The following is a 54,498-nucleotide window of genomic DNA, read 5'->3' as shown; positions in this document are numbered from 1 at the left end:
CATCCAATAGATATTGAATAATATCAGAAAGTACAAAAAATATCCCCGACAATGAAATTGCAAGAACAAACATTGAATTTGTAGTAATTAAATCAAACATGCTTGATATTCCAATAATTATAAATGTTATACCAATCATAATAACTAGGAAATTTAACTCTGTTAATCTTTCAAAAGGATTTTCTGGTGTTTTGCGCATATTTAACCTCCAAAATAGTAATTTCATATTAATTATGTATCTAAAAATAGCTTTAAGTCCTTTTATAAATTTTAGCATTTTTGTTGTCGAACTCATATATTTTAATATCCAATATATTTTTCAATCTCAATATATCTACCATTCCAGCCAATTCTCAATGTTTGACCTCCTATTTATTTGTGTACAACTATCACGTTCTTCTAACCAGTTATAAAACGGTATAGGATGTTCTCTATTCACTGTTTCTTCTATATATGATGGTTTATTCGATTGATTACTTAAACGCTCTACAGCCTTTCTATATGCTCCTACAAATACGGCTCTTAATGTACTAGCAATTGTTAATGTACCGTTCGCAATATCAAGGATAATGTTAGCTAAAACGTCTTTAGCGTTCACAAAATCACGTATATCGTTCATTTTTGTAGCCATTATGCACTTATGCAGTTGGTCTTTTAAATCGTCACGTATAGGCAACGAGTGCATGAAATCAAACAGCATCACTTGGTACTCATTCATATATTCTTTTTTCTTTTCAGCTTGCAAAGCCAATTCATTTTCTAGACTCATAATATTATTTGCTTGTTTAGAACTTAAAAGATTAAAAGAACTAGATGGTTGGTTTTCAGATTGTAGACGACAAACAGCGTCATTACTAGCTTCATCGACTATCTCTCGTTGGGACACGCTCGATGGGACATAAGGTAAAATGCGGTAAATACTAGCACCTTTTATGCCGTTTAATTTTGTTGATGCTACCTTCTCAATAATGCCTAACTCAACCAATTTCTTTACGCTACGATAAACCGTCTTTGTGCTGATCTCTATTGATGCAGCGATGGTACTTGCTTTTAAGTGACATACTCCTGGATGTTCCAATGAATGAGAAGCGAGCTTGAAAACGATGGCTCGTTCTGATTCAGTCAAATCATAGTAGTGTGCTGCCATGTGGTTCTCAACAGCCGAATCCATGTCGGCTATTGATTCAAATGTTTTGTATGTTGCTAAGTATTCAAATGCCATCGTTCTTCACCTACCTATATTTTTTTTCCTTTATGAATTATATATATATCCACTAAGTTATAATATCAAGTATATTTCATAACTTTTTGGATATATTTATTTCAAATATGGATTAATTCATATATAATAGGAGCACGAATATAACTGACAGGAGGGAAAGCAATGAATGAAATGGGAGAAAAAATACGTATTGCACTTATTAAAAGAGGCATGACATTGACACAACTTGCTGAAAAGCTTGAAGTATCTCAGCCTAACTTATCGAAGAAGTTAAAACGAAATAATTTTAATGAAGAAGAACTGCGAAAAATTGCTGAATTATTGGATATGAAATTTGAGGCGCATTTCATCATGGAAGATGGTACTAAAATATAATTAATTGCGGAGGGAATGGGATGGAAGATTACTTAAAATCAAAACAAAAAGCTATTGATTTAATTAAAATGGATGAACGAATTAAGCAGATTGCAACACAAGACACCGCAATTCGTGAATTATTTAAACCAATAGATGAATTAGAGAATGATATAATAACTGATATTTTAACATTCGATGATTCTCTTAAATCAGTTGAATTTCCTGTATATCCAAATCCTAACATTAGGGTCGAAACTCTTCTTGAACAACAATTAGATGTTCTCAATGATATTAAGCAAGATACCTCATTAATTTCAAGCGTCATTCTACTAATCCAAAAGGATGTTGCCGACTCGTCTAAGCATCTTGAATTAATTAAAGAAGCATTGGAAATTGCAACCTCTACAACAAAAGAAGAAGCTGAGAGTAAGTTTGATAAGTTAATAACTAAAATAAATACAACTGTTGAAGGTGTACAAAATGTTCAAACCTTAGTTAATTGGGCAAAAACGATTTATATTTTGTACACTTCATCGAGCTAATAACAATTGTAGACATTGTAGTGTTATTTCTATAAACAGATAACTAATTTTAGTTGTCTGTTTTTTCATATGTACTTTTTACTCTCTATTTCCTAAAATGGAAAAATAGAAGGAGGAATTTTGAAATGAAAAAACTAATTTTTAGCGCGGCAATAGTATTAATCCTTGGACTAGCAGCATGTGGAGAAGCTGAGAAGCCCATTACCAAAGACAAAACGATTGAGGATTCAACGACAAAAGAAACTACCACGGAACCGTCTGGAAACGAAGCTGAAAAAGAGGGTTCAGTTGAGCTAGAAAAACAACAGCCAACAAACATAGTGGATACTTCTTCATTTACATACGCTCATACTGTCGAAGTAATTGACAACCGTAGTACTCAAAATAATTTACTTGTATGGATTGATTACTCTGCTGACTCTGACCCTGGCATGAGTACATTAAATACACTAAATCAAGCATTTGATTTTTTACAACTACCCGATGTTATTAAAACTAGTACGGTTACGTTAGCAATTCGTGTTGATGATATTAAAGTAGCGCAATTTAATGTTAAGCCTGCTAATGTAGACTTCAACAATAACGAAATCGGTATGGCGAATCTTGTTGTTAACGGTAGTGAAATTGAATACTTAAATGAAGGCGTTAAAGCATTTGGACAAACAATGGAATTATGGAATTATGGAATTATGGAATTAAGGTTTCAAGTCACTCAAATGAGTGGCTTTTTTTATTACTAAAATTCACAGATTTTTATCATGGTAAATAAGTCCCTTTTTGTTTAAAGTTGTTTTTGTAGGCTTTTTAAGTAATTGCCTTATTATAATCTTTAAGGAGGATACATAAGTGAGTAAGTTATTGAAAAATGGTTTTATTTTTCTAGCACTAATATTATTAGCAATAGTAAGTTTTAGCGTCGAAGATGCACAAGCTGAAGATGGGTACTCAGAAAATTTAATACCCAAAATGACTTCGGATATATCAGAGTATGGTAAAGCATCATCTTCAAGTAACTTTGGTAGTACACCAAGTTGGAAAGCATTTGATGGTGTACTAACCTATATGGATGGCGGTAATTTTCATGCTTGGGGTACTTCTGAAAAATCAGGTTGGTTAGCCTATGAGTTCACAACACCAAAGGCAATCAGTAAATACGTAATGTATAATAAAGGTACTTGGCCAGAACAATTCCCAAATACTTGGACATTTGAGGCTTGGGATGGTTCTAATTGGATTGTATTAGATTCCCATAGCAATGTAACAGCAGATGATTGGGTAAAAAATCCAGAACAAAGTTTTACTTTCGAAAATACTAATTTTTATAACAAATACAGAGTTAACGTTACACTTACTAATAGTACACGTCTTATAGTAAATACTGCAATATCCGAGCTTCAAATGATGGAAAAAATATCAACACCTTCAAACCCTAAATCAATATTATTAGATAGAAATGTATTAGAACTTCTAGAAGGTAGCCAAGATAAGTTAATAGCAACGATTACACCTGATACTGCAAAAGTAATCTGGTCATCTAGTGATGAATCAATTGCTACTGTAGATCAGGATGGTAATGTAACTGCAGTTAGCGAAGGTGAAGTAATAATTACAGCAAAAATTGAAGAAACTAATATTTCGGCCACTAGTACAGTAATTGTTAAGAAACCAAACAATGAATTTTCAAATGCTATTTTAAGCATTACATTAGTAAACGGTATAACAAAAGAATATGATGTTACAAATACCGTTTTAAACAACTACTTAAATTGGTTTGATAGTGCAAAAGGAACTTCAACATTCAAATTTTCTAAAACAATTTCACCCTATAAAAAAGTAACGGAATATATTGTTCATGATAAAATCGCTTCATTTGAAGTAAGAGAATATTAAACAATAAATAACCAGGTACTCACTTTTTAATGAGCGCCTGGTTATTTATTTTGGTGACTTAATAATAATTTTTCAACCTGTGTTTTTAATGCCATATTAGCATACGTCAGCACTAGGTCTTCGCCAGCTGTGGCAACAATCAAATCACTAAAGTATTCATCTACTTTTTCCCACTTCACGACTCTAATTTTATCTTTGGCCAACAGTCTTTTAGAGTTGTAACATTCTTGTGAAATGTCGTCCAAAAGCTTATCAAGTATTGGCAAATATACCTTGCTCAATTTAAGGTTTTCTATTACGTTGTAGTGATTGAACAGCCATATCATATACCACATATTTGTGCATTAGTCTCCGTTGTTCAAAATTAATCATCCTACTCGCTCTCCAATCAAGAACATTCGTTCGAAATTACTTTAGAACGAACGTTTGCTTTTTGACAAGATAATTTTTTTAGAAAAAAAGATTATTTATATTTAATATGTACAATTACCTATGATTTCCTTTATAGTTAATTAAGAAAGGAGCTGTAAATAGATTAATGGCTAAAATAGGGCATTTGATAGTCTGTGAAAATATAGGAAGAGACGAAGAAAAAAATAGATTTATTATTAATCCTAAAGCAACATTTTTAATAAATGAAACGAAAACAAATTTGGAGTTTGTTGTTTCTATGGGAATTTATGATCTTCCTGATTCCGATATATCCGTAACAATAGAGGTTTATGATCCAAATGAAAACTTAATTTCAAAAAGAGAGGGAGCGTCAGAGCCACCAAAGCCGAAGAGTGGTGACCAAAAAAGAAGACCTTTTTCTGTAATAGTTAATATTGGCTTTAAGGATGTCTTGATACAAAAAGAGGGAGAATACACTATTAAAGCTATTATCGATGGCGATGAAAAAACTTTAATAATTCCAATTAGACTGCGTAAGGAAGTGGATTAGTGGGAATCATTGAAGAATCAAGTGAAAAATTTATTTCTGATCCAACTTTACCTAAGCTAGTTGTGCCATCTGTATACATAGAAAGAATTCTGGAGCATAATAATAGTCGTGACGTGATTTTTACTGAGAATGGTGATACCATTGAAATTAAAGATAAAGAAAATGTTGTTAAAGAGGTGAGCGATATGGGTAACGATTCTTTCGATACATTATTTCAGGAACTTAAGACTGATATGCGTGAACGTGAACAAAGAACTCGAGAAGAAATAAACAAAAGAGAAGAATTATTCGAAAAGCAACTTTCTTCTTTTACTCAAGCTACCGAAAAACGCGAAGATAGAATATACGCTTTGGTTGAAGGTATCAAAAATGATTTTAATCAAAGTGAGCAAAGAATTACAAGTAATATTGTGGCGAGTGAACAACGAATTCAAGAAACGGAAAGTCGTATTAATCAAAATATGGCTGATATGAAGGCAGATTTTACTGACATCAAGCAAGAAGTAACAAAACAAGTTGAACACTTAAATAATATGGAAAGACAAAATTTCTGGGGTTTCTTCGCGGTTACGGCAACTATTTTCATTGGAATGTTAGCTATTGTAATTACACTGATTATTACACAACTATAAATTTTAAACCATATCCTCTTTATCAAAGGAGAATATGGTTTTTATTTGGATTACAAATATTTCGTATTTTATCTTTGAGAAATGATAATCTTTAAACCTTCAAAATCACCTGCAGTAAGTTCACCTTTATCGAATTTCTCTAACCAAGATTTATCGATTATTTTTTTATCTACTGCTTGTTGTAATAGGTCCCGTACTGCCGCTTTAGTTTCTTTAATAGTAAATTTCATTTTATCATCATCCTTTTCATTTAGCTTATTGTCTTCCTCATTTTTATTGGTAAACCAAGATAACGACTTAGATCCGTTAAGAACATTCAAATCCACGCTACCTTTAATTCCTGCAACTGTCCCCCTCTCTGTGAACTGCCATAAGTCACAAGCGTACTTAGGCTTTAATCCAGGAGCACTAGTTGTACTGTATCGCGGTATCCACAAGAAGTCATAGTTAGTTACTTTGTTCATTCCGTATGGTTCATAGAAGTGATGACCTGTGTACAAACCAACCTTAACATTCTTATTTTTCAGGTAGTCAATGAATGCTTGCGCTCCTTTCATAATATCTTGCGCCTTTGCTTCAAAGCTTTCTTCTACGTCAACAACATAAAACAATGGATTGTGTCCTTTTGCTCGATTATAGAAATCTTTAGCCTGTACCAAAGCTTCTGCAGCATTTTTAAAGGTTACATAAATGTACACACCAAACGGTACTTTGTACTTTTTACATTCATTAATGTTTTGTACATATTTACGATCAATAGTGTTCGTTCCATATTGAGTGCGAATAATCGCCAAATCAACCTCTTTACTTGCTTTAGACCAATCAATATCTCCTTGATGGTGAGATATATCTATAATCTTGCTCATTTAGTTTCACCGTCCTTTGGTTTGTCACCATTATCGATTTGAAGTTGTGTAAATACGTTCATTAAAAATTTTGGCACTTTAATTCCTAACTTACCAAGATTCTCAATCATGCTGATACCTTCCATACCAATTAAAAAGAGGATCATAGCATTACGCATAAAATTTCCACTTTCAGTAGCCAAGTCTTTATTGAACTGCTGCAATGACCATCAAACACATTGCTGTCTTTTTGATTAAGCCTTTAAACATCTTTTTACTTTCAGTTTTCTTGAAGACTAAACTAACCATAAATCCAAGTGCATAATCGATAGTCATGAATATAACTAACGCTTTTATTAAGTGGTCAATACCTCCGACTAGGTATCCTAACCACGCCATTGTTCCGCCAATTATTGATGTATATAGTGTGTCTGTTTTCATCTGACACCTTCCTTTTTTCATAATAAAAGCCCTCCACAATTATCTGTAGAAGGCATAGAATCCCAGACGTTTAGGATTTTAAGAAATTTGTTCTTTATATCTAAGTAAGAATATTAACGCTTTTTACGGCAAGATGTTTTTTGTTAACAATATACTAATTCCGATTAGTAACTTTAAAGAAACATCATATTATCACAACGAATAACCAAATTCGATTAATCATTAACAATTCACCCAACATTTAGTAATATTAATTTAAAGGAGGTGATACTATTGGATAATACTAATAAAGTAAAAGAAACTATTGAGGCGGCAACTGCACTAGTTGAAGCCGTCCCGATTTATCAAGATTTATTACAACCTGCTGCTAAAGAAATCGGCAAAGGGGCACACACCGTTTCTAAATTAATTCATGTTGCTTTAGCTCCCGTTTCTGCATTAGTATGGGGCTATGATAAGATTGCTGATTACTTGCAAACAACACTAGAAGAAAAACTAAAGGATGTACCTCCGGATAATATCATCACACCTGATATTTCAATAGCAGGTCCTACAATAGAAGCCATGCGTTTTACAAATGAAGAATTACGGGATATGTTTGCGAATTTACTTGCTTCAGCTATGAATTCCGAGAAATCAGAAGAAGCCCATCCTTCTTATGTTGAAATCATAAGGCAACTAAATACTGATGAAGCAAAAATTTTAAAACATTTAAAAGGTCAGCATTTCCCAACTTTAAATGTTGTAGCGTATACGAGTTCATCACAACATTCACCTACGATGGAGAACTTTTCTAATGTTTCGTTTAAAGCAAATTGTGATCATCCCCAAAAAATACATTCATATTTAGAAAATTTGAATCGTTTAGGTTTAATAGATTTACACTCACCAGGCACTTTAACTGATGTTTCGGTTTATGAAGAACTTGAACAACATCCTATTATTGAAAACGCATTAATGCTAGCTGGATTTTTAGGAGAAGCAAAAATTATTAGATCTTATGCAAAGAGTACTATGTTCGGAACCCAATTTTATGATGCATGTATTAAATCTTAAAAACAGGGAGCAAGCAGAAAAAATTCTGTTTGCTCTTTTTGACATAAAAAATAACGCTAGCTTATGCTGCGTTTCTCTTAAATCATACTCGCATACTCACTCCAAGACAGTACGTTTAATTCTTCTTGCTTTGAATATAGATAATCTAGCAAGCTTATAAACTTTTCTGTCGGATAATTCATTTCATCTGTATTTACATCTTCTACTTTATGAAGTAGGAAAATCACCGTTGCCCCTGTTTCTATCACAAAATCAATCGCATTTGTAAATGTGGTTTCTTCTACATTGTTATATAAGATGACTGTTTAAGCAGTTGTGGTTGAATTGGTGGAAGAATTTCATATTCTTCTCTTATTGACCTTCCTAATTTATAGTTTTTCATGACCTCTAAAACGTCATTATTATAACCTCCATAAGGATATGCTACAAAATCAGCAGTTCTGGAGAAGCCATTGGAAATTAACCACTCCCTACAACCGTCCAGTTCTGCCTGGATACGATTTATTGACAATGTTGATAAATCTTGATGTGTAACAGTGTGATTAAACAAATCCCACCCATAATTATATAACTCTTTTAATTGTGCTAAATTCATATATCCCGTTGTACCTACTGAGCCGCTAATGACACCGACTGATCCAACGAATCCTCTAGCCAACATGAGGGGAAAAGCGTTCGTATATTGCGAAATAAAACCATCATCAAAGTGAAGCAATACATTTCCTTTTGAAATCCTGTTGGTGTAGATTCCATCAAATACGACAAATGTATGATCGCCAGTAACACTAATTTGTAATGTTGTAATCGTATTATTAAGACTTTCATTACCTACAACATTCAATTTAGAAAGAGGTATCATGACCTCATTCCATCCACTAATCACTTTCTATTTTGTCGTTTTCCAAGAAAGATAACTGGCCATATTATCAACTGAAGATAACCTCAATTCAATATTAGAAAGCTTGTTCACATCTTCTACGTAGAAGCGTATCATCATCGTTTTGGTTTTTGATAAGTTAAATTGTACTGATCTTAGTCGACTTGCTGATGTAGTATTGGCATCATTTGTAGTTACTTTGACAGACGACTGTCCGACTTTAACATGTTCTGTATCTTGTGAAACTACTCCATACCACAATTGCCATCTTGAGAAGTCTGTCATTAATCTTCCCTGGTTAATGGTTTCTTTAGACTGTCGATTTCCCGATGTAATAGCTGCAAATCCACCCTTTTCACCATCCCAATATTGCGGTATAACTGCGCCAACTGCATCACGAATAGGCTCTTATTGGCCCCACGTCTGTTATTAATCGTAACGACAAACTTGTTATATTCTACTTCTAACCCATTTTGGCGTGCAAATCCATTAATGCGACTCCTACCACCTTTAGCGCTTGGCCTAATAACCGCCTAAATCGATAATCTGAAAGCATTCCATTCCCCAGCATTGTGAAATGATACTCCGTGGTGAACCCTCATAAAATTCTTCTTCATCTTCTGCTACAAAGGGCGCTTCCGATGGGGTACCTGCTTAATAATTGTTTGTTCCAATAAACCAAAAACGGCTATTTTATCCTTTTGCTTGATTTATTCAAAATGAGGCACCTGCTATTCCCTTTCAAAACTCTAAATCAATTATGCCTCGGCATAATTGCATCCGAAATCGGCTTTGTGCTTAGGGCTGCAGATGTTTTTGCGCGAAATCGTAGTGTAACGTAGCGGTAGCAACGTGTTTTTGTCTGTCAACAACATAAGAGCCGACACGATGTCGATCATTTCGGTAATGCCACAGGACGTGGCGTTTTTACCGCTGACGCTTCACTTACGCTACCAAAACACTTGTAACTGCCGTTTCACTTACGTTACATAAAACACTTGTAACTGCCGTTTCACTTACGTTACATAAAACACTTGCTGAAAGAAGTTTAAATCCTTTGGGTAAATACTAAAATATTTAGAATCAATTGCTTCCCCCAATTACACTCGTGTAAGAGCGAAAAGGCAGTTAAAAATTAGATTCAACCTAACTTTCAACTGCCTACTCAAATATTGGATTTTTATTAGTGCTCATTAAATATTCCATGGTTGTTTTTCCAAATACATTCTTCTACAGGGAACTGCCTTTATTTGTTCTGCTCCTCTAAATACTAGCGTTTATCAAGGACTCATAGGAGGAGTAAGTCCTAAAAGATTAGGAGTTACTACACTAGTGCCAGTTCCAAGGCGCACTTGTTGAACTTGCAGTACTTTTACAGTAAGCTCCAGCACAATTTTTTCACGCAATGTGCTGAAAGTACCTTCTGGTGCTGCCATTTTTGGTGAGAAATCAAGTTCAAAGAAGTTTGCAGCTACTAATTCGCCAAATGGTTGTTCATTGTATTTAACGAGATTTTGGAAGAAAGCCTTATCCAATCGAGCATCCATTTGCGTTTTTTCATTAAGGAAGTTCGCTTCGGCAAACTCGGAAATCCCTAAAATTGGAGTAGTACCTCCAGGTGTTTGTGGGAAAGTAAGGTCTGTAAAACCAGAAAACTGAACATCAGCAATTCTATCTCTAAGTGCACCATTACATGCTGATGAAGCATATTCTATATTTTTGCGAATATGTCCCGCTACAAATAATTTAGCTCTTGTTACTCTAAAAAAGTCAGTGCCGTCAATACGTGCAAAAGCAACCGGTACTAATTTAACTTGATTTAAGAATACATTTTTTTTCACTCTTTTGATTTCAGTTGCTGCAGGAGTGAGCGTAATATCCGACTCCACAACAATTTGAAGTGTTGGTTCTGCTAGTACAACTGGAACTTTAATAGTTGGAGCCGTTACCGGTGTAGCGACTAGTGGAGTAATTTCGCTAGTTAATGGGATTTGTTCAGTTGATGCCACCGGACAAGGTTCAACATGACCAACTTGACTATCTAATTGATTATCTAATTTTTCGCTCAAAAAATTCCCTCTTTTCATTTTTTTTATGAGAGATCTCATAACGCTAGAATATGTAGCGATTTAATCTTTTTTTGGACGTATATACCGTTTCTTTAAAAAGGGACTTTTGAGCAAAGAGATAAGCTTCAATTATCTTCTATATCCTTGGCACTCGAATTTTCTGTACTTGTAGCATATGGATGATTAATTCTAATACTATGTTTTGACACAATTGATTTGAATGAACTAATGACTCATTTTGTGCAGGTACTACATTCCTTGTGTGAGATGAGGTATACTCTATATTCTGTTGAATGTAACCTTCAATAAATAAACTCCCCTTTAATGCTGTACATGTCCCATTACCTAATGATTGGGAAAACTGATTAGATACGAATCTACAATTTGTTAATACTACTTCATTTGAAATATCTATAACTCCCACAATTCCTTTTTCAAATACAATATTTTCTTCAAGGCATATTTCTATTTTATATTCCCCTACTACAATGGGAACTCTAATGTGCATAAAATCATCGGAACTGTAAGAGTGATTATTTATTTCTCCTTTTTTAGTTGATTGTGTATTATGTAAGGGAACTACAACTGATTTAGACGGATTACTCTTCTGATTATTTTTATCATAAGTATCAGTTCTCATTAAAAATATAATTTCATTCATTTTTGAGTGAACCAAACGACAATCAGGCTGTTCAGGATAATCCATTGTAGTATTAAATAGTTTGGTTTCAAATTGAGGAGTGAGATGATTGTTTCGATCAAGAAAATCAAATGTATTTTTAACAATCTCACCACAGATAGGAGCATGAAGAAAATCATCAATTTCCACGTGAGTAGAAATTGGGATTTTTTTGGTTATAGTATATATTTCTCCTTGAACTGATTCAGTGGATGCACTACCATGACCTGCAGGATTGTTTTTCTCCATCTCTTCTGTATCAATAGTACTCATAATTTTATACTCCCCGTCGGATTCAGAAGGACTTAAAAATTCACGATTAGAGTCTGGTTGAGATGCAAAATCTTGTTCTTCCACAGGATTGGTTTTGTCTGCCTCTTCTATATCAAGCGAATCATTCATTTCATTCTTAACATCAATTTCAGAAGGAATAAGTAACTCACGATTGGAATCTAGATGTGCTGCAAGTTCCTGTTCCTCTACAGGATTGATTTTATCCGCCTCTTCTATATCAAGGAAATCATTCACTTCATCCTCTACATCAATTTCAGGAGGAATAAGTAACTCACGATTGGAATCTAGATGTGCTGCAAGTTCCTGTTCCTCTACAGGATTGATTTTATCCGCCTCTTCTATATCAAGGAAATCATTCACTTCATCCTCTACATCAATTTCAGGAGGAATAAGTAACTCACGATTGGAATCTAGATGTGCTGCAAGTTCCTGTTCCTCTACAGGATTGATTTTATCCGCCTCTTCTATATCAAGGAGAACATTTATTTCACCCTCAACATCAATTTCAGGAGGAATGAGTAACTCACGATTGGAATCTAGATGCTCTACAAGTTCCCGTTCCTCTATAGGATTGATTTCCTCCACTTCTTCTATATCAAGGAAATCATTCATTTCATTCTCAACATCAATTTCAGGAGGAATGAGTAACTCGTGATTAGAATCTAGATGTGCTGCAAGTTCGTGTTCCTCTGCAAGGCTGTTGGTTTCATCTTCTTTTTCTATATCAAGAGGATTATTCACAAAATTTTCAAATGTAGAATTAATTTGAGATGCATGATCTATTTTTTTTGTGGGTTTAATTTGATAATTAAAATTGATGAAAACTTTTTGCTTGGAACTTATTTCCTTCATCTCTCTAAAGTTAATCCATGGAGTTTTCATTAGTTCACTCCTAAATAATGTTTTGACAAATAAAGTGCAAGTTAATCCGTAAAAATTCCTACGCATTTTTTCAGCCAAGATGTCTTTTTGGTCGATTTATTTTTTATGATAAGATTTTGTGAGTTCTTCTAAAGAGACTTGTTCAAAATCCGTTTTCTTCTGGAAATACTTACGAAGTAAACCGTTTTTCATTTTTATATTTCCACTTACCTTGATGAATAGATTGGTTAAAAAAATAGCGATTTTCATTTTCCTTTTCTAATATCTGATAACAGCTAATTTAAACGACATCATTATAAGCTATTTTTTTGATCTAAGTGTTGCACTTATAATTACAATCCATTTTATGCATTACTTTTACTTTTGTCACCGAGCACATTCAAAAATCTTAGTAGCAATTGAGAAACTATTGCGTTTGAGAGACGATTACTTAGTAAACACTAAAATTTTATCTTTACATTATTTTCTTCAACTAGATTATTTTGAGAGCACCTATTGGTGCATTTATGATCGATATTATTATAGAAAAAAGGCAGTTGAAAATTCGATTTAATCAAACTTTCAACTGGCAACTCAAATATTGGATTTTTTTCTGCACCCTCGAATGTCTTTTTCTATCTAATTTGCTCCTCTAAAAATTAGAGATTAACAAGGATTAGTAGGATGAATAACAGGAGGATCTATAGCAGGACTAACTGGAGGAGTAAGTCCTGTAAGAACAGGAGTTATTACAGTGCTACCAGCTCCAAGGCGCACTTGTTGAACTTGCAGTACTTTTACAGTTAATTCAAGCACGATTTTTTCACGTAATGTGTCGAAAGTGCCTTCTGGATCTGCCATAACGGGTGAAAAATCAAGTTCAAAGAAGTTTGCAGCTACTAATTCGCCAAATGGTTGTTCATTGTATTTAACGAGATTTTGGAAGAAAGCCTTATCCAATCGAGCATCCATTTGCGTAGTTTCATTAAGGAAGTTCGCTTCGGCAAACTCAGAAATTCCTAAGATTGGAGTAGGACCTCCTGTTGTTTGTGGGAAAGTAAGGTCTGTAAAACCAGAAAAGTCAACATCGGCAATTCTATCTTGGAGTGCCCCGTTACATGCTGCTGAAGCATATTCAATATTTTTGCGAATATGTCCCGCTACAAATAATTTAGCTCTTGTTACTCTAAAAAAGTCAGTGCCGGCAATACGTGCAAAAGCAACCGGTACTAGTTTCACTTGATTTAGGAATACATTTTTTTTCACTCTTTTAATTTCAGTTGCTGCAGGACTAAGCGTAATATCCGCCTCCACAGCAATTTGAAGTGTTGGTTCAGCAAGTACAACTGGAATTTTAATAGTTGGAGCCGTAACCGGTGTAACGACTACTGGAGTAACTTCACTAGTTAATGGGATTTGTTCAGTTGACGTTACTGGACAAGGATCGACTTGACTAACTTGATTATTTGATTGATCACTCAAAAAATTCCCTCTTTTCATTTTATAGTATTAGAGCGCTCTCCATATAGAATATGTAGTAATTAAATCTATGAATGGACGTGTATACTAGTTTTTTTACCGATATTAATAATTATTGAGCCGAGAGATAAGAATGAACACAAAATGCCAGGTACTTACCATTTTAGGCACCTGGTCTAATTGTTTATATCACTTAAAAATAATTAATTATTTATTTTTTCAAAGCTTTCCAATACTTAGTCCTTACCTGAACGCTGAGGACAGTTAGATAACTGAATTACTCGCTTATCTTTTCCTTTTTTACGCTTTTACTTATTTTCTCGTAAGTGTAAAATACCGAATCCAAAACGAATACACGAAACTAATATTGAAATTGCAATTGGTATTTTACCTATTTCCGGTAAACAAAAAGAGGTTGCTAGGTAAAACATGGAGTATAAAATATTTTCGCAGTCTTTAAAACCTTCTTTTAGCGGTAGAATGCCAATTAATCTTAAATGATTTAGTTGTAAATACCACATGAACGCTAATTTTATTGGTGCTGCCTTATTTAAAATGGAAAGTTCACATCATTTTGATGCGATTTATCCCACTCTTATTGTGCAACTTCACGATGAGTCCTGTTAATTACAATGACATAGAGACGATTCAAAGTTTTTTGAATCGTCTCTTATTATTAGGATTACGAATATAAGCAGTTATTAAGGATTATGGATTTCCACCTGTTCAAACCTTGCCATGACTGCATTTATAATGACGTTTACTCTTGCACAGCTAAGTGTGTGAAAAGCCTCTTTTGACAAGTATCAATTATGCCTCGGCATAATTGCGTCCGGAATCGGCTTTGTGCTTAGGCCTGCGTGATGCAGGTCAGTTAGCCGTTATCGCATGGATGCGATGATTTTAGGCTACCATCCTCTAAGGACTCCTTTCCGATTCCGTGACATCCGCCGGAGGCTTTGAGCCAACGTGATGTTGGTCACTCAGTCGTTGCCACAGGACGTGCGTTCTTAGACTGAGTTCCTCTATTTCAGCGGATGTTTGGACACCCGCTGAAAAGTGACTTAGAACCGCATTCATCTCTCCACCTATAGAGGTGGGAGACTTCTTTACCTGTCGCTGCACTTTCGGTACAAAAGACATTTGCTGAAAGAAGTTAAAAGCTATTTCATTCAAATTCATAAGATATTGCAGACAGCGCATAAAGTGGCGCTGTTTCTGCTCGTAAAATTCGGGGGCCTAAAGACATCGTTTGGGCACCTGCTTGAAGCAAGGCATCCGCTTCTTTTCGTGCAATGCCACCTTCTGGTCCAAAGATAATAAGAATTGATTTCGACTTCTTGTCATACACGTTTTTTAGCTTTTCCGCAAACCTTGTGCGTTTTTCTGCTTTCGCATCCTCTTCATCTGCTATAAAAACGACGTCGAAATTGCTTACTTGGTCTACTAGCTGTTTAAAAGAGATTGGTTCATAAATTTCTGGAATATGTGTACGATGGGATTGCTCAGCTGCTTCTTTTGCAATTTTTTGTAGACGCTCTTGCTTTTTGGCACCCTTCTTTTTATCCCATTTAACGATAGAACGCTCCGCTTCAAAAGGCAACAGGGCAAACATTCCGAGCTCTGTTGCCTTTTGTGTAATAAGTTCTAGTTTATCGCCTTTCGGCAAACCACATGCCACTGTTACATGAACAGGTAACTCTGGAGATGGAACAATTTCACCCGTAGTTTGAACGTGTACCTCATCTCCTTCAAAGGCTGCAATTTCACAGATATGGGCGGTATTTTGTGCAACTACAACGATTTTGTCGCCCTCTTTCATACGCATCACTTTTTCAATATGTCGCGCATCCTCTCCGCTAATACGTGCTTCTTCTATGGTCGTCTCAATAAAATAACGTTGCATGTTACCATACTCCTTTATAGCAAGAAGAGAAAACGCCAAATCGCAAGCACTCGGCTCACGATTTGGCGCTTCCTCAGTCCACTTATTGTGGTCGACGGGCAATGATAGCTACCCAATCTTCCATTAGTAATACTTCTTCGATTACAAAGCCTGAAGCTTCTAGTGCTGCTTTTACATCATCACGTTTTGCGGCAATGATGCCTGAAGTGACATATAATCCACCAGGTTTAACAATTGAAAATGCATCGTCAGTAAAGGACATAATAATTTCTGCTAAAATATTAGCTACAACGACATCAGCTGGTTCCTTTACAGTATCCAATAAGTTCCCATGGAAAACAGAGACTTTATCATCCACTTTATTTAACACAACATTTTCTTGTGCTGAACGTACAGCTACTTCGTCCAAATCAAGTGCATGTACGTTCTTAGCTCCTAGTAAGGCTGCACCAATGGATAGAACGCCTGAGCCCGTTCCGATATCGATAACCATATCTTCCTCTTTTATAACCTTCTCAAGCCCCTGCAAACACATAACAGTTGTAGGGTGTGTTCCTGTACCAAAAGCCATACCAGGGTCTAATTCAATAATTAGCTCATCTGTTGATACTGGTACATATTCTTCCCATGTTGGTACAATTGTAAAGCGTTCAGAAATTTTTACAGGATGATAGTATTGCTTCCATGCTGTTGCCCAGTCTTCCTCGTTAACTTCCACAATTGATACAACATTTTCACCAATATCGATGTTGAAGTTCGTTAGATTTGTTATAGCCGCCTTAATTTCTTCGACTGTTTCATTTAAAAAACTAGACTCCGATAAGTAAGCCTTAACAATAACACCATCTTTCGGAAAATCCGCTTCATTTAGCGCATAAATTTCACCATACTGATCTTCTCGTGGCTTCGCAAATTCTGCAGAATCCTCAATAACCACACCACTTGCCCCTGCTTCATGCAAAATATTCGAAATTGCCTCTACCGCTTCATTTTTTGTATGAATGGATAATTCTGACCACTTCACGTAGCTCTTCAGCTCCTCTAATTATTCACCTTGGAATTTTTTCTTAATTTTATCGAATAGTGTGCTTCCTTGCTCTTCAGGAATATCACCACTTATTTCCGCAAATTCACGTAGTAATTGCTTTTGTTTTTCTGTTAATTTTTCTGGTGTGATAACTTTTACTGTTACATATTGATTCCCTGTGCCATAGCCATGTACGTTTTTGACACCTTTGTCTTTTAAACGGAATTGTGCACCTGACTGTGTTCCCGCTGGAATACGTAGTTTTACTTTCCCATGAACAGTCGGAACTTCAATTTCATCACCAAGAGCTGCTTGTGGGAATGTCAGTTTTAGTTCGAAATAAATATCATCGCCATCACGCTCAAACTCTTTATGTCCTTGAACGCGGAACATAATATATAAATCTCCCGCAGGTCCTCCATTTATACCTGGCTCACCTTGACCAGACACACGAATTTGCTGACCATCGTCAACACCTGCTGGAATGTTAACTTTGATTTTCTTACGTTGTTGAACTTTTCCTTCACCACGACAAGTAGAACATTTTTCTTTAATGATTTTACCTGCACCTTGACACGTAGAACAAGTACGACGATTCATCATACGGCCAAATGGTGTATCTACTGCCTGATTTACTTGACCAGCACCGCTACATGTTGAACATGTCTCAGGATTAGTACCTGGTTTTGCACCTGAACCTTGGCAAGTATCACATACTTCATCTGTAGGAATTTCGATGTCTGTTTCTTTCCCGAAAATTGCTTCCTCAAATGTAATATTCATACGATATTGAAGGTCATCACCTTTGCGTGGTGCATTCGGGTCCTGACGACGACCGCCACCGCCAAAGAATGAGCTGAAAATATCCTCGAAGCCGCCAAAGCCGCCACCTCCGAAGCCACCACCAAAGCCTGCATTTGGATCCTCGTGGCCAAATTGATCATAGCGTGCTTTTTTCTGATCGTCACTTAATACTTCATAAGCTTCAGCGATTTCTTTGAATTTTTCATCTGCACCTGGCTCTTTATTAAGGTCAGGATGGTATTGCTTTGATAATTTACGGTATGCTTTTTTAATTTCATCTTTAGAAGCCGACTTCGTTAAACCAAGCACCTCGTAGTAATCGCGTTTCTCCATGATTCACACTCCGCTCTTTTTGCATAAAATCTATTGTATCACGCAGTTAAAAAAACTGCCTCTATTTTATTATTAATTATTCATTAAAATTGTTGCACCATATGTTTTTTCACTTTTCTCGAATATAACCTAAAGTCGATAAGTAGATTAAATGTCGTAGGATATAGCAGTAAATAAAGAGAAAAGCCAAAGCCGCAAGCGGTCTTTGGCTTCTTCACTTAACTGTGTTACTTCTATTATTTATCGTCTTTTACTTCTTCAAAGTCAGCGTCTACGATGTCGTCTTTTTTACCATCGCCAGCTTCTGCACCTGCTTCGCCACCTTGAGCTGCTTGAGCAGCTGCTGCAGCTTGTTCATATACTTTCATTACTAGTGGCTGTAATACGCCATCTAGTTTTTCTTTAGCAGATTTTATGCCTTCTAATTCGCCAGCTTCAAGCGCTTTTTTCAGTTCATCACGAGCATCTTCTACAGATTTTTTCTCGTCTTCTGTAATTTGTTCGCCTAAATCAGCAATTGTTTTGTCAACTTGGAACACTAATTGGTCAGCTTCGTTGCGAAGATCTGCTTCCTCTTTACGTTTAGTATCCGCCTCAGCATTTGCCTCAGCATCTTTCACCATACGTTCGATTTCTTCCTCAGATAAACCAGAGTCAGATTGGATAACTATTGTTTGTTCTTTGTTTGTACCAAGGTCTTTCGCTTTAACAGATACGATACCATTTTTATCAATATCGAATGTTACTTCGATTTGTGGTACACCACGTGGCGCTGGCGGAATATCCGATAATTGGAAGCGACCTAATGTTTTGTTGTCTGCTGCCATTGAGCGTTCACCTTGTAGTACGTGAATATCTACTGCTGGTTGGTTGTCAGCTGCAGTTGAGAATACTTGTGATTTAGATGTTGGGATCGTAGTGTTACGGTCGATTAATTTTGTGAATACGCCACCCATAGTTTCGATACCTAAAGAAAGTGGAGTTACGTCAAGTAAAACTACGTCTTTTACATCACCAGTTAATACGCCACCTTGAACAGCAGCACCCATTGCTACTACTTCATCAGGGTTTACTCCGCGGTGTGGCTCTTTAGCAGTTTCTTTACGTACAGCTTCTTGTACAGCTGGGATACGAGTAGAACCACCAACTAAGATTACTTGGTCAATTTCAGATGTTGAAAGACCTGCATCAGATAATGCTTGACGTACTGGACCTACTGTACGGTTTACTAATGGTAATGTAATTTCGTCAAATTTTGCACGAGTTAAAGAAATTTCTAAGTGTAATGGACCCGCTTCACCAGCAGTGATGAATGGTAAAGAAATTTGAGTAGATGTTACACCTGATAAGTCTTTTTTCGCTTTTTCAGCTGCATCTTTTAGACGTTGCATAGCCATTTTATCTTTTGAAAGGTCAATGCCGTTTTCTTTTTTGAATTCTGCTACAAGATACTCGATGATAGCGTCGTCGAAATCGTCCCCACCTAGTTTGTTATCACCAGCTGTTGCTAATACTTCAAATACACCGTCACCTAATTCAAGAATAGATACGTCAAATGTACCGCCACCAAGGTCAAATACTAATACTTTTTGATCTGTATCTTGTTTGTCTAAACCATAAGCAAGCGCAGCAGCTGTTGGTTCGTTGATAATACGCTCTACTTCTAAACCAGCGATTTTACCAGCATCTTTTGTAGCTTGACGTTGAGCATCGTTGAAGTAAGCTGGTACAGTAATAACTGCTTTTGTTACTTTTTCACCTAAGTAGTCTTCAGCATAACCTTTTAAGTATTGAAGAATCATTGCAGAAACTTCTTGTGGCGTATATTCTTTATCTTCCACTTGAACTTTTTCAGATGTACCCATTTTAGATTTAATAGAAATAATTGTGTTAGGATTTGTTACTGATTGACGTTTCGCTACTTCACCAACTTGACGTTCGCCGCCTTTAAACGCAACAACAGATGGTGTTGTACGGTTACCTTCTGGGTTTGGAATTACTTTTGGTTCTCCGCCTTCAAGTACAGAGACACATGAGTTTGTTGTTCCTAAGTCAATACCGATAATTTTGCTCATGAAAATTTCCTCCTATTATTGAAACGCAAATGATGCGTTTTCTAACTAATTGTAATTAACTAAATAGTACTAAGTCTATTCGTTCACAGATACCATTGTTGGGCGTAATACGCGATCCTTTAACATATAACCTTTTTGAAGCTCGCGTAAAACAACACCCGTCTCTTTTTCACTATCTTGCTCTTGCATGACAGCTTGGTGAACATTTGGATCAAATTGCTCACCTTCAGCTTTAATAATTTGTAAGCCTTCCTTCTCAGTAGCTTCTAACAGAGAACGGTACACCATTTCAATACCTTTTATGATAGAAGCATTTTCTTCTGAAGTTGCTTCAACTTGTAGAGCACGCTCAAAATTATCGATTACTGGTAGTAAATCTGACAGTAAGCTTTGAGCACGATACTTTTCAGATGCCTCACGATCAAGTTGATTACGACGGCGAATATTATCGAAGTCAGCACGTAAGCGTAGATGACGATTTTCCTCGTCGGCTAGCTTTGCTTGTAACTCAGCTAGCTTTGCTTCGTACTTTTCTTCGATCGTTAATTCAGCTTCTTGTTCGTCTACTTTTATTTCTGTTTCTTCTACTACATTTTCAGCTTGTACATCTTTTTCTTCTTGTACAAGGTCTTTGTTTTCAGTTGTTTCCGTCACTTGAAATCCTCCTCATTATCAATCACTACGATTCTTCGTAAAGGCTTGTGTTAAATCCATGCGCATTACATCTAGTAAAGCAACAACACGCTTATAATCCATTCGTGTTGGACCAATAATTGCTATAGCCCCTTGTTGTTCTTCACCAATAGAATAAGTGGTCGTAATGACACTACAGTTTTCCATTTCTAGTTGTTTATTTTCCGAGCCAATACGAATATGAATGCCCGATTCATTGGGTTGGAAGAGCGACTGCACTTGGCTAGTCGTTTCCATTAAGTCCAAAATCATACGGACTTTATTTAAATCATGGAATTCCGGTTGGTTGAACATATTTGTTTTACCACCATAGAAAATTTTACTTTCCGAATTATGCATCGTCGCTGTAACGAGAGCGTGAATATAATCATCCGCTGATCGAACATGCTGCTGTAATACTGTGAGCACTTCAGCTTCGAGTTTTTTATGAATATCCTCTAATGACACACCAACTAGACGTTCATTCAAGATATTAACCATTTTCTCTAAATCAGAAGCGGTAAAATTAGGAGGTAAACTAAACATGCGATTTTCAACATGTCCGTTATTCGTTACGATAATCGCTACTGCTGTATCGCTAGAAAGTGGCACAATTGAAAATCGTTTAACACGATGTCTTTGAACGTCTGGTCCTAAAAGAATCGATGTATACGATGTCAGCTCTGATAAAATATTGGCTGACTTTCGGATAATATGCTCTACTTCTACTAAACGATCATTGAAAATTGATTGGATTTGCTGAATATCCCTTGAATTAATGCCTTGTGGGTTCAACAAATGGTCTACATAAAATCTATAACCCTTTTCCGAAGGCACTCGACCAGAGGAAGTGTGCGTTTTTTCTAAGAAGCCTAATTCCTCTAAATCCGCCATTTCATTTCGAATTGTGGCTGGACTAAATGTAATCTCTTGCTTTTTTGAGATTTGGCGAGAACCTACCGGCTGTGCAAACATAATAAAGTCGTCTACAATAGCTTGCAATATTTGTAATTGCCGATTTGTTAGCATGATCATCACCTCTGTTAGCACTCAACTAAGAGGAGTGCTAATACTATTATTAAGTTATCAAATCCTACATTTTATGTCAACGATATCGCTCAATCTTCTAGTAAAAATTGTTGAAATACTTCATTCCCTACAAAACGACCTTTTCGCGTAAGACGAATTCCTATAGGATCCTGTTCCAATAGACCTTCTGAAACTAACTTTTCAACGACATGTGAGTAATGCCTATGCATCGATTCATTAAATTTTTCTTCATATATAGTGTGTGTAATTCCTTCTGTTTTACGCAAACCTAAAAACATTTGCTCTTCTCGTTTCTCTTTCTCTGTTACAACATGTTCATATACAATTGGTAGTTCCCCTGCATTTACTGTATCCATATACTTTTTCAATGGTCCATGATTTGAATAACGCACACCAGCTAAATACCCATGAGCACCAGCACCAAAGCCTGCATATTCATCGTTTTCCCAGTATATTTTATTATGTTTAGAACTGAAACCAGATTGAGCAAAGTTGCTAATTTCGTATTGCTGAAGTCCATGTGCCTCCATTTGGTTCATTAACACATCGTACATATCGGCTTCAAGATCTTCAGTAGGTAAATGAAGCTTACCTTTTGTGTATTGATTATAAAAAATCGTTTTTGGCTCCACGATTAATGAATAAGCAGAATAATGTGGTAAATCAAGCGCGAATGCTTTTTCTAAAGTATCCTTCCATTGTGCCATCGTCTGACCCGGTAAACCATACATTAAATCCAAACTAATATTTCTGAAACCTACCTTTTTCGCCAAGGCAATTGTTTCATAGACGTGATTGTTGCTATGTGTACGGCCAATTTTCTTTAACAACTCTTGATCAAAGGATTGTACACCCATACTTAAGCGATTAACACCACCATCAAATAATGCCTGCATTTTTGCTTCTGATAGCTCGTCCGGATTGGCCTCTGATGTAAATTCTGTCACACTGTCCATTGGAATATACGTACAAATAAGCTCAAGAAGTCTCTCTATTTGTTGAGGCGATAAGGCTGTTGGTGTACCACCACCAAGAAATATCGTTTCGATTTGTTTAAAACTCTCGGGATACTTTTTTGTCGCAAGCTCCATCTCCTTGCCAAGCATTTCTATATATTCATCTACTGGTTGATTTTTAAAATAAAATTTATTGAAATCGCAATAGTTACAAATTTGATGACAAAAAGGAATATGAATGTAAACACCCCGTGCCATAGCTATCCCTTCTTTCTCGTAAGTCTTTTTCATTTCCTCATTATAAACAATTGAGGCAGGGAACGCCATGAATCGAATTAGTAAAATAACTAAATCAAAACTATTTTGCATTAACATTATTTATCTATGTTATTATCTGAAAATTCGTATTTTTGTGTTATGCTAATTAAAAGTAAGAAATGGAGTGATCATGATAGACATAATTTTAAAGCAACAACAGCAACAGAAAATGATGATGACACCTCAATTACAGCAATCTATTGAATTATTACAATATACAACACTTGAACTAGAGCAATTTTTGTATGAGCAGCAATTAGAGAATCCGTTAATCGACTTTCAACCACCATCATTTCAAGAACGTATTTTCGGAAATTCTCATTCTCCCTTTCGAACAACTGACAATGAATTATATACAAAAATTGCAGAACCAAACTACCGGGAGGAATTGTTACAACTAGCTACACTCACTTTTGCAAGTAATGATTTACAAATTGTCCAGTTTCTTATTGAACAGTTAGATAACAAGGGCTATTCTCCAGCACACCTTTCTAATGTTGCAGATGAACAACATTATTATGGTATTCAGCTTTTACAACAAATCGGTCCAGCGGGAATTGGTGCGCGTAATTTGCAAGAATGTCTTTTGTTACAAATCGAAGAGAATGATTACGATTTACAGCAGCTCATTCAAAAAGGACTGTACCTACTGGCTGAACGTAAATTTCCTGAATTGATGAAATCTCTTAAACTTTCTAAGGAACAGTTATTAGCACTAATTAATCAGCTTCAGCAACTAACACCAATACCTTGCACTTTGAACTCAGTAGATAACATCGAGTATGTTACACCAGATATTGTCGTTGTTATCGAAGATGGGGCATTACGATTCAGCTTAAATGATCACTCACTGCCATCTATTCAGCTTCATGATAGCTATAAAAATGTTACATCTTTACTACCTATAGTTGAACAAGCATATGTAAAACAGCAATATAAGCATTATGAGTGGCTCGTCCATAGCCTAGAGCGACGCCGTCAAACAATTATTCGTATCATGTCAGTGGTCCTACAGCACCAACAACAATTTTTCTACCAGGGGCTATCTTATTTAAAACCTTTATCTCTAAGAGATGTCGCAACACAAATCGACATGCACGAGTCAACAGTAAGCCGAGCAATTCGGAATAAAATAATACTGACACCTGTTGGAACGTATTTATGGAAGGATCTATTTTCTTCTAAAATTGAAAGCACTCAAACAGAGCATTCTCAAACTTCAATTTTAGAATTAATTAAAAATATAATTACCTTGGAAAATAAACAAAAGCCTTTATCTGATCAAAAGATTGCTGAAAGCCTAGCCAGCTCTTTTCAAATCAATTTGGCTAGGCGTACTATTAGCAAATATCGGGAAGAGTTAGGAATACCAGCAGCAAACAAAAGAAAGGAATTATAAATTTTGCATCCAATCAATATGATTATTCTTACATGAAAAACGATTTCCCTATACTAATGTGGTTTTGACTATACTCCCATTCGCGAGAAAAAACAGGCTTATAAACTTCTTAAAAGCCAAAAATAGTATGCTAGAAGGAATCTTCAAGCATACTATTTTCTCTTTTGGGATAGCCCATATCTTGTCTTATCCAATAGTTAAAATATCGTTACTACTTAATAAATAATGAGCAAGTGCTTCGGTCTCTTCACCAATGGCCTTATCACCTTCTAACGGTGGACAGAATGAACGTACTATTTCTAAAAATTTTCGTGTTGTTGGGGCTAATTGATGCTCTGCTTTTTCTAAAAAAATTGCTTGAGAGGCAGCAATTAACTCAATGGCAAGCACTCGCGCACTATTATGCACAATTTGTCGTGCTTGCCTTGCCGCAGTGGTTCCCATACTTACATGATCCTCTTGATTACCTGAAGTCGGGATAGAATCCACACTTGACGGATGGGCAAGGACTTTGTTTTCAGAAACGAGCGATGCTGCAACATATTGAACAACCATTAATCCACATTCAAGGCCTGGATCTGTTGCTAAAAACGGAGATAATTCACTTAATTGCGGATTCACTAAGCGCTCCGTTCTACGTTCTGAAATATTCGCCCATTCTGCTACACCTACCTTTAAAAAATCCATGGCAAGTGCAATCGGTTGTCCATGAAAATGCCCTCCAGATACTACCTCACCATTTTCTAATACAATCGGGTTATCCGTTGTGGCATTTATCTCTGTTTGCAAGCGTTGTTCTACATAATTGAAGCATTGCCACGAAGCTCCGTGAACTTGTGGTACACAGCGCAACGAATAAGCATCTTGCATACGTATTTCTCCTTGTGTTGTTATACGCTTGCTTCCCTCCAACCACTTTCGTATCCGACTTCCAACAGTTGCTATTTCAGCATGAGGGCGTACTGCTAATAAATCTTCATCAAAGGCTGAAATGATTCCTTTTAATGCCTCCATTGTCAGACATGCTGCCATATCTGCCGCGTACCCAAGACGTTCTGCCTCATTAATTGTAATAATCCCAATACCCGTCATCGCTTGTGTTCCATTAATTAATGCCAGTCCTTCTTTAGCTTGTAATCGAACCGCCGAGAGCCCTGCAAGAGCTAATGCTTGCTGTCCTGATATGACCTCTCCTTGATACTCTGCTTTTCCTTCCCCGACAAGTACTAACGCAATATGAGCCAATGGTGCTAAATCACCACTAGCACCAACCGAACCTTGCGATGGCACAATAGGATGTACATCTTTATTGATTAACTCAATTAATAATTGAAGCGTTTCTTCGCGAATGCCCGAATAGCCTTTTGCTAAAGCATTGGCACGCAAAGCCATCATCGTGCGTACAATTGAGATTTCTAATGGCGTGCCCACTCCAACTGCATCGGCACGTAGCAAATTAAGTTGCAATAGTTCATTATCTTGTTCAGCAATTTGAACATCACTCAGTTTACCGAAGCCTGTATTTACACCATATATAGCTTGACCCTCCGCTAACCTTTTTTCAATACGAGCGCGGCTCTTTCTAACTCGATCTAACGCACTCGGTGCTAGCGAAACATGTGCATAGCCTTTAGCAATTTTTTCAATTTGTTCTCTTGTCAATGTGTAACCATCTAGCAGAATAACTTCCATTAAAAAATTCACCCCTATGCTTTTTACTAATGTTCGATTTCTATAAAACCATTGCTGCCACAATACCAAATATAAATAATGGAATATTATAATGTACAAATGTTGGTACACATGTATCCCAAATATGGCTATGCTGTCCATCAGCATTCAAACCAGATGTAGGGCCAAGTGTACTATCTGAAGCAGGAGAGCCTGCATCGCCTAGAGCACCAGCAGTTCCAATAAGCGCAGCTGTGGCGAGCGTATCATTCATCTCACCATTTATAGAGGTGGGAGACTTCTGTAACTGCCGTTTCACTTTCGTTACAAAAGACATTTGCTGACAGAAGTTAAAACCGGATTATCTAACAAACATTTCTCCCACCATCTGTTTTATATTGTTTTGATTAAAATACTCGCAATAACAACACTTCCAATAGTTACAGTCGTAAATCCACCTACTAGCATTGGTGTTAAAATTTCATTGAAGATTTTTTTCTGTTCATCATCCGTTTTGCCAATACTTCTACTTACTTCCTCACATACAATGTAGTCTCCCGGAAAACCAAATGTAGCTGTTAACGCTACTGGAATACCTAAAAAATAATCAAATTTAAATAGTTTTGCCCCGATAAAACCACCTAAAAGAATACCTAGTACCCCTACGATAAGGATAGTGGCAACTGCAGGCAGCTGTTCGATAAACATATCAAATGTAATATCGTTCATCATTCCTATAACAATAAAAATGATTCCCGCCATCCCAACAGTAAAACCATTTGCCTTTTCCATTACTCGTTCAGGATAGAAATTCACTAAGCGACCAATAATACCAATTGCTAATGCCCACAAGCTATAAGGAATACCTGTCACTTTGGCTAAAGCAACCGCAATCGCACCTCCAATAAACAGCATAAACAATAACACTAAAGGCGTTCGGTATTTTTTAGGAATGATTAATTTATCATCTCCCTCTTCAAAGCTGGCATTATTGGAAGCAACAAAAGAGCCACTGTGAATTTTTTCACGAATTTTCACAGCATGTTTTCGTAACAAAAGATTCGCAACAGGAATGCCTATTAATGATTGTAGCGCCATAATAAGAGCTGGAATTGTTAGTAAACTGGCGAACCCCAACTCTTTTAATCCTTCTGAAGTAATTAAAACAGCAATAATTCCGCCATTTAAAGGGCCAGTTCCAGCAACAGCTGTTTTATAGTCAAAAAGGAAAGTAACAATTGTTAAAATAAAGAGTGAGGCAAATGACATGCCGATTATCGCAATAATGACAGCTCTCCATTGCGAACGGATCATTTTTAACGGTATTAATGTTCCCATGTGAACTAAGATTGGTGCTGTTCCTAATACTGCTCCTACTGTTAAAAATGTAGAGTTAGCAAGTAAATCTCTCGGAAAAATCCCTAGCCATAACAAGACTAAGTAACCCATCATTGCTACAAAAAGCATTGGTACTCTTGCATTACTAATAACCGAGATAATTTCTCCCAAAGCGATTAATCCTAGAATGATCATTGTTGCAATTACTGGTTCTTGAAGCATTTTATCTCCCCCTTAAGAGTTGAGTGTTAAAGCTGTATGAACTAATATTTTCAATCCAACTTCTAATGAGTCTTCTTGGATTCCAAATTTAGGGTGATGATGCGGATAATTTAATGATTCATCCTCAAAGGCTGCACCGATCCCTATGAATACGCCAGGAACTTTCGTCAAAAACGCCGAAAAATCTTCTCCACCCATAATTGGATCAATGTGTAAAATATATTCTGGACCTAGACTTTCTCTAATAATATTTTCAATTAATGAAGTCAGTTTCTCATCGTTTACGACAGAAGAATAACCATAGTGATACTCATATTTATAATCAGCGCCATGTACTGCAGTGAAATGCTTTACTTGAGTTTCAATTTCTTTCGCAATCAACTCACGCACTTCTTGTGAAAAGGTTCTTACACTGCCTCCTAAAAACGAACGATCTGGAATAATATTTTTAGCACTCCCCGCGCTAAACTCTGTTACAGCTATGACAGCACGCTCTTTCGCGTCAACCTTCTGTGGTACAATTTGATGCAATAGATTAGTAATTTGCGCACCTATTAAAATAGGATTAATAGAATCCTGCGGTTGAGAAGAATGCCCACCCTTTCCGATAATTTCAAGGTCGAACGTATCAGAGTTTGCTGTAATAGGACCTGAACAAATACCTATTTTCCCTGTAGGAAGCATGGAGAATAAATGTAATCCTACGATTTGATCGACACCTTCTATAACCCCAGCTGCCACCATTTCTTTGGCTCCACCTGGAAATACCTCCTCTGCATGCTGAAAAATAAAGCGAATTTCTCCTTTTATTGCAGGTTTCAAAGTAGATAAAATCTTTGCTGCCCCTAGTAACATAGCTGTATGCCCATCATGACCGCATGCATGCATCACACCTGGCACTTTAGAAGCGAAAGGCAAGTTTGTTTCTTCCTGAATAGGTAAAGCATCCATATCTGCTCTTAAAGCTAAGCACTTTCCTGGTAAATCTCCTTTTAAAATAGCTAAAACGCTCGTCTTTGTTGGTCTAGTGACCTCTAAATTTCCAAAAGACATTAACTGGCTATAGACATAATCGGACGTAGAGTATTCCTTATACGACAATTCAGGATTTTCATGTAAATATCTTCTCCACTGTTGTACTTGCGGAACCATTTTCTCTAATTCTTTCGTAATGTTTAATATAGTTGACATTTCTATTCCTCCTCTATTTGTGATTTATGCTGCTCATACCACTGTTCAATTAGCGCAGCTGTTAATCTACCTGTGTTCACTAAGTTTTCAATACTAATACTCTCTCTAAAAGAGTGAATATTCTGAAATCCATTCCCGAGTGTAATACAAGTCAATCCATTTTCATTTAGAACATTCGTATCTGCTCCACCTAATGTTTTTGTTAAATAGGAGGATACTTGAATGTTATCTGCCGCTTCAGATACTGTTTGAACAAGTTCATCTTCCTCAGAAATATTGAATCCTAGATATTTCTCGTCAATTTTCACTTCTACAGTACCTTGGTATTTCTTAGCGGCTACCTCCATCGTCTCCTGCATATGTTTCAATTGAGCTTCTAATTTCTCTTTAGAAAAACTTCTTACCTCTCCTCCAAGTGTAACTGAGCCTGGTATAATCGATGTCAGCTCTCCACCATGAATAATGCCTATATTCGCTAGTGTTTCACTATCAATCTCACCTAATTTCATATTTAACAGCCCATTAGCAGCAATGAGAAAAGCATTTCTTCCCTCTTCAGCATTTAACGCAATATGTGCTGCGTTTCCATTAATCGTGAACCAAATTCTGCTACTATATGGACCTTGCAAAATAATTTGCCCTACATCGCCACTACTATCAAAAATATAACCCTTTTTACTTTTTATTTTTTGATAATCCATATATTTTGCACCAACTAGGCCTGCTTGCTCATTTACTGTTAATATCAATTCAATCGGTCCATGTGGAATACCACTTTCAATGATGGCACCCATCGCCTCGATATAGGAGGCAAGTGCTGCACGATCATCAGCCCCTAAAATCGTAGTACCATCTGAGTAAATGACCCCATCCTTTATAATTGGCTTGAGATCCTCCGTCGGTAATACTGTATCCATATGAGTAGAAAAGAATAGAGGTGGAATGGTGTCATCCGTTCCTTTATGCCAGGCTATTAAATTCCCTACTTCTCCATTGAAATTTTTATGTGCTTCATCAAACGTTAATTGAAAATCTAACTTCGTTAATTCATCCTTTAAAAATGCTGCAACTAGACTTTCCTTGCTACTCGGACCATTTATTCTTGCCATTTCTAAAAATAACTTAACTAATCTTTCCTCATTCACTTTTTCTGCTGCCCTTGACGTAAAGTTAACGTTCAATCTTACCTCTCCCTTCTAAATGAATGTGTTCTCCTTTGACCAAGTACCTTCATTTATCACGACACGACCGCGTTTGATAACCGTTTCTACAATATTCGTTCCAAGCTCATATGCTACATGCTTATAGGTTGGTACATCCCATATTTGAATATCTGCAATTTTGCCGATTTCTAACGTACCGCGATCTGTTAAATTCAATGCCCTAGCCGCTACTTTTGTCGCAGCTTTAATCGCTTCCTCTACCGTAAATTGATAAAGTCGGCAAGCTAAATTGATGACGAAGGACATAGAACTTGTATAGCAAGCTGGACACATGTCTGTCGCTAAAGCTATTTGCATACCGCTATCTAGCATTTTACGGGCAGCAAAGGGGCGCTTATGGGCAACAGCAAAATCTAAAGCCGGCATCACTACACCGATGACACCCGCTTCCGCTAATTGTGTCATTAATGATTCTGGTGTATAGTTCAAATGATCAATCGAAACCATCTTCATTCGCGCTGCTAAATCTGAACCTCCAATATACGAATAGGCATCAGCATGAATTTTAGGTAATAATCCGTACGCTAATCCAGCTTGTAAGATGCGCTCGGATTCTTGCTCAGTGAAATAGCCTTCATCACACCAAACATCACAGAATTCCGCTAAGTTGTTTTGTGCTACTTGTGGAATCATGACTTCAATAATCTCATTGACATATTGTTTCTTCGTTAAATGATCCGGAATACCATGTGCCCCTAAAAATGTATTCACAACATCAAGAGGGGTATTCTCGTGTAATTGCCGGCCTATGCGTAAAATCTTTAATTCACTTTCAGGTGTTAGTCCATAACCACTTTTACTCTCAACTGTAGTTGTGCCATGTTTAAGCATTGTCATAATACGTTTTTTTGATTGCTCAAAAAGCACACCCTCAGCAGTATCTCGTGTAAGCTCAATCGTACGATTCGGCCCTACTGTCATCGCTAGATTTTTTAGATTTTCCTCAACGTTGCCAGATAATTTAGCAGCATACTCCTCGACCCTACTGCCATAAAAAACCAAGTGCGTGTGAGCATCGATATAACCTGGAGCAACAACTTTACCTTCTACATCAATAATGTTTGTACCGTCCATTACATAACGTTGCTTTAGTTCCTTATCCGAACAAATATCAATTATTCGTTCACCCTCAATAACGATTGCTGTATCAGTCAAAACTTGAAAATCCTGCATCTGATCACCTGTACAAGGCAAAATTTGTGCTGCATTTTTAATAATATAGTCCGGTCTTTTTAGCACATAATCACTCCTTTACAATAATAAATAGGCGATTGGTGTAACGATAATTAAGGTTAAGACGCTACGCACAAACCATATTCCAATCATTTTTCCTAAAGAAATTGGAATTTCCGTTGATAAAATACAAGGAATAAGTGCAGAGAAAAAAAGAATAGCAGAAATAGATAAAGTACCGACAATAAAACGTGTTTCGACAGTGCTCTCAACCGCTACGAGTGATGGTAAAAACATATCTATTAAATTGACAACTGCTGCCTTTGCAACGATTAACGGCTCAGCCATTTGTAATAGATACGTTAAAGGTACAAACAAATAAGCTGCATAATCAAAAATAGGTGTGTGATTGACAAGCCATAAACCAATAAGACCAATCGACATAATCGTCGGCAATATCCCCATGGCCATCACTAAGCCATCTTTAACATTCTCTTTTATACTTTGCCACAGGTTCGGAGCTTTCTCTGCGGTCTGCATCGCTTCCTTCCATGCATGCTGTAAACGATTTTCTTTTACGATTTTCTCCTTATCGCCTTCCATATTGTTGTAGTATTCATTACTTATATTGCGAATTGGCCAAATGCGCACACTAATCGCTGTTACTAAAAATGTCACTATAAAAGTAATCCAAAAATAAAGATTCCAAATATCCATCAAGTTTAAAGTTTTTGCTACAACAATCATAAATGTTACAGAAACAGTGGAAAACCCTGTAGCAATAATGACGGCCTCTTTTGTGGTGTACTTCCCCTCCTTATAAATACGATTTGTAATTAATAACCCAATTGAATAACTACCGACAAAGGAAGCTACAGCGTCAATGGCAGATCTACCAGGTGTTTTCCAAATTGGGCGCATAATAGGTTGCACTAAAATTCCTACAAATTCTAGTAAGCCATAACCGACAAGCATCGCTAAAAAAATTGCGCCTATCGGAACCAAAACGCCAATTGGAGTAAGGAGTGACTTATACCAATATGGTCCCATATCTTCAGCCAATAACCAGCTCGGACCAATATTAAAAACGACAAGCACAGAAGCAATAGCACCAATTATTTTCAATGTTGAAATAACCATCTCTACTATCGATTTATTCCAGGTTTTTTGATAAATAGGATAAATAGCTCCCGCAATGACGATTATCAAAATGTAATAGACAATCACTGATGAAAACTGTGTACGGATAAACGTCACTAAATGGTCAAGCGGTATTGTCTTTTTTCCATTTAACGTAATAGAGATAAAGAACATAAAAATGCCAAATAAGCTAAAGCCAAAAAATTTGTAGACCGCCGATTTCGGATAAATATGAGGTGTTTTTTCTAAAACATTGTCAAAATCCAAATGCGTCGTATCAGCTTTTTTCATGACATTCCTCCTTCTTTATAGGAAAAGAGACCAGGTACTGTTTTTACTGATTGCACTGGCCTCTGATCAATTATGCCTCGGCATAATTGCGTCCGGATTCGGCTTTGTGTTTGCACAAAGAACTCCTTTCCGAATTCCGTGACATCCGCCGGGGGCTTTAACTTCTTTACACTTGTTCTTTGACTAAATCTTTAGGGCCAAAGGTTGCTGTTGGTTCCCACCATAGTGGGATTTTAATGCTTTCATCTGTTAATTCCCCTTTGCCATTCGCTACATCTTTGGCAGTCTCATAGCCTGCTTGTGCATGACGCACAACACCAATACCAGAGTCCACCGTCATTGCCACTTCCAGGCGCATATCAGATTCCTCTGTTCCATCTGCAATCATCGTTACACCTGTATGAACGGCCTCCCCCATTGAATAGTTAGCTTGCAGTGCAATTAAATCACACATTCCAACTGCATTGAGTAAGCCATTTAATACAGGCCAGTCAGAAATTAAATCCCCACCATCCTTCATATTTTCAGATTCAAATGTTGGATTAACGATAGAACCTGAGTCCAAATTATCGCGAGAGAACGCAACTGGCCCACTAAGTTCTCCTCGACGAATCATATCATTGACTTCTAATGCAAACTTTTTACGTTGTCCGAAGCCCATATAACAAATCCGGGCAGGCAAAGCTTCAATTGGGATATGCTCTTTCGCTAGTTTAATCCAGCGTGTAACTAGTAAATCATCACTAAATTTTTCTAAAATCATATCGTCAATTTTACGTAAATCTTCCGAATCTCCCGACATACAAATCCAACGGAACGGTCCACGCCCTTCGCAGAATAACGGACGTATATATTCTGCTACAAATCCTGGTAAGCGCTTCGCCTCTTTTTCGTCAAACCCAGCGTCAATACATTCTTTCCGAATACTTGTGCCATATTCAAATGAATGCACCCCTTTATCGAGGAGAGCTATTAATGCTTTTAGCTCGCGAATCATTGTTTGTCGCGCTTTTTCTAAGTATTCAAGACGATCTCGATCACGTAACTCCTCAGCTTCTTTAACCGTATAGCCTGCCGGTAGATAGGCGATCGGGTCATGTGCAGGTGTCATTGATGTCGCGATATCTGGTAAAAATCCAATTTCTAAGGCTTTCTCAAATACATCAGCTGCATTTCCAACTACAGCAATACCAAGTGCTTCACCTGCCGCCGCTTTTTCTTTAGCAAGCGCGATTGCCTCCTCTAAAGAATCTACAACTACATCGATAAAGCCCTTTTCAATTCGTCGATTAATAATTTCAATATTGGAGTCACATAAAATTGCAACACCACCATGCATTGTCATTGCACGTGTTTGGTTGCCACCCATCCCTCCGGCACCAGCCGTTAATAGAATTTTTCCGACAAGTGAATCATTGTAATGCAATCTAGCTATGGCAGATAATGTTTCAAATGTTCCTTGAATAACTCCTTGCGTGCCGATATATTCCCAAGGTGCAGCTGTATAATTGGCATACATCGTTAAATTTTTCTCTTGTAAGTCGTAAAATGTTGGCCAATCTGCCTTCATAATATTTGTTGTTGCCATGACAACAGTTGGTGCGTATTTATGTGTTTTAAAGACAGCCACAGGCATCCCTGACTGCACAACTAGTGTTTCATCATCTTCTAAATCTTTCAAGGAATCTACAATCGCATGATATGACTCCCAGTTACGAGCGGCTTTACCAATCCCACCGTAAATCACTAGCTCTTCTGGCTTTTCAGCATTTTCCATATTATTTTCTAGCATGCGTAAAATTACTTCTTGGCGCCATCCTTTACATCGCAATGTGCTTCCTCGTTGAGCTTTTACTGAATATAAGATTTCTGGTTTTGTCATTTACAATTCCTCCTTTTTATATCTATCCTTTAATAATGCAAATAGCATGCCAACTTTTAAAAATCCTATAAATATTCTTATGAAAAGCGATAAGGATAGTGTTTATGAAATGAATTCCGAAAATAGAGAGAGACGTTAAAAATCTTAAAATGCGCAGATAAATTTTGCACCAACCGTTTTTTCTGTATATTCATACTATTCGGTAAACATATATGGTACGATTTATGACAAAAGCAGAAATTTTTTGCATGCAAAATAATGTGAAAGAAGGTTTTTTGTGTGAACGAGGAATTAAGACGCTTTGCAACTATATTGGGAACTAATATCATTACATTAGATAGTTCATTTCAAGTGATTTGGTGGCATCTCAACGATAGTATTTCGTTAGATTTAAAAAAGAATATGCCTATAGATACAATCGCTGACATAGACGTCACGTTATTTCATCACCCACAACAGCTATTAACTCAGGAGCAGCATTTATCTTTTACTATTGAACCCTTCTATTTTACAGAACAATATTATTTTGTTTTAGTGGAAAATTTAGTTGATTTTCAGCACTCATTACAAAATAAAGTTTTTGTATTAGAAGAAATTATAGAACATTTAGATGAAGGGATTATTGTCAGTAACGAATATGGGGATATTGTTTATTACAATGAGGCACTTGCTAAGATGGAGGAACATAACAAGGAAGACATGATTGGAAAGAAACTTTGGAATGCTTACAACTATCAAGATCGTCGCTTATCGGAGCACAATCATATTTTAAAAACAGCTAAGCCAATCTATACGAAATATCGAGCCCATGCCTATTCAGAAAATGAGCCGAAATTTGTTGGCTATAGCTCTTTCCCTATTCAAAAGGATAATAAAACAATAGGTGTATTTTCTATTACACATACCGAAACAAGCCTACGTAATCAGTTGCGTCAAACGATGGATTCAAAACTTGAGTCTATGGAAGTACCAGAAGTTGTAAAAAGAAATAATGGCACAATTTATACATTTCAAGATTTAAAAGGGAACAGTCCAGAGCTCCTACAAACTATTGCTGAGGCTAAAAATATTGCGAGCTATAATACTGATACACTTATTATTGGTGAAACAGGTACAGGTAAAGAATTATTTGCACAGAGTATGCATAATTTAAGCCCCCGAGTGGCAAAGCCCTTTGTAGCAATAAACTGTGCCGCTATCCCATCCACACTGCTAGAAAGTACACTATTTGGCTCTGTAAAAGGGGCATTCACTGGGGCTACAAATCAAGAAGGGCTTTTTGAATATGCGAAAGATGGCACACTTTTTCTTGATGAAATCAACTCTTTACCAATAGAACTTCAACCTAAATTGATGCGGGTTTTACAAGAACGAGCTGTTAGACGTGTAGGGAGTAATACACTCATTCCTATCGAGTGTACAGTCATTAGTGCTTCCAACGAAGATCCTGAGCTACTGACAGCTGGTGGCCGAATGCGTCTTGATTTATTTTATCGTATCGCACATTCGAGTATATACATCCCTCCTTTACGTGAAAGACCAAATGATATACTTTTCTTTATCCAACATTTTTTACATAAAAATGTTCTTAAGTACACGAAAGCAGATATTACAATAAAACCTGAGCTCTACCAGCTACTTTTAGATTATGATTGGCCTGGTAATGTTCGTGAATTAGAACATTTGATTGAAAACCTTGTAATTCAAGTAAGCTCAGAAAGTTGGATTACAGAAGATATGCTACCACGCTATTTAAAAAATAAACTATCAATGAAAGCCGTCCCATCTAATAAACGTCCACTAAAAGCCCTTATGCATACAAATGAGGAGCAATACATCCGCAAAGTTTTAAAGCATTGTGGCGGAAATATTTCAGCCGCTGCTAAACAATTAAATATTTCTCGTCAATCTCTACAATATCATATGAAGAAACTAGCTATTCAGAAAGAAGAGTTTATATAATTCAATTCACAAAAAAATCAAAACCACAATACGCGGTTTTGATTTTTGTGTGTGTACTTAATAACATACCATTCCTACACAAATGCCAGTTAGCACGAGTAAATAAGGTTGAATTTTCCAACGCATCAAGCACCATAAAAAAAGGGCTGCGATTACGATGTCTAGTCCATTTTGAATTGTCTGTGTAACAATTGGATGAATAAAAGCTGCAGCTAACATTCCAACAACTGCTGCATTTGCACCAGCCATCGCCCCTCTTAATCCAGCAAAACGATTAAGAGCTAGCCAAAAAGGCATTGCCCCTACTATAAGCAAAAATGCCGGTAAAAAAATCGCTATCGTCGCTATAATAGCCCCAGGCACTCCAGCAATGACCATACCTATATAGGAAGCAAACGTAAATAATGGACCAGGGACTGCCTGCGTCATTCCGTATCCTGCTAAAAATTCAGAAGAACTCATTAACCCACTTTGGACAAATTGTGCTTCTAGTAAAGGCAATACGACATGGCCTCCACCAAACACTAATGCACCTGATAGATAAAACTTTTCAATCATCGTAAACCACTCATATTGAAAAAGTGGGCTAACAATTGGTAAACCAACAAGCAGTATAACAAACAGCGCTAAAAAACATGCACCAGTCATTTTTGAAATAGGGACCAACGTTTCTTTTGGGTCATCTCTTTGATTAGTCATCTTTAATAAGAGATAACCTATAGAAGAAGCAACAATAATAGTAGTTACCTGAGCAAGTGGATGGACCCATAAAAGCACTACTATAAGGGCCAATAAAGCGATGATAAAATGGCGAATACTAGGGATTAATTTTTTTGACATATCAAAAATAGCTTGCGCAACAATCGCAACAGCCACCAATTTTAAGCCATGAATCCAGCCCATACGCATCTCTGTATATGCAGAAAAATACGCAAATGCCATAAGTAGCAAAACTGACGGAAATGTAAAACCAAGAAATGACACAATACTCCCCAACAAACCGCCTCTTAATAAGCCAATACCCATCCCTACCTGGCTCGATGCTGGCCCAGGTAAAAATTGACTGAGCGCAACAAGCTGACTGTAGTCATGATCAGATAACCATTTTCGCTTTTGAACATATTCATTTTGAAAATACCCTAAATGTGCCGTTGGACCCCCAAAAGATGTACAACCTAATTTAAGCGAAACTAGAAAAATCTCACATAACCTTCGCAATATCTTCAACTACTTTCCATTCCATATATACTCATATTACATGGGGGAATCATCCTTTTGGTTTAAGATATTGTAAAGTTTTTACTATAAAAATCAGGTTTCTTTATTTATCTCCAATTTTAATAGCAGAACCAAGCTCACTTCCATTAGCAGCTATCGGAATGAGCTCATAGCTCTTCCCCGTTAAATATAATGCATCGAGGCGGACACCCCACTTCGTATACTCTTCATTCAAAGGATATGCTACGTTAAATGGCCATGATTCCCCTGTTGCTGATTGAATTTTAAAATGTATCGCCTCATTTAATAAACTTTTCTCTGAATAAAAGTAAATCGTTGTTGATATTGGTGTAGAAACAACCTTTTCTATTGTTATTTCCTGACCATCTAACAGCTGTACTTTTTTCTCAACAGGGAAAACCTTTCTATCATCTTGTAATTGCTTTTGTGAAGCTTCTACTTGAAATTCCCATGGCTCGTCAATCTTTTTTTCCCCGTTCCAGTCGTTATAACGTATATCTAAATTCAATGTTTTATCCGCTGGTAGTTCACTTAATTTCACACTACTATAAATTGTATAGGTTTTATCAGATTGTTTGATTGTCTGTCCTCCATTTCTAACCGTGAACTCATTTCCATTCACAAAAACCTGTGGAAAGAAAAAAATTTGATGGTCGAAATTTATGTCCTTTCCTGGCTTAAAGGTAGCATTCAATAATATTTGGTTATCGTCAATTATTATTTCATTTAACGTTAAACGTCCGAGACTATTTTCAGTAGTTTTACCGACAACTGTTTTGTAGGTTTCAAAATTCGAATCTTTATTAAACAAAAAATAATAAACAATGACACAAGTAGCTACCAATAAAAGCAATACTACAACAAACCATATTTTGCGTCCTCGATTTCCCTTTTGCTGATTCTCAACTAGAAGCATATCGGACATCATGTACACCTCATTTTAAGAAAGTATGTCTGCACAAATCCTTTTTATTTATTGTAGTTTTTAGTTGAACATTATATAACCTCTAACGATGTCTAGGTTTGGCTGATTTCACTATGTATCTAAAGGAATAATTTATATTCCTTTAATGTTGTTGCAAAACTTGAAGAACAAAATGGTCAAGATAATACTTGTGATTGTTGCAGCGCATTAAATTAGTGATTTCTCATGCCTGAAGATATATGCTATGTGAAGTGGTTGATTGGAGTGGAGACTGGGTGACTCCTTGGGGATCAGCGTCACAGATGAGATCCTGCAGCGAAGCGAAGCTGCTCATCGGACGCCCCCAGGAAAGCACCCAGTCGGAACGGAAATCAACCCCTCTTTTTGCCGAAGAGCTATAACCCCTTACTCTTGATGACGAGCCTTTTTAGCCACTTCCATTAAATAATCTACAAACAACTCATCTTTCACTAACCATGATTGATAATTTCTTTTTAAAAACCATTCCGCTTCATAAAAACTTGTAAAGATTTGATCTAACGGAAGTTTATTTTTTTCAATGATCCAATCAAAATCACTTATAGAATATAGAAGGAATATTTCTTCCTTAAGGTTTTTATACATTGTCCCAAAAGAAGAAAACCTAAAATTATAGCGATTTCGTTTTGCGTCCTCTGGTATTGGAGCTATATGAAATGTTTGGGTCACATACTGCTCATAAGCTTCATCTGTTAAAGAGCAACCAGCTGCTTTTTGATGCCCTCCCCCTCCGAATTCTGCTGCAATAGCCGAAACATCTATGTGATCATGAATCGTACGAAAAGAAATTCTTTTGCCACCCATATTTAATATAGCTATAAAATCAAGGTGTACATTTTCTTTCCCCAATTCATTACCAAGCTCTGAATGATAAGATTCTGCATACACTATACCTGTAAAGTATTCTCCTATTGATGTTTGTACTAGCTCCCGTTTTTTTCGGCGGATGTACCGTTCTATTTTCTCTTCTTCCATACTCAAAATTTTCTTTTCAAATTCATCAAAGTCAAAGTGTTCGCTTGTCTTTAAACGTTCAAGCATTTTTTCTTCAAATTCATCAATTGAAACTAAAAAAAAGAGAGTGTTTAGCCGACGTGCTTGTTGATTATCATTCTTTTCCCATTCCCATGTATCGTACTGTCTCACTAATTCTACAAATTCTGTGACGGAATTTGTTTGTTCTAAAAATCCATGTGAAACAAGATACTGATAAAATAAGGACGTTGCTGATGTCAAATATCCATTTTCATCTTCTATTAAAACTTTACCCCATTCATAATCGTTCAAATGATAGGCTGTTTTATGATGATCAAGAAGTTGAACATTTCCAGTTGCGGTATAATAATCATTTAATCTCTTTTCATTTTCCTCGTTTGGCGATAAGTCTGTAATAAATAAAAATGTACCTTGTTCGTTAGTGTCTAAAAAATACTCAATTTCTCGATCCAGCGATGAAATCGAATTGTACCTTACCTTCACTTGACCTTGAAAGGCAAGTTTGGCTAAAATTCCGCAACCAATTCCATCTAAATCATTATGCGATAGCAATTTATACATTTTTTCACCTCCCAATTAGTATGGTTTATCATCGAAAAAATTATCGGAATTGTTAGGAGTGTTTATGTTAAAAAAGAAAATTACTTATTTAGGATTTGGCCTATTATTCATTGTTGCTTTAGGGTTTGGTACATATACGTTCATGAATGCCAGATCCCACCAACTGTTTGGCAGTATTACTTCACATGTCGAAACACACCAGAAGGTTGTAGCATTAACATTTGATGATGGCCCCACTAAAAATGTCAGTGCCATTTTATCCTTATTAGACGACTACAACACGAAAGCAACCTTTTTTCTAATTGGGAAGGAAATTGAGGAAAATCCAGAGGAAGCTAAAAAAATTGTCCAGGCAGGTCACCAAATTGGAAATCATACGTATTCACATAGGCGAATGATATTTAAAAGCCCTACTTTTTACAAAAATGAAATCGAGAAAACCGATGAGCTAATTAGTAGTATCGGCAATATAGAAACTCCCCCTGTTCGACCGCCATATGGAAAAAAACTAATTGGTTTACCTTATTAGTTAAGTAAAAATAATCGCGATACATTACGTGGAATTTGGAGCCTGATACGTATTACTCATCGGTCAAGGAAAAAATTAATTATGTTAAAGAAAATATACAACCAGGCTCTATTATCTTAATGCATCCTATGTATGATGATACTGGAAGTGAATTACAAACGATTGAAGGAATCTTAAAGACACTTATTGCAGAAGGTTATACATTCGTCACTTTTGAAGAACTTAAGAAATTACAAAGAAAACAATCGACTAATTTTCAGGATATAGTAATTAAAAACGAAATGATATCAACCCAACATTTGCCATTCTCTTTACGCCATGCATCAGTAACACAAAAAATTTATGCAGATTCTTATGCTAAACGTAGATCAATAATTTATATATATCCCCCTATTAACAGTCTCAAAGAATTAGATAATTCGCACTTTTTAATTAAATAAAAATTATAATCGTATAGTATTCCCATAAAAATTTTCACCTCCTCATAGCACTCCTCTGTCACAAACTGTGCAATAATTCATAAAAAAAGAGTCTCGAAAATCCTTTAAAATCAACACTCACAAAAATAATCTACTACAATATTCCTTCTAATTCAGTTTACCTCAAAATAAGTTTGACTATTCAGAAATATCGGAATTCATTTTCTGGTAAAATATAAATTCATTTTTTGTTATAATATGTTATTATTATTTTAGTAAAACGACCTATTTTTATGAAATAAAAAATAGAGGAAAAATGAACTAAAAAGGATGATGAATATGAAAGAAATCCAGCAATTATTCCAAAGTGAAGATGGAAATATCGAACAAAGAGAGAATTTTTTATCCCTATTGGAGAAAATCGTTTCATCATTAGATGATTTAAAAAACCCACAAACAACAACTCTTGGACCGATGGAAGAACGCTCTGACAATTTCTATAAAGAGTTAATGCAAGAAAATCAAGTACCAACTTCAGGTGTCGGACTTGATCAAGTTGTGAATGAATTAACACAATTGATGCAAGGACATCCTTACCATACACGCAACTTTGTAACAAATGTTTTACCAATGGCTAGCATTCCTGGTATATTAGGTCAATTTACGAATGCTCTGCTTAATGGTAACAATCTATGGGATGTATACGGACCAGCTGCCGCAGAATGTGAGGTAAAGGTAGTAGCAATGATGTCGAAGTTAGTTGGCTACGACTATACTCAAAGCTTTGGTTACACAACTTGGGGTGGACAAGGGGCTGTTTTCAGTGGGCTTCGTCTTGCGATCGCTAAACAATTCCCTAATGCAAAAGAAGATGGCGTACCAAATAATTTATATTGCTTCGCTTCAGAAAATGCTCATTATAGCTTATTAAAATCAATTGAAGCAGTCGGCATCGGTAGCAAGCATTTAATTCGTATTAAAGCTGGCGAAGACCATTCAATGGATATTGATGATTTACGTATGCGTATGACTGAGGTTATTGAAAATGGTGGTATTCCAGTGTATGTAGTTGCTACTACAGGCGCTACAGATCAATTTGCCATTGATGATGTACAAGCAATTAAAAAAGTTACAACTGACCTTGAACAAAAACATTCCTTAAAACCTATACATATTCACGCTGATTCAGCGTTAGGTGGTTTTTACGCATTTTTCAACGATTATGATTTTAAGGTAAATCCACTTCAGTTAGAGAATGATGTTTTACAAGCACTAGAACAAATTAAAGAACGTATGCAATATCTACCTATTGCAGATAGCCTTTGCTTCGACTTCCAAAAGCTTGGTCAAACACCGTATTTAACAAGCTTATTCCTAATAAAAGAAGGAAAACACCTACAGTTATTAGACATTGAGGACTTCGACACACCTTATGTTGGCAATCGAGGCTATGGTTCTTATCATACAGGCTATACATTAGAGTGCTCTCGTATGGGTAGTTCAATTGCTATTTATGCTGCATTACAGGCGTTTGGTAAAGAAGGCTACCAACAAATATTAGCAAATTATGTGCGTGTAAATTTAGCGTTCCGTGCGCAGTTAGCTGAGAAGACTCCAATGCTTCAAGTAGTCAATGAGTCTAATATTGGACCAGTTACAGCCTTTCGTTTGTATCCTGAAGGCTTTAATTGGAAATCTGAACAGTCAGGTAGCTATACACAAGATCAGATTGAATATATTAATGGCCTTAACGCTTCTTTATTTGAAATTATAGGAGAAGGTCGAGATGAAGTATTTTTCGGTGATACGACACGTGTTTGCACTGTCAGCACTAGCGATACAACACAACAAATTCCAGTCGCAGCTGCAAAATTCTTCTCAATTTCTCCTTATACAGAGACAGAACATATTAGTGATATGGTTCATTTCTTACAACAAAAGGTAAAAGTATTGGAGGCTGCTAAAGTTGAGTATAGTCAAAAAATTTAAGAGCTCTTTACTCTATAAATATATTGCGAGTTTTACTATTCCAATTGCTATTATTTCAGTAATATTTAGTATCGTATTATTTGTTACATCTTATCGGATTATCGATAATAATGTTATTACACAATTTGAGTCATCATTAGAGGTTATATCTCATACAATTTTTAATGATATAGACAAAAATGACGTCAAAGCTGCAGATGATGGCGATAAGGATAAATATGATGAAATATTAAATGAATTAAATGATACACTTAAAGAGTATGACATTGAAAATGCTTACGTTCTTTCACGTGCAAATGGCAAAGAACATATTGTGGCATTAAGTAATAAAGTCGAGTATCAAGAGGACTATGTTTTTAGTCAGGACATGCATGAAGCGCTAAATACTGGAACCATTCAATCTAGTGATATTTATAAAGATGAATACGGTATTCATAAATCGATTTTTATACCATTTAAAGATACTGATATTCTTTTTGGTTTAGATATGGACGCTTCCTTCATTTCTAAACTTCAAACAGAGACTCTTTGGATTTGTATTATCATGACCGTGATGTTTTTGATTTTCGGTATTATTGTGGCTTATATCATTAGCAAAGGCATTATAAAACCGATTAAAAATATGACTAGCTATGTTGGTAAGGTGGCACAAGGAGAATTAGCTGTTGAACCACTTCAAATAAAGGGTTCTAATGAAATTGCACAGCTCTCTTCAGGCATTGAAAATATGACAGCAGATTTACGCTCTCTTATTCAGCAAATTGCTGAGAATGCTGAGCAAGTAGCTGCTATGTCTGAAGAGTTATCGGCAGGCTCTGAGCAAACAAGTGCATCTATTCAACAAATTACATCTTCAATGCAAGAAGTAGCTTCAGGATCAGAAAAACAAACTTCCTCTATTGAAGAAGTAGAAAATCATATTACGACAATCTCCACAAAAATGTCAGAAGTTGTATCGAGCGTTAATGATGTCACTGCTAAAGCATCTAGTGCATCTTCTATTTCAGAAAAAGGCAATACAACAATTCAAAGTGCTACAGAAAAGATGGCCATAACATCTAATGCTATTCAAGAGACTTCGGAAGTTGTGAAACGTTTAAGCACATACTCAAATGAGATCGGCGACATTGTAACCTTAATTAATGAGATTACGGATCAAACAAATTTACTCGCTTTAAATGCATCTATTGAAGCAGCACGTGCTGGTGAGCATGGTAAAGGCTTTGCAGTTGTAGCTGAAGAAGTGCGTAAACTTGCAGACCAATCTTTAGCAGCGACGAATAGTATTCGAACACGTATTGAAACTATTAAAGAAGAGTCTGTGCAAGCTGTAAAATCTATGGAAATTAGTAGTAGTAATCTTGCAGAAAGCTCTACTACCTTTAATGAATCAGGTGAAGCTTTTAAAGATATATATTCGCATGTTACTTCACTAACTCAAGAAATGGATTATGTCAATAATATCATTTCAAATATTAACGATGGGGTTAGCAGCATTGCCATTTCTGTAGAGACAGTTGGTGTAATAGCCGTTCAATCATCTGGAAACATTCAAAATGTGGCTGCTGCTTCTGAAGAACAATCAGCTAGTATTGAGGAAATTACTGCGTCTTCAAATAATTTAGCTGAGATGGCACAGCAACTTCGTAATATCATACAAAAATTCCAGCTATAAGGAACTAATAAAAAAATCCGCTATACTTTCTGTAGGTAAGTTTTTATCAACAGAAGTTTATGCGGATTTTTTCATTGACCCATCAATTATGCCTCGGCATAATTGCGTCTGGAATCGGCTTTGTGGTTAGGCCTGCAGATGTTTTTTGCACGAAAGCGTAGCGACAGCGGCAGGTCTTTTTTGCGCGAAAGCGTAGCGGCAGCGGCAGATGTTTTTTGCGCGAAAGCGTAGCGACAACGGCAGGTCTTTTTTGTGCGAAAGCGTAGTGCTAACGTAGCGGCAGCAACGTGTCTTAGACTGAGTTCCTCTATTTCAGCGGGTGTTTGGATACCCGCTGAAAAGCAGCTTAAATCCGCCATTCATCTCACCATCTATAGAGGTGCGAGACTTCTGTACCTGTCGCTTTACTTTCGCTACAAAAAACATTTGTAGCTGACGTTTCACTTTCGCTATAAAAACATTTGTAGCTGACGTTTCACTTTCGCTACAGAAAACATTTGCTGAAAGAAGTTAAATGTTTTTTAGTGCTCTCTTGTTCATCCATGCAATCGTTTCTTCTAACCCACTTTATATGAAGTACTCGGCAAAGCGCCTATTTCCTTTTCAAATTTTTTCCCACTTAAAATGACCGGTTCTTCTATTAAACACAAGATTTCAACTACTTCTTTCATAGAAGAAGTAAATATTCCAATTAGTCGGATCATGCCTTTAGAAACTGTACGAACACCCTTTTTGTAGCCTGTAATTTCACGTGAAATTCCCACTAGTTCTTCCCCTGCAATTGGCTGAACAGCTGGCACGTTCCAATTCTGATTATATGTGTCGTCTCATAAAACAAGCTCAACCATAGCCATTGCGCCATCAACTGTATAAGAAATTCTCTCTGCATTTGGTCCATACAAATCAGGGAAATGCAACAACAGCAAAAAATAAAGTAGCTTAAAAAACAACCCCTTACTACTTAAGAGTAGGAGGTTGTTTCTACCAACATTAAATTAGGCCCTTCGCAACTTTTGAAATAACAGCGCCTTCAGCCTGACCAGTTAACAAAGGTTTTGCAATTTTCATCGCTTCCCCCATGTTCATCCCTTTTACAACGCCAGCTGCCACAAGTTTTTCTGCAATTTCTTCTTCAGTTAATTGCTCTGGTAAAAATGATTTTAGAAGAACTAATTTCGCTTCCTCTTTTTCAATTAAGTCAGCTCGTCCTGCATTTTGAGCACCCTCTAGTGCCTGATTTGTTTGCTTGACTTCACGATTTATAATAGCCATTTCCTCTTCAGCTGATAAAGCTTCTCCCTTTTCTTTTTCAGCTAAATCTAGAGCAGATTTCAAAAGCGATAATACACCTTTTGCTAATACATCCTTTTCTTTCATTGCCTTTTTTAATTGTTCAAATACCTCTGTTTTTAACAATGCTTTCACTCCTTTGTGACCTTTATTATACCATAAAAAAATACCGTAACCTTAAGGGATACGGTAGCGTGTGTCACGGAATTGCCGAGGCATAATTGATACTATTTTGCTTGTTTAAGCATCGATACTTCAGCTTTTGTCGTTATTAAATCCGATGATAAAATATCAAATTTCGCATCTACAAGATCAATTTTTCGACTTAAATTTTGTTCAACTTTGTCTAATCTTTTTTCCAATGCTTCGTTGTTTTCTTCTAATCTCTTTTCAACTACTTCGATTTTTCCTTCTAATCTTTTCTCAACTGCTTCGATTTTTTCTTCTAATCTCTTCTCAACTGCTTCGATTTTTTCTTCTAATCGCTTCTCAACTGCTTCGATTTGTTGTTGAAGATCCGATTTCATATCTTGCATTTGCTTCGAAAGCTCTAAAATTGCTTGAAGAATCGTATGTTGGTTGACTTCTTGTTCCATTTTTGAGTTCCTCCGCTCTTTTATATTCATTACATTATCTATTAATTTCACAGCAATTATCTCATAAACACAAATAAGTAGAGTTACATAAGCAACTCTACTTGTCATTCTAACTACGATTTATCTTAAAGTCAAAGTATTAAGAGATAGAATTTGTCAAGTATTCATCCATTACTTTCACTTGCTATAATTGCATCGCATTATATTCCTGTATGTGTAAACAGGTCTTTACAATCACTTCTCAAATTGCCATAGCGCGCTTTAATTAATTCCAATTAAGGAATTAAACTGACTACTTTAGCAATATTCAGCGATTTATTAATCTCTGCCATTTACCCAATAAACAAAACCAATAACGGCTCCACCAATAATATTACCAAGTGTTACAGGTAATAAATTTGAAACGGCTCCACCAAACGATACTAGTTCACCATGAGGTATGAAGAGAGCAAGGGAAAACAATGTCATATTTGCAATACAGTGCTCAAATCCAATTGTGACAAAAGGGAAAATACAGCAGAAAATCATCACTAATTTCCCAGTCTCTGTTTTCAATTTATAGGTACACCATACGGCCAAGCATACAAGCAAATTACATAAAATACCTCGACATAAAAGTTCAACGAAACTACCACTCATCTTAGCTGTAGCTAGTTTTTCAATGTAAGCTGCTATGTCTCCACCTGCTAGCCCCGAGTAAAAAAATAATGCGGCTGCTAAAAGAGACCCAAAGAAGTTTCCTATGTAACTAAACGTCCAAATGCCCAACATCTCTAATGGCGATGATTTTTTTGATAGTGTACTAACCGTTAACACTAGATTATCACCGGTAAATAAATTGGCCCCAGCCATCATGACCATACTAAGTGCCACACCAAATGCTAATCCTTGTAAGATTTTCATACTTGGTACTTCAGTTGGGCTTAATAAGCCTCCAATAGTAGTGATGAGCAAAATTCCAAACCCGATAAAAAGTCCACCAAAAATAGCTAACAATAAATAATTAGCCGGCTTCTGCTTCATCATGTTAATTTTTGTTTCAGCTGTTATACAAACTGAAGAAATTGTTTCTTTCATACTTTCATCTCCCAAACAACATCAAGCTAATTTAATAGCTCATTTTTAACATTGATCTCAAGTAGTCACCTAGTTTCCACTCTAACCAACTTTTATATAAGGGTTATATTTTAACAAATATTATTCCAAAATATCGTTAATTAACAAATTTAAAGTAAATCCCTCCAAATTAACATATATTTATGCACTTTAAAGATTTCTTTAGGACTTCTATTAGTTCATTTGAATTAAATAGGAATAGTAAATCTAAATATAATGCTGGAATTTCTTTCTGAGAAGATGGCAATTTGTGTTACAGACTACTTGCTTTCGCATAGACGCATTGTCAATAATAATCCATATTTCTCCCATTGCTCCAAGGAAAAATTTATTTGTAGATTGATCCATTATTTTTTTCTATCATTAGATTCAATCTTTCTATCAGTCATTTTATTGCTTATCTGGATTTATCATGATACGATTCCATCAATTCAAACAAGTAAGTTAAGTCAGTATATAAAGGAGCAACAGCTAGAAGCCGAAATTATCGTAAAGCTAGAATATTTAAATCCTGCTAACAGTGTAAAGGATCGTGTTGCAAAAGCGATGATCGAGGATGCTGAAGCTCGTGGTGTATTGACAAAGGATAAAACAATAATCGAAACAACAAGTGGCAATACTGGCATTGGTCTAGCAGCAATTGCAGCTACAAAAGGCTATAAGCTCGTATTTATTGTGCGATAGCTGGTATACATCACGTACGATCATTGAAGCCGCACTCTCAAAAGGCACGCATGTCATCGGCGCACTCAAAACAGCCAGTCCCCGGTGAAATACCGCGAACTGGCTGTTTTTTTATACTAACTTCAATATAAAGGCAAGCACCTTTTCCACTTGACCCTCAACTCTATCAAAGCTTACCGCTTACTACTTATTGGCTTCATATACTTTCAATAACTTACCTTTGATTGTTGTTTTCTTCATGTTTTTTAAAACAATCGGGCCTTTATCATTTAATATTTCTACATAAGTAAAAGCATCTGTAATGGTAATAATGCCTATATCCTCGACTGTTACACCATCGATTTTGGCAATCGTCCCGACGAAATCTACAGCTCTTAGCTTCTTTTTCTTACCACCATTAAAATATAGCTTCATGATTTGCTCGTTCAGCTTTTCACTTTTCGCCTTTTTCAGGGTTGGTTCAATATCCATTTTCGCTTCAAAAGCTGCTTTCTTTTTTAAAGCATCTTCTTCAGTTGGCACTACTTTATTTGGAATTTTAAAACCAATATAGTCTTCAATTTCACTTAAAAAACGATCTTCAAACGGCGTTACAAGCGTAATTGCTTTCCCTTTTAAACCTGCTCGTCCAGTTCTTCCCGTACGATGGACGTAACTTTCTTTTTCTAATGGCAGATCATAGTTAATGACATGTGTGATATTATCAATATCAATCCCTCGAGCCGCTACGTCTGTGGCAACTAAATATCTAAAATCGCCTCTTTTAAAATCATTCATCACTTCAAGTCGTACATCCTGTATCATACCGCCATGAATTTTATCACAGCTATATCCGAAATTGATTAACTGCTCACATAACGTATCGACTCTATCCTTTGTGCGGCAAAAAATGATACAGCTATCTGGATTTTCAACAATCGTAACTTTGCGCAGCAGGGATAGTTTTAGTTCTTCATCCACTACGTAAAGGGAATGATCAATTTTATCTGTTGTTAATCCCGTAGCTTGAATTTCTACATCAGTAGGTGTTTTCATATATTTAAGAGCTAAGTCTTTTACCTTCTCTGGCAACGTAGCTGAAAATAACATCGTCACACGATTTTGAGGCACTTGTTTAATAATGGCTTCGACTTGTTCTATGAACCCCATATTCAACATTTCGTCCGCCTCATCAATGACAAGATAACGTATTTTGTCTAAGACAAGCGTGCCTCTTTCAATATGATCTAACATGCGTCCCGGCGTACCAACAACAACATGTGTTTTTTGCTTTAGCTCTGTTTTTTGAATGGCGATCGGCTGTTTTCCATAAACCGCTGTTGCTTTAATGCGCTTCAGTCTACCAATATTCGTAAAATCCTCTTTTACTTGAACAGCAAGCTCCCTTGTCGGAGTTAACACTAAGGCTTGCGGTTTGTTTTCTAGCCAATCAATGGCTTCGCAAATTGGAATCCCGTAAGATGCAGTTTTCCCACTACCTGTTTGTGATTTTACAACAAGATCTGTTTTTGCTAATGCTAACGGAATGACCTTACTCTGAACTTCTGTTGGTTGTTCATATCCTAAGCTATCCAGTGCCATTATTATTTCATTACTTAATTCATAATCTTTAAACCTTTTTTTACTCATCATTAAGCCTCATTTATGTTCAATTATTTTTACTATTGAAAGATAATTACCTAACATAGACTCCCATTATACATACGAAAGTGAATAATAACTACTCTCGGAGTTGTTGCAACTTACCGAATTATCAGTTTACCTATCCATTAGGCTTTCTCAGACATTCTCCTGCGAAAACATTTACAATTTGAACAGATGGAATGATCCAGCCCTTGCATTATGAATAGATAGATCATGACATGTATATAGTGCACTTACATGTTACCTATTCATAAAAGAAGGATGTTGTATTAGCAAATTTAATTAATTATTTTTTTCTATTACTATATTCAATCTTTCTATCTGGAATTTTATTGCTTATAAGGATTTTTCGTGATACGATTCCACCAATTCCTATAAAACAAGTTTGTTAAGTAGGCAAAAGATAAGGGGTTGATTGAGATGGGTCAAATTGTAACGAATAAGATCAAACAATCTATTACAGAATTAATCGGTCATACACCACTATTAGCATTAAATCAGTATATAAAGGAGCAACAGCTAGAAGCCGAAATTATCGTAAAGCTAGAATATTTAAATCCTGCTAACAGTGTAAAGGATCGTGTTGCAAAAGCGATGATCGAGGATGCTGAAGCTCGTGGTGTATTGACAAAGGATAAAACAATAATCGAAACAACAAGTGGCAATACTGGTATTGGTCTAGCAGCAATTGCAGCTACAAAAGGCTATAAGCTTCGAATTTACATGCAGGATGGAGTTAGTGAAGAGCGTACGAAAGTTATAAAGGCATACGGCACGGAGGTTGTCCCTTTTTCAGATGTTCCAGAAATGGTAGCTGCCTTTGAGGAAACAGAGGGTGACTTTGTTGAAACGATTAAAGTATTTCGAGAAACGGTCGTTGAACAAGAAGAAAATGTTGTGTTTTTAAATCAGTTTGATAATGATGCCAATCCAAATGTTCATAAGTTAACCACTGGTCCTGAAATTTGGGAGGATACAGACGGACATATTGATATCTTTGTGGCAACAATCGGCACAGGTGGTACGATAAGTGGTGCTGGTGCATACTTAAAATCTAAAAATCCAAATATCCAGATCATTGGTGTAGAGCCTGCTGTTAATTCCATTGCAACAGTTGATAATCCAGATATCATTGAAATCACAGGTGTTCACCGCTTCTCCGATGCAGACGAGGCTCGTGTACCATCGAATGTTCATTTAGAAATAATTGATGAAGTACTGGAGGTAGAAACTGCACAAGCTTATGAGGCGGCACGCGCAGTTGCTAAATCAGATGGTATATTAGTAGGTACTTCATCAGGTGCTGCTTTATTTGCCGCCACAGCTCTTGCAAAACGTGCAGAGAACAGAGGAAAACGAATTGTCGTTATCCTACCTGATACTGGTCTGCGATATTTATCAACAGATTTATTTTAGAAAAAAGCGTTAGTTAAGAGTAGCGCACTTGCATAGACACACTATAAAAACGAAGGGTAAAATAAATTACCCTTCGTTCATATTAATAACTTGTTAAAAAAATCTTTCCTTTAGTATTTTTAGACGATTCAACGGCCGTTATCGCGTTTTTAATGTCTAACAAATCATAATGAGAATCAAACGCCATCATTTTTAACTTACCACTATTAACTAAATGGATTAAGTGATGAAATGTATCTTGCCATCTTTCTACCGATACTTGCTTATTCCAATGACGCAAATGGAACATATTTGCCTTTACATTTGCCTCTTTAACGATTTTCTGCCAATTCACTTGTACACCTGATAAAAGACCAATAGCTAAAAAATCCCCTCCAGATTTCAGGCAGAAAGCAAGATCATTGCCTGCTGCCCCTCCAATAGAATCAATAGCAGCATCAGCACCTCTACCATTTGTTAGTTCCATTACTGTCTCATAGAGCGGTGCTTTTGAAGTATCTATTACATAGGAAGCGCCAAGCTGAATTAAATCGTCCGTATGTCTATTATTTCTCGTTACCGCGATTAGTTGAAAACCTAACAATTTTGCTAGCTGAGCAAATATATGTCCAATTGCAGACCCACAAGCATTCACTAATAAAACATCATTTGGCTGCAATTGTAATATATCCGTACAAGTTACCCAAGCTGTCATTGGGTTGATATACATTTGTGCTGCAGTAAAATCATCTATAGAATCTGGAATAGGCACTGCAAATTCTGCGCTTGTTTTTACAATCTCCTGCCAAGTTCCTTCTCCTCGTAAAGGTAATACACGCTTTCCGATAAGATTTTGAGAAACATATGGACCTACATCCTCTACAATACCGACCCCTTCATAGCCAGGAATAGTTGGTAAAGAAATTCGATGAGCATAACTCCCCCATATTGGTATTAAATCAGAAGGGTTAATAGGTCGTGTCAACATTTGAACAAGAATTTCCTGCTCTTGAGGAGGTTGAATCGTTTTATTTTCGAACTTCAAAACCTCTCGTGGACTTCCAAATTCATATAACTTAATGCTTTTTGCTTTCAAAAAATTAACTCCTTATGATTGATTAATAGCATTTTTTCAACTACTCCAAAATAAAACCTTCAGGGGAGCTTTCTTCATCCTCACCGATTATTAATTTTCACCAATCGGGATTATATGAGCTGCTTTTCTCCCGCTTAATTTCTTTGCTATCGCGAATAGTAAATATTCCCCTAATTACTTTTCGAATAAATATACAATATGTTTTTTATTCAATGATAATTATAAGGAGACTTAATGGTCTGATGGTGTTTTTAAAGCTGTGAAATGGTAAAATCGCCATCTTCTGTCATGCATAGTTGTAGGTTTTTATTGATTTCTATCTTAATAGGACTAACAATTGCTTTTTTGTTAGAAAAATACCAAACACGTTCACTTGGTCCTAAAAGTAAATTTGCGCCATCCTCATAATTCCCCATAAACGTGAGAGCATTTGAGTGAATTTCCTTATGATTCATTGGAGTTATACAGTATTCTTTTAAACTATCGGCTACTGAATAAATAGCATCCGTCGTTAAATTTATTTCGGCAATATTTAATATATGCTCGGGTGAAAAAGACTCTACATCCTGTTTTGGATTTACTTCCTGTCTTGAAATGAGCTCAATAATATTTCCTTCTGGATCATAAAAATAACAAGAATGAGCCTTTAATGTATCAAAATATACTTCATCCTGTCCCTCCGAAAATAATAATTCTGCATATTCTTTTACCCAGCTTTTCGCTTGTTTAAATAAATTACATGGAATATTTAACGCAAAATGATATTGTTTTTTTACCAAATACGGTATTTTTTCAAAAGTGATAATACTTTCGCCAACAGCTATATCAAAAAAATTATTTGTATTCTTTATTAATGTAAATCCTAAATGATTGCAGTAAAATTCCTTCATTTTATGTACATCATACACATATAGTTTCACCTTTGTAATCTTCATCGTAAAACATCTCCTTTGCAATTGTTAGCTTTTACTATACTTACTAAAATAAATACATACCTCATGCAAAAGAATGAAAATACCTTTATAGTTGGATACGATCTCCCCTACTATTTGATTGTGAAATGACCAAAAACTCTACCTCTTCCCCTGAATCATTACGCATCTGATGTGATTTAAGGGGCGGCACTTCAATTCCTTCATTTTTTTGTAATACAATTCGTTCTCCGTCGATATCGATTGTTGCTGTTCCAGATAGCACAAAAAAAATTGTTGTGCATGATGCTGATAATGATTAACCTCAACTGTTTTAGCAGCCATACGCTCATGAATAATACGAAGATCTTTATTCTTCACAGAATTGAGCTTCAGGAAGCCCACTTCTTCAGAGGTGAGAGGAATGAAGTGCTTTTTCTTTATAGAACATATGTTTATGTTGTATATTGTGAATAATCAAAAAAGAAAGGAGTGACGGGTAATGACGAAAGGGAAGAAAGATTGTTTTGTTATAGAACTCAAGTTACTTATAGATACATGGCAAAAGGATATT

50 protein-coding genes and 3 pseudogenes are annotated in these 54,498 nt (G+C 36.2%); 14 read left to right on the top strand and 39 right to left on the bottom strand.

What is annotated here, in order from left to right:
• Together ACFCYJ_RS20830 and ACFCYJ_RS20825 are read right to left on the bottom strand one after the other, a co-directional pair.
• Positions 1 to 199, bottom strand: a 199-nt coding sequence (locus ACFCYJ_RS20830) for a hypothetical protein (protein ID WP_376076553.1), incomplete at its 3' end; no start/stop codon positions are given.
• Between the two features lie 135 nt (positions 200 to 334).
• A complete protein-coding gene (locus tag ACFCYJ_RS20825) occupies positions 335 to 1,222 on the bottom strand; it encodes a helix-turn-helix domain-containing protein (RefSeq protein WP_376076551.1) in 888 nt (295 codons plus the stop codon).
• Positions 1,223 to 1,384: 162 nt separating this feature from the next.
• Here ACFCYJ_RS20825 and ACFCYJ_RS20820 point away from each other — a divergent pair, with 162 nt between their 5' ends.
• The 4 genes from ACFCYJ_RS20820 (at position 1,385) to ACFCYJ_RS20805 (ending at position 4,011) form a co-directional block, all read left to right on the top strand.
• Positions 1,385 to 1,597, top strand: a complete 213-nt coding sequence (locus tag ACFCYJ_RS20820) for a helix-turn-helix transcriptional regulator (RefSeq protein WP_376076549.1) — start codon at positions 1,385 to 1,387, stop codon at positions 1,595 to 1,597.
• Positions 1,598 to 1,617: 20 nt separating this feature from the next.
• Positions 1,618 to 2,121, top strand: a complete 504-nt coding sequence (locus ACFCYJ_RS20815) for a hypothetical protein (RefSeq protein WP_376076547.1) — start codon at positions 1,618 to 1,620, stop codon at positions 2,119 to 2,121.
• A gap of 125 nt (positions 2,122 to 2,246) precedes the next feature.
• Positions 2,247 to 2,861 (top strand): hypothetical protein, encoded by a 615-nt coding sequence (locus ACFCYJ_RS20810; protein WP_376076545.1) that lies wholly within the window; start codon positions 2,247 to 2,249, stop codon positions 2,859 to 2,861.
• A gap of 106 nt (positions 2,862 to 2,967) precedes the next feature.
• A complete protein-coding gene (locus ACFCYJ_RS20805; protein WP_376076543.1) occupies positions 2,968 to 4,011 on the top strand; it encodes an Ig-like domain-containing protein in 1,044 nt (347 codons plus the stop codon).
• Between the two features lie 41 nt (positions 4,012 to 4,052).
• Here the strand turns inward: ACFCYJ_RS20805 and ACFCYJ_RS20800 are convergent, their stop codons facing one another.
• Positions 4,053 to 4,256 carry a hypothetical protein gene (locus ACFCYJ_RS20800; protein WP_376076540.1) on the bottom strand — a complete coding sequence of 68 codons (204 nt, stop codon included), beginning with the start codon at positions 4,254 to 4,256 and terminating at the stop codon, positions 4,053 to 4,055.
• Between the two features lie 293 nt (positions 4,257 to 4,549).
• Between ACFCYJ_RS20800 and ACFCYJ_RS20795 the strand changes: the two genes are divergently transcribed.
• Together ACFCYJ_RS20795 and ACFCYJ_RS20790 are read left to right on the top strand one after the other, a co-directional pair.
• Positions 4,550 to 4,954 (top strand): hypothetical protein, encoded by a 405-nt coding sequence (locus tag ACFCYJ_RS20795; protein WP_376076537.1) that lies wholly within the window; start codon positions 4,550 to 4,552, stop codon positions 4,952 to 4,954.
• Positions 4,954 to 5,586, top strand: coding sequence for a hypothetical protein (locus ACFCYJ_RS20790; RefSeq protein WP_376076534.1), 633 nt, complete (start codon positions 4,954 to 4,956; stop codon positions 5,584 to 5,586). Before ACFCYJ_RS20795 ends, ACFCYJ_RS20790 begins: the two co-directional genes overlap by 1 nt.
• Positions 5,587 to 5,654: 68 nt before the next feature.
• On the opposite strand, the gene ACFCYJ_RS20785 is transcribed toward ACFCYJ_RS20790, so the two are convergent.
• The 3 genes from ACFCYJ_RS20785 to ACFCYJ_RS20775 are packed head-to-tail and all read right to left on the bottom strand — an operon-like array spanning position 5,655 to position 6,872.
• Complete coding sequence (locus tag ACFCYJ_RS20785) at positions 5,655 to 6,452, bottom strand: GH25 family lysozyme (protein WP_376076532.1); 798 nt, start codon at positions 6,450 to 6,452, stop codon at positions 5,655 to 5,657.
• Complete coding sequence (locus ACFCYJ_RS20780; RefSeq protein WP_376076529.1) at positions 6,449 to 6,634, bottom strand: phage holin family protein; 186 nt, start codon at positions 6,632 to 6,634, stop codon at positions 6,449 to 6,451. The genes ACFCYJ_RS20785 and ACFCYJ_RS20780 overlap by 4 nt, the downstream gene beginning before the upstream one ends.
• A 4-nt stretch (positions 6,635 to 6,638) precedes the next feature.
• Entirely contained in the window at positions 6,639 to 6,872 is a 234-nt protein-coding gene (locus ACFCYJ_RS20775) for a phage holin family protein (protein WP_376076526.1), read from the bottom strand.
• 273 nt (positions 6,873 to 7,145) lie between these two features.
• Between ACFCYJ_RS20775 and ACFCYJ_RS20770 the strand changes: the two genes are divergently transcribed.
• Positions 7,146 to 7,928, top strand: coding sequence for a DUF4393 domain-containing protein (locus tag ACFCYJ_RS20770; RefSeq protein ID WP_376076523.1), 783 nt, complete (start codon positions 7,146 to 7,148; stop codon positions 7,926 to 7,928).
• Between the two features lie 77 nt (positions 7,929 to 8,005).
• On the opposite strand, the gene ACFCYJ_RS20765 is transcribed toward ACFCYJ_RS20770, so the two are convergent.
• From ACFCYJ_RS20765 to hemW, 13 genes are all read right to left on the bottom strand, one after another.
• On the bottom strand, positions 8,006 to 8,176 hold the full coding sequence (locus ACFCYJ_RS20765; RefSeq protein ID WP_376076520.1) for a hypothetical protein: 171 nt from the start codon (positions 8,174 to 8,176) through the stop codon (positions 8,006 to 8,008).
• A 32-nt stretch (positions 8,177 to 8,208) separates the two neighbouring features.
• Positions 8,209 to 8,811, bottom strand: a complete 603-nt coding sequence (locus ACFCYJ_RS20760; RefSeq protein ID WP_376076518.1) for a polysaccharide deacetylase family protein — start codon at positions 8,809 to 8,811, stop codon at positions 8,209 to 8,211.
• Positions 8,812 to 10,085: 1,274 nt separating this feature from the next.
• Positions 10,086 to 10,874 carry a CsxC family protein gene (locus ACFCYJ_RS20755; RefSeq protein ID WP_376076516.1) on the bottom strand — a complete coding sequence of 263 codons (789 nt, stop codon included), beginning with the start codon at positions 10,872 to 10,874 and terminating at the stop codon, positions 10,086 to 10,088.
• Positions 10,875 to 11,010: 136 nt separating this feature from the next.
• Positions 11,011 to 12,729, bottom strand: a complete 1,719-nt coding sequence (locus tag ACFCYJ_RS20750; protein WP_376076513.1) for a BC_2427 family protein — start codon at positions 12,727 to 12,729, stop codon at positions 11,011 to 11,013.
• 645 nt (positions 12,730 to 13,374) lie between these two features.
• The gene (locus ACFCYJ_RS20745) at positions 13,375 to 14,190 is read right to left on the bottom strand and encodes a CsxC family protein (RefSeq protein ID WP_376076511.1); all 816 of its coding nucleotides are present in this window, start codon (positions 14,188 to 14,190) and stop codon (positions 13,375 to 13,377) included.
• A gap of 305 nt (positions 14,191 to 14,495) precedes the next feature.
• Positions 14,496 to 14,708 carry a hypothetical protein gene (locus ACFCYJ_RS20740; RefSeq protein ID WP_376076510.1) on the bottom strand — a complete coding sequence of 71 codons (213 nt, stop codon included), beginning with the start codon at positions 14,706 to 14,708 and terminating at the stop codon, positions 14,496 to 14,498.
• A 647-nt stretch (positions 14,709 to 15,355) separates the two neighbouring features.
• The gene (locus ACFCYJ_RS20735; protein ID WP_376076508.1) at positions 15,356 to 16,093 is read right to left on the bottom strand and encodes a 16S rRNA (uracil(1498)-N(3))-methyltransferase; all 738 of its coding nucleotides are present in this window, start codon (positions 16,091 to 16,093) and stop codon (positions 15,356 to 15,358) included.
• Between the two features lie 82 nt (positions 16,094 to 16,175).
• Positions 16,176 to 17,117 (bottom strand): 50S ribosomal protein L11 methyltransferase, encoded by a 942-nt coding sequence (gene prmA / locus ACFCYJ_RS20730; RefSeq protein WP_376076505.1) that lies wholly within the window; start codon positions 17,115 to 17,117, stop codon positions 16,176 to 16,178.
• A gap of 21 nt (positions 17,118 to 17,138) precedes the next feature.
• Positions 17,139 to 18,257 carry a molecular chaperone DnaJ gene (dnaJ, locus tag ACFCYJ_RS20725; protein ID WP_376076503.1) on the bottom strand — a complete coding sequence of 373 codons (1,119 nt, stop codon included), beginning with the start codon at positions 18,255 to 18,257 and terminating at the stop codon, positions 17,139 to 17,141.
• 236 nt (positions 18,258 to 18,493) lie between these two features.
• On the bottom strand, positions 18,494 to 20,332 hold the full coding sequence (gene dnaK, locus ACFCYJ_RS20720; RefSeq protein ID WP_376076501.1) for a molecular chaperone DnaK: 1,839 nt from the start codon (positions 20,330 to 20,332) through the stop codon (positions 18,494 to 18,496).
• A 75-nt stretch (positions 20,333 to 20,407) separates the two neighbouring features.
• Positions 20,408 to 20,986 carry a nucleotide exchange factor GrpE gene (gene grpE / locus ACFCYJ_RS20715; RefSeq protein WP_376076498.1) on the bottom strand — a complete coding sequence of 193 codons (579 nt, stop codon included), beginning with the start codon at positions 20,984 to 20,986 and terminating at the stop codon, positions 20,408 to 20,410.
• 18 nt (positions 20,987 to 21,004) lie between these two features.
• Positions 21,005 to 22,033, bottom strand: coding sequence for a heat-inducible transcriptional repressor HrcA (hrcA, locus tag ACFCYJ_RS20710; RefSeq protein WP_376076496.1), 1,029 nt, complete (start codon positions 22,031 to 22,033; stop codon positions 21,005 to 21,007).
• Between the two features lie 89 nt (positions 22,034 to 22,122).
• Complete coding sequence (hemW, locus tag ACFCYJ_RS20705; protein ID WP_376076555.1) at positions 22,123 to 23,268, bottom strand: radical SAM family heme chaperone HemW; 1,146 nt, start codon at positions 23,266 to 23,268, stop codon at positions 22,123 to 22,125.
• 190 nt (positions 23,269 to 23,458) lie between these two features.
• Here hemW and rpoN point away from each other — a divergent pair, with 190 nt between their 5' ends.
• A complete protein-coding gene (gene rpoN, locus ACFCYJ_RS20700; protein ID WP_376076493.1) occupies positions 23,459 to 24,727 on the top strand; it encodes an RNA polymerase factor sigma-54 in 1,269 nt (422 codons plus the stop codon).
• Positions 24,728 to 24,913: 186 nt separating this feature from the next.
• Here rpoN and hutH read toward each other — a convergent pair whose 3' ends face one another.
• The 8 genes and pseudogenes from hutH to hutU all read right to left on the bottom strand — a co-directional run bounded on the left by hutH (position 24,914) and on the right by hutU (position 34,858).
• On the bottom strand, positions 24,914 to 26,419 hold the full coding sequence (gene hutH / locus ACFCYJ_RS20695) for a histidine ammonia-lyase (RefSeq protein ID WP_376076491.1): 1,506 nt from the start codon (positions 26,417 to 26,419) through the stop codon (positions 24,914 to 24,916).
• 40 nt (positions 26,420 to 26,459) lie between these two features.
• Positions 26,460 to 26,660 (bottom strand): annotated as a pseudogene (locus ACFCYJ_RS20690) (Na+/H+ antiporter NhaC family protein); the annotation flags it as partial.
• A gap of 131 nt (positions 26,661 to 26,791) precedes the next feature.
• Positions 26,792 to 27,958: a hypothetical protein gene (locus tag ACFCYJ_RS20685; RefSeq protein ID WP_376076488.1), complete on the bottom strand. Its 1,167-nt coding sequence runs from the start codon at positions 27,956 to 27,958 to the stop codon at positions 26,792 to 26,794.
• Between the two features lie 12 nt (positions 27,959 to 27,970).
• A complete protein-coding gene (locus ACFCYJ_RS20680; protein WP_376076487.1) occupies positions 27,971 to 29,149 on the bottom strand; it encodes an amidohydrolase in 1,179 nt (392 codons plus the stop codon).
• A gap of 2 nt (positions 29,150 to 29,151) precedes the next feature.
• Positions 29,152 to 30,330 carry a M20/M25/M40 family metallo-hydrolase gene (locus tag ACFCYJ_RS20675; protein ID WP_376076484.1) on the bottom strand — a complete coding sequence of 393 codons (1,179 nt, stop codon included), beginning with the start codon at positions 30,328 to 30,330 and terminating at the stop codon, positions 29,152 to 29,154.
• Between the two features lie 15 nt (positions 30,331 to 30,345).
• Positions 30,346 to 31,611 (bottom strand): imidazolonepropionase, encoded by a 1,266-nt coding sequence (gene hutI / locus ACFCYJ_RS20670; RefSeq protein WP_376076482.1) that lies wholly within the window; start codon positions 31,609 to 31,611, stop codon positions 30,346 to 30,348.
• A gap of 12 nt (positions 31,612 to 31,623) precedes the next feature.
• The gene (locus tag ACFCYJ_RS20665) at positions 31,624 to 32,976 is read right to left on the bottom strand and encodes a YjiH family protein (RefSeq protein ID WP_376076480.1); all 1,353 of its coding nucleotides are present in this window, start codon (positions 32,974 to 32,976) and stop codon (positions 31,624 to 31,626) included.
• Positions 32,977 to 33,142: 166 nt separating this feature from the next.
• On the bottom strand, positions 33,143 to 34,858 hold the full coding sequence (gene hutU, locus ACFCYJ_RS20660) for a urocanate hydratase (protein WP_376076477.1): 1,716 nt from the start codon (positions 34,856 to 34,858) through the stop codon (positions 33,143 to 33,145).
• 279 nt (positions 34,859 to 35,137) lie between these two features.
• Here hutU and ACFCYJ_RS20655 point away from each other — a divergent pair, with 279 nt between their 5' ends.
• Positions 35,138 to 36,820, top strand: coding sequence for a sigma-54 interaction domain-containing protein (locus tag ACFCYJ_RS20655; RefSeq protein WP_376076474.1), 1,683 nt, complete (start codon positions 35,138 to 35,140; stop codon positions 36,818 to 36,820).
• Positions 36,821 to 36,877: 57 nt separating this feature from the next.
• Here ACFCYJ_RS20655 and chrA read toward each other — a convergent pair whose 3' ends face one another.
• The 3 genes from chrA to ACFCYJ_RS20640 all read right to left on the bottom strand — a co-directional run bounded on the left by chrA (position 36,878) and on the right by ACFCYJ_RS20640 (position 40,580).
• Positions 36,878 to 38,038, bottom strand: coding sequence for a chromate efflux transporter (gene chrA / locus ACFCYJ_RS20650; protein ID WP_376076471.1), 1,161 nt, complete (start codon positions 38,036 to 38,038; stop codon positions 36,878 to 36,880).
• Positions 38,039 to 38,141: 103 nt separating this feature from the next.
• Complete coding sequence (locus tag ACFCYJ_RS20645) at positions 38,142 to 38,987, bottom strand: DUF4179 domain-containing protein (RefSeq protein ID WP_376076469.1); 846 nt, start codon at positions 38,985 to 38,987, stop codon at positions 38,142 to 38,144.
• A 402-nt stretch (positions 38,988 to 39,389) separates the two neighbouring features.
• Positions 39,390 to 40,580 carry a DHH family phosphoesterase gene (locus ACFCYJ_RS20640; protein WP_376076467.1) on the bottom strand — a complete coding sequence of 397 codons (1,191 nt, stop codon included), beginning with the start codon at positions 40,578 to 40,580 and terminating at the stop codon, positions 39,390 to 39,392.
• A 64-nt stretch (positions 40,581 to 40,644) separates the two neighbouring features.
• Here ACFCYJ_RS20640 and ACFCYJ_RS20635 point away from each other — a divergent pair.
• From ACFCYJ_RS20635 to ACFCYJ_RS20625, 3 genes and pseudogenes are all read left to right on the top strand, one after another.
• Positions 40,645 to 41,342, top strand: a pseudogene (locus ACFCYJ_RS20635) (polysaccharide deacetylase family protein); the annotation flags it as partial.
• 525 nt (positions 41,343 to 41,867) lie between these two features.
• Positions 41,868 to 43,517, top strand: coding sequence for a pyridoxal phosphate-dependent decarboxylase family protein (locus ACFCYJ_RS20630; RefSeq protein ID WP_376076465.1), 1,650 nt, complete (start codon positions 41,868 to 41,870; stop codon positions 43,515 to 43,517).
• Positions 43,495 to 45,192, top strand: coding sequence for a methyl-accepting chemotaxis protein (locus ACFCYJ_RS20625; RefSeq protein ID WP_376076463.1), 1,698 nt, complete (start codon positions 43,495 to 43,497; stop codon positions 45,190 to 45,192). The genes ACFCYJ_RS20630 and ACFCYJ_RS20625 overlap by 23 nt, the downstream gene beginning before the upstream one ends.
• A 312-nt stretch (positions 45,193 to 45,504) precedes the next feature.
• On the opposite strand, the gene ACFCYJ_RS20620 is transcribed toward ACFCYJ_RS20625, so the two are convergent.
• The 5 genes from ACFCYJ_RS20620 to ACFCYJ_RS20600 all read right to left on the bottom strand — a co-directional run bounded on the left by ACFCYJ_RS20620 (position 45,505) and on the right by ACFCYJ_RS20600 (position 48,155).
• Positions 45,505 to 45,636, bottom strand: coding sequence for a hypothetical protein (locus tag ACFCYJ_RS20620; protein WP_376076460.1), 132 nt, complete (start codon positions 45,634 to 45,636; stop codon positions 45,505 to 45,507).
• 113 nt (positions 45,637 to 45,749) lie between these two features.
• Positions 45,750 to 45,992, bottom strand: a complete 243-nt coding sequence (locus ACFCYJ_RS20615; RefSeq protein WP_376076458.1) for a Rossmann-fold NAD(P)-binding domain-containing protein — start codon at positions 45,990 to 45,992, stop codon at positions 45,750 to 45,752.
• A 190-nt stretch (positions 45,993 to 46,182) separates the two neighbouring features.
• Entirely contained in the window at positions 46,183 to 46,608 is a 426-nt protein-coding gene (locus ACFCYJ_RS20610; protein ID WP_376076456.1) for a GatB/YqeY domain-containing protein, read from the bottom strand.
• Between the two features lie 101 nt (positions 46,609 to 46,709).
• Positions 46,710 to 47,078, bottom strand: a complete 369-nt coding sequence (locus tag ACFCYJ_RS20605) for a hypothetical protein (protein ID WP_376076453.1) — start codon at positions 47,076 to 47,078, stop codon at positions 46,710 to 46,712.
• A gap of 318 nt (positions 47,079 to 47,396) precedes the next feature.
• Positions 47,397 to 48,155, bottom strand: coding sequence for a formate/nitrite transporter family protein (locus tag ACFCYJ_RS20600; protein WP_376076449.1), 759 nt, complete (start codon positions 48,153 to 48,155; stop codon positions 47,397 to 47,399).
• Positions 48,156 to 48,533: 378 nt separating this feature from the next.
• Between ACFCYJ_RS20600 and ACFCYJ_RS20595 the strand changes: the two genes are divergently transcribed.
• On the top strand, positions 48,534 to 48,878 hold the full coding sequence (locus ACFCYJ_RS20595) for a pyridoxal-phosphate dependent enzyme (RefSeq protein ID WP_376076447.1): 345 nt from the start codon (positions 48,534 to 48,536) through the stop codon (positions 48,876 to 48,878).
• Positions 48,879 to 49,061: 183 nt separating this feature from the next.
• Here the strand turns inward: ACFCYJ_RS20595 and ACFCYJ_RS20590 are convergent, their stop codons facing one another.
• Positions 49,062 to 50,507, bottom strand: coding sequence for a DEAD/DEAH box helicase (locus ACFCYJ_RS20590; protein ID WP_376076445.1), 1,446 nt, complete (start codon positions 50,505 to 50,507; stop codon positions 49,062 to 49,064).
• A gap of 435 nt (positions 50,508 to 50,942) precedes the next feature.
• On the opposite strand from ACFCYJ_RS20590, the gene ACFCYJ_RS20585 reads away from it, so the two are divergent.
• On the top strand, positions 50,943 to 51,938 hold the full coding sequence (locus ACFCYJ_RS20585; RefSeq protein WP_376076443.1) for a PLP-dependent cysteine synthase family protein: 996 nt from the start codon (positions 50,943 to 50,945) through the stop codon (positions 51,936 to 51,938).
• An 82-nt stretch (positions 51,939 to 52,020) separates the two neighbouring features.
• Here the strand turns inward: ACFCYJ_RS20585 and ACFCYJ_RS20580 are convergent, their stop codons facing one another.
• The 3 genes and pseudogenes from ACFCYJ_RS20580 to ACFCYJ_RS20570 all read right to left on the bottom strand — a co-directional run.
• Positions 52,021 to 53,013 (bottom strand): zinc-dependent alcohol dehydrogenase family protein, encoded by a 993-nt coding sequence (locus tag ACFCYJ_RS20580; protein ID WP_376076441.1) that lies wholly within the window; start codon positions 53,011 to 53,013, stop codon positions 52,021 to 52,023.
• 251 nt (positions 53,014 to 53,264) lie between these two features.
• Positions 53,265 to 53,948: a VOC family protein gene (locus ACFCYJ_RS20575; protein WP_376076439.1), complete on the bottom strand. Its 684-nt coding sequence runs from the start codon at positions 53,946 to 53,948 to the stop codon at positions 53,265 to 53,267.
• Between the two features lie 85 nt (positions 53,949 to 54,033).
• Positions 54,034 to 54,305 (bottom strand): annotated as a pseudogene (locus ACFCYJ_RS20570) (cupin domain-containing protein); the annotation flags it as partial.
• Positions 54,306 to 54,498 lie beyond the last annotated feature (193 nt).

Source organism: Lysinibacillus sp. NPDC056232 (genome assembly GCF_042267565.1).
Lineage (GTDB): Bacteria > Bacillota > Bacilli > Bacillales_A > Planococcaceae > Lysinibacillus.
This window is presented reverse-complemented; position numbering and strand designations above follow the sequence as displayed.

Excerpts from the sequence above, each read along its gene's own strand:
- ACFCYJ_RS20825 (WP_376076551.1), bottom strand. The coding sequence starts at position 1,222 with ATGGCATTTGAATACTTAGCAACATACAAAACATTTGAATCAATAGCC.
- ACFCYJ_RS20820 (WP_376076549.1), top strand. The coding sequence starts at position 1,385 with ATGAATGAAATGGGAGAAAAAATACGTATTGCACTTATTAAAAGAGGC.
- ACFCYJ_RS20815 (WP_376076547.1), top strand. The coding sequence starts at position 1,618 with ATGGAAGATTACTTAAAATCAAAACAAAAAGCTATTGATTTAATTAAA.
- ACFCYJ_RS20810 (WP_376076545.1), top strand. The coding sequence starts at position 2,247 with ATGAAAAAACTAATTTTTAGCGCGGCAATAGTATTAATCCTTGGACTA.
- ACFCYJ_RS20795 (WP_376076537.1), top strand. The coding sequence starts at position 4,550 with ATGGCTAAAATAGGGCATTTGATAGTCTGTGAAAATATAGGAAGAGAC.
- ACFCYJ_RS20785 (WP_376076532.1), bottom strand. The coding sequence starts at position 6,452 with ATGAGCAAGATTATAGATATATCTCACCATCAAGGAGATATTGATTGG.
- ACFCYJ_RS20775 (WP_376076526.1), bottom strand. The coding sequence starts at position 6,872 with ATGAAAACAGACACACTATATACATCAATAATTGGCGGAACAATGGCG.
- ACFCYJ_RS20750 (WP_376076513.1), bottom strand. The coding sequence starts at position 12,729 with ATGAAAACTCCATGGATTAACTTTAGAGAGATGAAGGAAATAAGTTCC.
- ACFCYJ_RS20740 (WP_376076510.1), bottom strand. The coding sequence starts at position 14,708 with ATGTGGTATTTACAACTAAATCATTTAAGATTAATTGGCATTCTACCG.
- ACFCYJ_RS20735 (WP_376076508.1), bottom strand. The coding sequence starts at position 16,093 with ATGCAACGTTATTTTATTGAGACGACCATAGAAGAAGCACGTATTAGC.
- dnaJ (WP_376076503.1), bottom strand. The coding sequence starts at position 18,257 with ATGGAGAAACGCGATTACTACGAGGTGCTTGGTTTAACGAAGTCGGCT.
- dnaK (WP_376076501.1), bottom strand. The coding sequence starts at position 20,332 with ATGAGCAAAATTATCGGTATTGACTTAGGAACAACAAACTCATGTGTC.
- hrcA (WP_376076496.1), bottom strand. The coding sequence starts at position 22,033 with ATGCTAACAAATCGGCAATTACAAATATTGCAAGCTATTGTAGACGAC.
- hemW (WP_376076555.1), bottom strand. The coding sequence starts at position 23,268 with ATGGCACGGGGTGTTTACATTCATATTCCTTTTTGTCATCAAATTTGT.
- rpoN (WP_376076493.1), top strand. The coding sequence starts at position 23,459 with ATGATAGACATAATTTTAAAGCAACAACAGCAACAGAAAATGATGATG.
- hutH (WP_376076491.1), bottom strand. The coding sequence starts at position 26,419 with ATGGAAGTTATTCTGCTAGATGGTTACACATTGACAAGAGAACAAATT.
- ACFCYJ_RS20685 (WP_376076488.1), bottom strand. The coding sequence starts at position 27,958 with ATGCTTCAAGAACCAGTAATTGCAACAATGATCATTCTAGGATTAATC.
- ACFCYJ_RS20680 (WP_376076487.1), bottom strand. The coding sequence starts at position 29,149 with ATGTCAACTATATTAAACATTACGAAAGAATTAGAGAAAATGGTTCCG.
- ACFCYJ_RS20665 (WP_376076480.1), bottom strand. The coding sequence starts at position 32,976 with ATGAAAAAAGCTGATACGACGCATTTGGATTTTGACAATGTTTTAGAA.
- hutU (WP_376076477.1), bottom strand. The coding sequence starts at position 34,858 with ATGACAAAACCAGAAATCTTATATTCAGTAAAAGCTCAACGAGGAAGC.
- ACFCYJ_RS20645 (WP_376076469.1), bottom strand. The coding sequence starts at position 38,987 with ATGATGTCCGATATGCTTCTAGTTGAGAATCAGCAAAAGGGAAATCGA.
- ACFCYJ_RS20640 (WP_376076467.1), bottom strand. The coding sequence starts at position 40,580 with ATGTATAAATTGCTATCGCATAATGATTTAGATGGAATTGGTTGCGGA.
- ACFCYJ_RS20630 (WP_376076465.1), top strand. The coding sequence starts at position 41,868 with ATGAAAGAAATCCAGCAATTATTCCAAAGTGAAGATGGAAATATCGAA.
- ACFCYJ_RS20605 (WP_376076453.1), bottom strand. The coding sequence starts at position 47,078 with ATGGAACAAGAAGTCAACCAACATACGATTCTTCAAGCAATTTTAGAG.
- ACFCYJ_RS20600 (WP_376076449.1), bottom strand. The coding sequence starts at position 48,155 with ATGAAAGAAACAATTTCTTCAGTTTGTATAACAGCTGAAACAAAAATT.
- ACFCYJ_RS20590 (WP_376076445.1), bottom strand. The coding sequence starts at position 50,507 with ATGAGTAAAAAAAGGTTTAAAGATTATGAATTAAGTAATGAAATAATA.
- ACFCYJ_RS20585 (WP_376076443.1), top strand. The coding sequence starts at position 50,943 with ATGGGTCAAATTGTAACGAATAAGATCAAACAATCTATTACAGAATTA.
- ACFCYJ_RS20575 (WP_376076439.1), bottom strand. The coding sequence starts at position 53,948 with ATGAAGATTACAAAGGTGAAACTATATGTGTATGATGTACATAAAATG.